The sequence below is a fragment of the Streptomyces sp. ISL-98 genome (assembly GCF_018614055.1).
In the GTDB taxonomy this organism is placed as follows: Bacteria; Actinomycetota; Actinomycetes; order Streptomycetales; family Streptomycetaceae; genus Streptomyces; species Streptomyces spiramyceticus.
The window spans coordinates 1-57,671 of the sequence record NZ_JAGGPB010000033.1 but is presented as its reverse complement, the minus strand read 5'-3'; the positions used below and the strand labels follow the sequence as shown (position 1 = coordinate 57,671).

Genomic DNA, 57,671 nt, shown 5'->3' with positions numbered 1-57,671 from the left:
CTGGTGGCGGAGCACGATGCTCAGCTCCCGGGCCGCCGCCGCGGCGACGAGGGGCGAGCCGGACAGCTCGGCGTAAATGGTCGCCCGGTCGGCGCTGAGCCGCGACTGGTCGTAACTGCCGATCTTCGTCAGCACCTGGGAGGTCAGGCTGTAGCACGCCGACAGACGGGCGAGATCAACCTCCTGACGGCTCTGGGCGGCGTTGCGCGCGTCGGCCAGCAGGCCAGGCAACGTCTTGAGGAGCTTGCTGTGCTGACCGGCGTCGAAGTAGCCGCGGGCAGCGGTGATGCGCGTCTCCAGGGGGAAGGGCGAGCCCGTGGGGTCAGGCGTGCTGGCGAGCGCGTCCTTTACGCCGGCCAGGAGAGCGGCGGGGGCCGTGAGGCTGGCGGCAGCGAGCAAAGTGCGGCGACGCATGGGGTCCTCCTCGGCACAGCGTGGCCCGTCCGCCACGACTCTAGCGGCTGGCGTCCCGGCTAACCCGAGCGACGCTGCGAGGACATGCGTCGGCACGCCAACCTCCCAGGCGGCGTGCCGGATGAGCGCCAGGTCCGCGTATCTGCGGCGCTGTTCCAGCCGGGAGATGGTCGACGCGGAGCAGCCGATGCGCGCTCCGAGGTCTGCCTGCCGCCAACCCCGGTGCTCGCGCCCTATCCGTATGAGCCCGCCGGGGTCCTGGCGGGCGATGAGCATGCTGACCTTGCCGGAGCTCCAGAGCGGATCGGTGCGCACGAGGGGGCCTCCCACTCGCCAGGGGCCGACAGGGCTGCCTGTCCACGGTAGGGGCCCGTTCAGCAGGGTGTATACGGCGTGTGCAGCATCTGCAAACGGCGTGCACCCTGCGCAAGTTGACCACCAGGCGGCCGCGGCCGACGCTGTGCTTGGGGCGTGGCCCCGCTTCGGGTGGGGCCCCCACATCCCGGAGGACAGCATGGCGACAGCAGTCGAGACCAAAGTCCGTGACCCGCGGGACTACGTGAAGCCCGAGGTCTGGGACCGTGAGATCCAGCTCCTCATGCGCGACTACCCCTTCGACGAGGTGATGGCGACACGGCTCTTCCACGCCGCCGTCTCCTACCTGATCACGGCCATCGACAAGTGGGGCCAGGGCCTGGAGCTGTGCTGCGGCCGGACGGTCGACATCGCAGTCCACGTCTTCATCCTGGACACCAAGAACTACCGCGACTTCTGCCACGAGCACTTCGACGGCAAGTTCCTGGAACACATCCCGGAGATCGAATTCAAGTACGACGGCAGCGTCGAGCGCACCGCGCAGATCATCGCCGACAACGGCTTCGAGGTCGACTGGAAGCTGTGGGAGGCGGACTACGGCAAGTGCGGCCCGTGCCGGCCGGGCGAAAACTGCCACTGAACCGCTACAACCGGTCGGGCCCGGGGGCGCTGTGAGCACCCCCGGGCCCTCGCGCACGCCGGTACGGGCATCGTCGAGTCATTCACCCGTGGGCGGGAGGCAGCACCGGTACGGTGGCCAGCTCGAAAGACTGGCCCCGCTGCCCCCACGAGGAGCGTCATGCCCCGCGAACCCCACACCCCGGCCGAATACTGGGACACGTACATGCCTTACCGGGGGGAAGGTGAGCAGCCCGCCCCGGTGGCCGACCGGTTCGAGTGGACCCAGTACCCCGGCCACGGGCCCGGGGTTGAGTTGCTCGGGCAGCCACGCCGGGCCCTGGACCTCGGGCCGGCGGAGGGCAAGGAAGCTGTGGTCCTGGCCCGTCAAGGGGTTGAGGTGACCGGCGTGGACCTCTCCCCCGCCCAGGTCGAGCGCGCCCGCAGATGGTGGAAGGACGTCCCCGGCGTGTCTTTCGTCCACGAGGACGTGTGCGACCACCTCGCGTCCACCGCAGAACCGTACGATGCGATCTACTCCGTGTGGGGCGCTGTGTGGTTCACCGACCCAGAAGTCCTCTTCCCGATCGTCGCCAAGTGCCTGACACCCCGCGGAGTCTTCGCCTTCAGCCAGGCTGAGCCGGTCCCCGGCGCGTACGGGGCGCAGCCGATGCGCGGCAAATGGCTCGAAGGCCGAGAGCGCGAGCTGACCGTGCTGCGCTGGCAGTACACGCCCCAAGCGTGGGCGGACCTGCTGAAGCGCCACGGCTTCACCGACATCGACGCCCGCATCCTGCCCCCGCCGAACGCAGAAGGCATGGGCACGCTCCTCGTGCGCGCCCAGGGTCCGGAGTAGTCAGCCAGGGCGATGCCACGGGCCAGCAGCAACGGGGCGAGCTGAGTGGGCGCTACGGCACGTCGCCGGCCGCCGCGCACGGCCGGCGCCTCAACCTCGTTTCGGTCGAAACGGCCCTGTACTCCCGAAGCTGACACCAGACGACAAGTAGCTGAGAGTTACGACTGAGGGCCCGGGATGTCTTCCCGGGCCCTCAGCGGTGTCGGGCGGTGCGCTCAGGTCACGCGGCCTGGCGGGCGGGAGTTCGCTGTCGAGCCAGGTGATGAAAGCCAGCGTGGAGCCGCTGAAGTGCTCGCGGATTCGTGCCTGGATGGCGCGGAGTTCGTGGCCGGGGACGAAGTCGTGGGTGGTGGTCTCGCCACAGCCGCACGCGCAGTCGCGGGTGCGGAAGGGGGCTTCTTCGGGCAGACGCCGTAGGCGATGCTGTTGCGGGAGGTGTCGGCGAGTGCACGGTGAACACGATGCCGGAGGGGTCGTGCGAGCCCTTCAGTTCCCCGGTGAGGAACTCCAGGCCGACATCGCTCGCCTTCAGTTCCTCGGCGAGCATGGCGAGTTCGATGCCGCGTCCGAGCCGCTTGTGTTCGTGGACGACGAGTGTGACTTTGATGGCTTGGTGGCGTCGATTCTCCGGCGATAGATGGCGTCATCGTTGCTTGCGCCTCGCTCTCCTCGGGTGTGAGTAGTTGCGGTACAGGAAATCCCGGTGGAATTGATCTTGCTTGGGTTCCCTACTCCAGAAAGCGCTCGGGTGCGCTGTGCCCCGGGGCGGCGTTGTCCTCTTCGGGCTCTGCGGGGCCGGGTTACTGCTTCGCTGCGGCGCAGGCCTTCTGTGCAACGGCCTCAGTGAAGCCCCCTTGCAGCAAACTTTCCGCGCAATGCTCTTCCGTGAAGCTCCCCTGCCCTGTGCCAAGGCAGACGAAGAGGCCGCTATCCACGTCCCCCGGCTGTCCCTCAAGCACCTCCAGGCAAGCGTGGCTGTCGGCATGGGCGGCAGGGGTAGCCAGGGCGACGCCGCCCATAGCCAGAACGACTGAGGCGGCAGCAGACAGGACGCGCGCCTCTCCGAGATCCTGGACCGTCAGAGTGAAGTTGCCAGGTGTGGCGAGTTCTTGTTGGCCCGCGCGGGAATGAATAAATCAGGCAGCAATGCGTACGTGCCCGTTCAGAAGTAGGCTATATGCCCGTTAGGGGAAATCGGTGGCCGCTATCAAGGATATCGTCAAAAAATTCACTGGCAGTGAGGAGCAGAAGAAGGATCTGAAATTCACTCTAGGCATCCTCGATAAGCTGGCAGCTGCTAAGACCGATGCATTCAAGGAGAGAATGAAGGAACTTCCTGAAGCTTCGCTTGGGCCTGTGAGGGTCAAGGCCGATCCCTACTGGTTCGAGGCTAGAAGTTACGTCAAGGTCAGCGACGTGCCGAACACAATGGTCAGCGGTGTCATCGATAAGGGGCTCCGTAATAGCGATCCAGACTTCAAGAGCATCATTGCTGATGTACTGCAGGGCTCCCTTGACATCCTCCTCGGCCATGTCAGCGCCGGGGAGTACAAAGAGGAACGGCAAATGGTCACACTCGACGAAAACTCCATCATTCGCGTGGACTCGTTCGTGTGGCAGTATCAATTCGATTACAACGGTCTCACGTCAGGGGTGAACAACGTATTTGCCTACGGGCTTTCGCTGTCTACCGTGAAGCTGGATTGCATCACCGAGGAGCTACTCAGGCTCCAGATTCAACACATGGTTGGCGCAATCCCCAACCTAGACCCCCAGAAGAGGGAACAAAAGGAGCAAGAACTCTTCGAGAAGCTGCACAAGAAGGCGGATTACTTTTATTCGGCTGCCGAAAAAAAAGACTGACAGCCCTCGTCTCGGCGGTCAACGAAAACGTACGCAGCCCCGGTGGGCTGGCGTGCGGGCGCGAAGAGACCCTCTACGTAGCCGAGCCCGACGCGCAGCGGATCTGGAAGGCAACACCTGCCGGCATGAGCACGGTGGCCGGCGGCGGACAAAGCGACCAAGACGGCGTGCCCGCGACGCAGGCCCGGTTGCCCGACCTGGCCGACATCGCTTATGACCGCGCCTCACACACCTTGTTCATCGCCGTTGCCGGCGAGGGACGGGTACGCAAGGTCACCCCCGACGGAATCATCCACACCATCGCCGACGCCCGCCAACGCGTCATCACTCTGGATTCCATGCCCCGGCCTGTAGCGGTCACCGTGGACGGTCAGGGAACCGTTCACGTCTTTGCCCGCCTACGGCTCGGAGACTACGAGCAATTCGAGTTCTGGCGCATCGAACCCAACGGCCATGTCACTGTCAGACAGCAGGACGCACTGCCCAGCGACCAGCTTCCCTGGATTTCCGCGATGGCCGCGTACAACGCCGACTACACCGTGATCAGCTACTCCGACCGCGGGGTCGTCTGCCGCCTGCCGGCTGAAAGCTCGACCGGCAGCACACCAGTGGCTGGCGGAGGCACGCAGGAGGCCGACGGCGTGCCGGCGACATGCGCTCTTCTCTGCTACCCCACGGGCTTGGACTTCGACGACGCCGGGAACCTCTACATCGCCGACGGCTTGATGGAGACGTCGCCCGAGAAGCAACGCATTCGCAGAGTCGCCCCAGACGGCACCATCAGCACCGTGCATCTCGGCGAGGGCCTGGCCGACCTGGCCGTCAACGGCACCGGAACAACCGTCTACGCCCTGGCCCCCGCCAACGAAGCCCCCGAGGGCGAGCCTGTCCCCTGGCGCCTGCGGGGCTACCTCTTCAGCACGGACGGCTGAGACCTTGGCAGAACTTCGCATTGCTGCGGGCGGTGGCCCGCAACGGCTTCCAGCCGGACGCGCACCGGCGCACCCGCTCGACCCTGCTTTCGCCGTGGGGCCCAAGCCCCATGCGCATCCACCCTCTGTCGCGGCAGCCCGAGACTAGCCTCGGGCTTTCGCGAGTGGGCCCGTCCGGGCCTTGATCAATGGAGAGTGCCACTGACCTGCAACGATGGGACTTGTCGAGGGTCCTGTCAGTTGCAAGGAAAGAAGCACTCTCCAGGTGAAGAAGCGTAGCGGGTCGTACCCGCGTGTCCGTGTCGATCGAAGAGCGCACGGTTCGGCTTCATGAGATCCACACCGCCGACGGCAGCAGAGTCGAACACCGCCGCTTCTGCCGGGCCGAGGGCCGCGAGAAATCCCGTACGAAGAAGTCGGGCGCGGCTTCACGATGCCCGGGGGCCAGGTGGTGCCGCTCACGGAAGAGGATCTGGCGCACCTTCCGCTGCCGACGAAGCGCACCTTCGAGGTCATGGGCTTCGTCGCGAGCCAGGACATCGACCCGATCAGCTACGGCAAGCCGTACTACGCCGGTCCCGGCGGCGAGGGGGCTGAGCGACCGTATGCCCTGCTCGTCGAGGCGCTCGCCCGTACTAGCTACGTGGGCGTGGGCAAGATCGCCATCAGGAGCCGAGAGCGCCTGGCGGTGCTGCGGCCACGGCGCGGTGTCCTCGTTCTCCAGACCTTGCTCTGGGGGGACGAGCTGCGCGAGCCAGGTGACCTCGCACCGTCGGCGCCGGTCACGGACCGGGAACTGGAGCTGGCCGAGGTCTTGATCAGAGAGCTGACCGGCATCGACGTGCGCGAGGTGCACGACGAGTACGGGCAGGCCCTAGAGCAACTGGTGGCTGCCAAGGCCGGAGGCGGGCAGTTGGCCGAACTGGTGGAGGCCGTGCCGGTGGTGGATCTGATGGCCGCGCTGGAGGAAAGCGTCCGGGCTGCGCGGCACAGCCCACCGCGCAGCTGATTCCAGTTCGGGTACGGGGAGCAGGGGCGGCCGCGGAGACTCCACACCAGGCGTACGCCGAGCGGCTGATCTGGCACCGCGCCACTACGCGGCTCGCAAAGCCCAGCCAGTTGCGGTCCTACCGTCGCGGCATGACCCTGACGCTGGAAGAACCGCAGCCGTCCCCCGACGGAACACCCCAACTCACACCCTCCACCGTGGACTTCCTTCGCGAGCAGACTGCCGTGGTCGGGGACACCCAGAACCCGTCCTCAAACCTCGTGATCGCGCCACTCACTTGACCAGTACGGAGGTCGGTCGCGGAGGTCGTTCCACAGGGATTCCAGCTTGGTCACCGCACGCTCGTACGCCCCAGCCTGGAGAGAGCCTCCAGTGGCCTGGCCACGTAGACGACGAGCCTCTTCCCACGCCTGGACAAACGGCTTGTGTCCTACCTCGAACGACGTGGAGTCTGGTGTCCAGTCGGCAGGGAATCCGACCGCCTGGGCAATGGCGTCGTGCCGGTACCGGGCGTTGTCAACGAGGCTCATGTCAGCAGTCTTCCTTAGCTTCCGAGGTTTAGAGACGGGTTGTCAGACGGAACTGGATGCGCTGCCGGTACTGCGCTTCTTCGGCCGGTACGAATCCGAGGCGCTGCTGCAGGCCGCCCAGTGGTGCAAGGACCACGTGGACGGACAAGACGTCGTGGTGACTTCCACCTGGTTCCGCCACATCGACGAAGAAGTCGAGGACGGACTCAACTACGAGTTCGGGTTGGCCGTCGAGGTCATCTGACGGGCGGGACCCAAGCTCCTCTGCTCGCCAGGTGTGAAAGCGCCGCTCTTGGCGTCGTCGGTCGCCGCATGGCTCGATGGCACCGGCGCGATTTCCCCCGCCCAACTGGTGTGCTGTGCGCCGGTCCTGCAGATGCCCGAGGACGTCCTGCTCGCCTGTCTTGGCGGGGACCGTCATCGTTCCTACTGGCCTCTGCCGCTCCCCCAGCCGGATCAGGTCGCAGCCGCCGATGAGCATGGCCCGGGCGCTCCCCCAGCGCACGGTCCGCTTCCAGACGGTGGAGGGGGGCACCACGATGCGGTAGTCCCGCCACGCGTCCGTCTTCGACGGCCTGGGCGAGCGGGTACTCGAAGACCTTCTTCCCGACAACCGCCGTTGTCCATGTGGCCCGTGTCAGCCCGTCAGAATGGTTTCGTCGTCGTCGGCCAAGCCGATCTCGTGCAGGAGTTCCACCTGGTCGATGGTCAGGTCGTCGCCGGGGTGGCGCAGCCAGGTGCGGTAGGCGCGGCCGTCGCCGGGTTGGGTGAGGCTCTGGTTGTGGCGGTAGCGGTGGGCGGCGGTCTGGTAGTTGGTCTGCCAGCGGTAGTCCCAGGCCGGGTACCAGTTGGGGTCGATGCGGTTGAGCTCTGCCCGCAGACGTGCGTCGATGGTGTGGTTCTTGGCGCTGGCCCGGTAGCTGCGCAGGCGCTCGCCGACTTTGGTGCCGTCGGAGGCGGTGTAGCTGACGGGGACGGCCAGTCCTGCGCAGGCGGCCGCGCATTCCTCGGCGTAGGTGATGAAGGTGTCACGGTTGGCTTCGGCGGGGTTCCAGAGCATGCCGTGGGCGTTGAGGAAGAGGGTCTGCCATTCCTTGAGTTCGCCCTTGCGGTAGGCGATGCGCTGGGTCTCCAGCCAGGTGTAGAGGTCCACCCGGTGGGGGTCGGTCTGCAGGGTTGCGGCCTGGGCGCGGGTGACGGCCAGGTGGTTGTGCTCTTCCCAGTAGGCGGTGACCAGGTGGGTCATGTCCATCCAGTCGTTGGGCATGTCGTGGGGTTTGAAGGTCCGCAGCGTCATGACGTTGTGGATCTCGCGGGGGGTGAGGATCGTGCCGTCGGTGCCGACGATCTCGGGGAAGTCTCCTCCGCCGCCGAACGGGGGCATGGTGCGGCTGTCGGGGGTGAGTTCCACCGAGGGTTCGGCGCTCTGCTCGGGGAGCGGCGGCTCGCTGCCGGCGGCGGCCGGCGGTGTCTGGTCGGCCGGCGTGGTGAGTTCGGTGGTGGGGATGCGGTCGGCGATGCGCAGGTCGTGGGAGCGCAGGGCGATGAGCATGTCGTAGAGGGGCTGGAAGGAGTCGGCGTTGAGGAGGTCCTTGGGGTCTTCTCCGGCGGCCAGGTAGACGGGCACGAGGATGGTGGCCGTGTCGGAGCCGTCGGGGTGCAGGCGCAGTGCGCGGCCGAGGGCCTGGACGACGTCGGTGACGCTCGCTTTGGGGGAGGCGAAGCACAGGGCGTCGACGGTGGGGACGTCGACGCCTTCGCCGAGGAGGCGGGAGTTGGCGAGGATCGTGAGGTGTGCAGGGGCGGGCTCGGCGCGGAAGGTGGCGAGTTTGTCGAAGCGGTCGGGGGCTTCGCCGTAAACGGCGTGCGCCCACAGGCTTTCGGGGCGCAGCGCGACGGGGCCGTGGGAGGTTTCGGTGACCTCGCCGTCCAGGGAGTCGGCGGTGGAGATGAGGGTCTTGATGAACTCGGTGGCATCCGCGATGGCCTTGTGGAAGGTGATCATTTTGCGGACGTTGTAGGTGGCGCAGGTTTTGAGGACGGCGGTGGCCAGGCTCATCAGGGCGACCTGGTCGGTGGCCCGTGCGGTGCGGGTGCGGCGCAGTCTGGGCTGGAGGTCGGGGTGGTCGACCGCGACGAGGACGATGCGGTAGTCGCGGGCGAGGTTGTGGGAGATGGCTTCGCTGAGCTGCATTTCGAACACACGAGGACCGTAAATATCCGGATTGTCCATGCTGGCGACGAGGTAGAGGCCGTTCTCGCGGGGGGCGAGGGTTTCGGCGTACTTGGGGTCGGCGGACCAGATGCGGGGGGTGGCGGTGCAGTAGAAGCGGCGGGCGGCGGGGATTTCCTCGTCGTCGTGGACGATCGACCACGCTTTGTCGAGGCTGCCGGAGGTGCGGTGGGCCTCGTCGCAGACGATCAGGTCCCAGGGCGGGATGATGCCGCGGCGGTGGGCGGTGATGAGGGTGCCGTGGAAGTTGCCGCTGTCGACGAGGTGGGCGTAGGTGGCAAAGACGGTGTAGTGGTCGAGTCCCGTCAGCATGTCGGCCAGTTCTTCGGGGCTGCCCGCGCGGGGCACGCCCAGCTCGCTCAGGCCCTCCAGGGGGCCGCACACGGCGATGAGGGCGCCGGGGTGGGCGCTGTCGGCCTGGAAGACGCGGATGCTCTGCAGGAGCAGGTCGAGGGTGGGGAAGAGGATCAGGCGCCGGTGGGCGTGGCCGGAGGCGGCGAGGTCCTCGCACAGGCGGGCGCAGATGAGGGTCTTGCCGGTGCCGCAGGGGGCGACGATGTGGCAGCGTGAGTCTTCTTCGCGCAGGGTGTGCAGCGCGGCCAGGACAGCCGTCCTCTGGTGCTTCTTCAGCTTCTTGCGTTCCGGCTGCTGTGCGGGGATGAACATGCGCGGCTGTCCTTAAGAAGGGGGGCGGGCGCGGGCCTGGGCAGGTGGTCAGAGTTCGAAGTCGACGTAGGCGAGGGTGGAGATGTCGCTCTCCATGCCGGGTTCGAGGTCGAAGTAGGCGCTGGTGACGCCGTGGCTGACGAGCTCGAGTGCACGGGTTGTGGCTCCCGCGTGCCAGGCGGCCACCAGGTCGCGGGTCGCCTCGCGGGTGAGGTCTTCGTTCAGCCACCGCTCGCGGGGGTCGTCGCTGGTGCCGCCGGGGCCGGAGAAACCGAAGGAGGCGCGGATGTTGACCCGCAGGCCGCGGGCGCACATCGCCGCGTCCACCTGTGCCTGGCTGATCCGGGTGCGCGGCCGGTACAGGCCGCGCACCGCGCTCTCCAGTCGGCTGGCGAAGTCGGCCGGGGGGTGCTTGCGCAGGCCCTTGAGGTAGCGGCGGACGGTCTCGGGGTGGACGCCGAGCATGTCGGCCACCTTCCGGGTGCTGCCGCCGGTGCGGCGGTGGAGGTAGGCGATCTGCGCGTGTGGTGTGTGCAGGCGGGCGGGCAGGGTTGCGCGGGCCCGGGCGAGCAGGCCGGCCCGGGCCTGGCCGGCCGTCTTCTCCAGGGCCTCGAAGAGCCGGAGGGCGGCTGCGTCCTGGCGCTCGGGGGTGCGAAAGCGCAGGGCCATCACTCGTCTCCGTCGCTGTCGAGGTGCTTGATCTTGGAGGCGGGGTTGATGTTCTTGTCGGCGTAGTGCAGGTACCAGTCCATGGTGTGGACGGGTTCTGGCTTCACGTAGCCGGGGTTGGGGCCGAGGGTGAAGCCGCCCTTGTGCCCGACCAGTCCCAGGATGTCGTCGGTGGCCGAGGCGTAGGTGATGGCGTCGGTGCGGATCGCGAGCGGCACCGCGCCGGTGGCTTCCATGGTCGCGAGGATCTTGCGGTGCATGTTGACCCGGGAGCGGGCGATGATCGCGGCCCGGATGTCCGGCCGCCACTGCGGGCTCTTCAGCGCCGGCCAGGGAGAGTGGGGGTCGCGGGAGCGGCCTCCGGTGCGCCGGTCGCGCTCCCGGAACTTGCCGATGCCGGACTTGAACGTGGCCTTGACCGCCCTGAGGACCTGCAGGTCGGTCGCGTGCCGTGCGCGGAACTCTTCGTCTTCCAGGCGGGCCATGGCGGCCAGGAACCGCTGGTCGTAGGCGGCGGGGTCCTCGCCCTTTTGCCTGGCGTCGATGCCCAGGCGTGCGTAGGTGGCCATCAGGCCGTCGCGCAGGTGCTCGTACCAGGGCGTGAGGTAGTTGCCGTTGCCGAACGGCGGGACGGGCGGGTACTTGCTGTGGCCGTCCTCGTCGGGGTCGATGAGCATCGGCGGGTGCGGTGCGATGCCCAGAACCGCCGCCTGCTCTGCGGAGGGACGCACCCACGCCTGAAGCAGGCCCGGCCGGTGACCCAGTTCGATGGCGTAGCCGATGCTGCGGGTCTCGTACCAGCCGGGACCGGTGGGTGTCTTGCCGTCCGGGGTGAAGGGGTTCGGCAGGCCCTTCGGGATCCGGACCTGGGACAGGTCGTCGTACCAGCTGCCGGGCAGCTTCTTGTCGAAGCGTGCCTCCGGCAGGTGGTAGGGGGCGCACAGTCCCACCGTGGTGCGGTTGGCGCCTGCGCCGAAGGCGCACGACACGTCAACCGTCACCACATTGCCCAGCGCCCGCTCAGCGTTGGTGGGCATCCGCCACCAGGACCAGGCCTCCTCGTTGAGGGCCTGCGAAGGATCGGTGCGGTCGCGGGCGAGCGGGTGCTCGGGGGGCACCTCGCACGGGGCCGGGTCGACCGCGGCGTGCAGGGCGCCCTTCACCCACGCCGGGCGCACGTCCGGCTGCTCGCCGGGTTGCGCGTAGTTCCAGGGCCGGGTCCTGGGGCGCAGCTGTTTCATCAGCTCCTGCGAGGTGGCGGCGGCGGAGCTGACCGGGGTGGTGCCGGCGTGGCTGTAGGCGTCGAGGAACGCGACGACGTCGGTGACGGGCACGGTGAAGTCGCCGCTCTCGTCGTCGTACGGCAGCGGCCAGCCGTCCTTGCTCAGCGCACCCCAGGAGAGGATGGCGAACTGCACCGAACGGCGCTCGCGCTGTGCGCCCTTCATCGGCTGGTAGACCCTGGGCCATGAGCTGAACCACGGGTCGTCACCGCGCCGGGTTGTCTGCCAGCCCGCGTCGGTGATCTCGTCGAGGAGCGGATGGCCGACGGGCAGGGCTCGGGTGCGCGCATCCGGGAGAGCGGGGAGCCCGAGGAGCTCGGCGGCCTTGGGCATCAGGACGATCAGGGGGTCCCTGTCTGCGGCGTAGGGCGTGGCGCGAGGGGTGCCGAAGGGCCGGGCGAGGGCCCACTGCGCCATCTCCACAAGCGTTGTCGCCTTGCACGCCTGGGAGCGTCCGCCCGCGAGGTAGGCGGAGCCCTCACCGTCCAGAACGGCGAAAGGCCCGTAGTCGAAGCGGCGGCTCTTGCGCGAGGAGTCCGGGGCCTCGTGCTGTTCTTGCTCGTTCACACCCTCCGCGCTGACCGCCGAAGTGGCCACGGCCCCGACAGCACAGTCAGGGGCGGGGGCCGGAGCGGCGGGCGCAGCAGCGGGGGCGGGGGCGGTGGCCGGGCGGGCGGTACCGGCGGGCCAGTCGCCGGGACGGCGCGAGGTGGGCGCTTCCTGCTCAGCAGCGAGGCCCCCGGGCGCCACAACAGCGGACGTGTGCACGGAGTTCTCGCGGGCCGGTGGGACCGTGGTGGCGGCCCGCTGTGGCCCCGCAGCCTGGGCCGGAGCTCCGGCGGGCTCCGACACAGGGCTCTGCTTGGCCTGGACGCCCGCGAGGACGGGGACGGGCGTGAGCTGCGAGCCGTCTTCTGCTCGTTCGCCCGTATCGGTTGCCGTCGCGTCCAGTTCGGTGAACCGGGCACGGGCGAGTTCGGCATGCAGGCGCACGGTGGCCACCGTGCCGAAGTCGCGTTCCCATACGGCGACTTCGGCACGGGCACCCTTGCGGGTCAGGGTGAGGGTGACGTCGGGGTGCAACGAGGCGAGGGCCTGCGGGTCATCGGTGTCCAGCACGGCCAGGACCGGCACGTGCAGGCGGCTGGCCAGCGCCACCAGAGCGCGGGCGGCCGACGGCAGGGCGCCGCCTGACAGAGCGACGCCCTGCCGCTCGTGGAACTGAAGCCGGTCAACGACTACCAGCGCGACCTCGCCCATGCACGAAGCGCTCTCCGTGACCAACTCCGCTGTCAGCAGTGAGTCGTCGTCAATGTAGAGGGGGGCGTGGAGGCGGGCAGCGTACGCGTCCGCTGCCTGCTGCTGCTCCGGCGCCAGGGTGCGGGTGCGCAGCTGTTGATAGTCCAGCGTGAGGTGCCCGGCCACCATCCTGGCTGCCACGTCGTCGCGCCGTAGCCCCGAGGCCGCATAGAGAACCGGCCGTTGCTGACCGATAGCGGTGGTGCGCCCAGCGGCCGCCGCCAGAAGACTGCCCCCCGCGCCGGGGGCGGCTGCGAGCACGACCAGCCGCCCAGCGGTCAGCCCCCGCACCGCGGCGTCCAGCGACGGCATACCGAACGACAACCCCGCATCCGGCTCGTCAGCAGCAGTCGAACGCAGGACATCAGCAAGCAGGGCGGGCTTGGGCCGCCGCTTGTCCGCCACCGGCGCGGACTCTGGCACCTTGAGGTCGGCAAGCAGCACGGCCACCGCCGCCCCCCGCCGCTCCAGCACGCACGGCGCCCCGTCCGCTGCCTCTTCGACCAGGGCCCCCAGCCGGGGACGGGCCTCCGTCAAAGACACCCTCCGCAACGTCGCCACAACATCGGACCCGAGCCGCGACACCGGCGCCAGCAGCGCACTGTGCCCGGTCCGTTCATGACTCAGGCGCGTGGCGTGGCCGTCCTCGGCCTGAGCCACGAGCTTCGTGAACGAACCACGCGCCTTGTCCACCCCCACGGATGAATCCGAGTCCAGCTCTGCAGCGGCAGCCATCGCTTCCCCTCACACTCCAAAATGTAATGCCACCCTATCGCACCACTTCAATGTCAGACCCCGACTTGCCCTCAACTCACCTGTAAGAACAGCATGTTGCATCTAGCTTGAAATGTAATGTGGATGGGCGTAGAAGGCAGTACATCTTGGCCAGGTGAGGTGTCCCGGTCTGCTGACATGGCGGAATCGACGTCCAGGCCCGGCTGCCGGCTGCCAGACTTACTGACATCGCCAAGGACCAAGCACGTCAGCCCGTTGTCGCCCCAGATGCCACCGGCCACCGTCGGCACGCCCAAAACCCCCGCCTGAGCAGGAAGGCAGCATGACAACCGAGACTCCCCCGGCCGAGCCGGTGACCTACGAAGGATGGCGGCACGTGCCGCCGCGCATCCTGGCCACCCGCACCCAACTCGCCCGCTGTGACCTGCCCCGCAGCCCCGAGGGGCCGCCGAGCGCCTACGTCAACGCGCTCAACTACCGGGGAAAATCCGAGCGCACCGAGCTGTACGCCCTCGCCTACTCCCGGCCCACCAGTTCCAGCGCCCGGCAGCTCGCGGCGGCCGCCGCCCGGCGCACGGAGCCCCGGCAGTGCCCGGAATGCGGCGCCCACTGCCAACAGCCGCTGACCGAGTACGACAGCCGTCCCCTGTGTCCGATGTGCCGCCATATCGCCCAGGCCCGCGCCTTTCAGTTACGTCTGCGCGAACAGCGTTCCGCGCTCGCAGCATGGGCCCGAGAACTGTTGTCCCAACGGGACCTCGCGGTGGTGTGGGCAGACGTGCAGCAGGCACCGCGCACCGCGTCCGGGCGGGCCCGGCCCCCGTTGTCCGTCCACCTCACCGCAGTCAGCCACCAGAGAAACCCGCTGCTGGATGTCCGCATCCGGCTCACCGGGCCCCGCGCCGCCCAAGTCCCCGCCGGGGCCCTCTCCCCCGCCGACGGCACAGAATGCATCCTCGCAGGTCAGAGGGCTGTCATTACGACCCGTCATGCATTCCCGTTGAGACGGCACAACCGGCAGGCGCCGAAGATTCGGAACGTGTGAGAAGACTTCACCCTCCCTCTTCTCACGGGACAGGGGCATCGATTCTTCGGTGAACCACACCACCCGGGCGGGTGAGCAGCCTGGCATCCTGGTCACCTGGCGGCTCGTACAGCGCTATTCCTACTTGCGTGATCAAGAACCTGTTGCGCGCCGCTACGGCCGCCGCGCTCGCCATCCTGCCCGTCACCATGTCCCCCTCGGCGCACGCCGCCGAGATGCTTCCGCTCAGCGTCGCGGTCCACCAGCTCGACCTCGCCGATGAATCCCGCGAGGGTTACACGCGCGACAAGTTCCGCCACTGGAACGCCGGACAGAACCCTTCGGACGGCTGCAACACCCGCAACGAGGTACTGATTGCCGAGGCAGTCGAGCCGCCAACCGTCGGCCCCGGGTGCAAGCTCTCCGGCGGCACCTGGTTCTCGTACTACGACGCGACGACGGTATCGGGCCCCTCCGGCATCGACATCGACCACATGGTGCCGCTCGCCGAATCGTGGGATTCCGGCGCATCAGCGTGGACCGCGCAGCGCCGCGAGGCATACGCCAACGATCTGACAGCCCCCACCTCACTGGTCGGCGTCACCGCCAGGTCCAACCGCAGCAAGTCCGACCAGGACCCCGGCACCTGGATGCCGCCCAGCGTCGAAGTCCACTGCCAGTACGCCGCCGAATGGACCGGAACCAAGCTCCGCTGGAACCTGACCATCGACCCGCAGGAACAGGCCGAGCTGCTCAACCTTGCCGAGCAGTGCCCGACCACCGACGTCCACTTCGAACCCGCCCCGTAGGCGAAACGCCGACGCACCCTGTCCGGCCTTGCTTCACGGCGACAGGGGGCGTTCTCCTTCCTTGGGCCGCTGCGGAGCCCTGGCCGGGCGCCCCCGGCGAACGCCACCGCCTTCAGCGGGCACAACGAGCACGCCACTTCCGGCGGCGCTCGCGGTCAGGGACTGGAGGCTTCAGTCCCTGACACCCCTGCCCTGGCGCCTCTGAATCGGCGTTCGGGCCCAGAGACGCGCCCGTGCAGTCGGGCTCAGCGCGCTGTGGCCCGCCAGTTGTCGTACGGTCTTGAGGTTCCCCCGAGATGCGGCGGAGGCTGACAGAGGGTCAGATGGGACTCATGAGAGGACCTTTGACCATGGCTGCCCCCAGAAAGTATCCGCTGGAGTTGCGCGAGCGTGCGGTGCGGATGTATCGCACCACCGAACCGAAGCCGCAGATCAAGCGGCTGGCCGTCGACCTCGGAGTCCATCCCGAGGCCCTGCGGACCTGGATCCGTCAGGCCGAGGCCGATGCCGGCGAACGCGACGACCGGCTGACCACCGGCGAGCGCGAGGAACTCGCGGCCCTGCGCAAGGAGAACGCCCAGCTCAAGCGGGCGAACGAAGTCCTGCGGACCGCCTCGGCTTTTTTCGCCGCGCAGCTCGACCCGACCCGGCCCAGGTGACCACGCTCCTCGACGAGCACCCTCATCTGGGAGTCGAGCCCGTACTTCGGGAACTGCACATCGCCTCCTCCACCTACTACCGCTGGCGCCGCGCCGAGAGGGAGCCGTGCGAGCGGCGCCGCCAGGACGCTGAGCTGACGGAGAAGATTCAGCGGATCCATGCCGACTCCGGCGGGATTTACGGCTCACCGCGCGTGCACGCCGTTCTGAAGCGTGAGGGCCTGCACGTCGGCCGCAAGCGGGTCGAGCGCCTGATGCGCGAGGACGGCCTCGCGGGCATCAGCCCGCGCCGCACGGGCTTCACGCGCCGGGATCCCAAGGCCACCCTGGCCCCGGACCTGGTGCAGCGCGACTTCACCGCACTCGCACCGAACCGGCTCTGGGTCACCGACCTCACCATGGTCTCCACCAGCGAAGGCCCTCTGTGGCTGTCCGCGATCCGCGACGCGTTCTCCCGCCGCGTCGTCGCCTGGGAGACCTCGGCCCGCGCGGACGCGGACCTGGTCCTGTCCTCGCTGGAGTACGCCCTGGCCAGCCGGGAGGTCGAGCCCGGACAGCTCATTCACCACGCGGACCATGGCTGTCAATACACATCCATCAAGCTCACAACACGCCTGCTGCGAGCGGGAATTGAGGCGTCCATGGGGTCAGTCGGGGACTCCTACGACAACGCTCTGGCCGAGAACCTGTGGATACTGATCAAGACCGAGTGCGTCCGCGACCGCGTCTTCGCCACCCGCGCCGAGGCGAACCTTGCACTCTTCGAGTACATCGACGGCTTCTATAACGGCCGGCGCATCCAAGCCCGGCTCGGCTGGCTCAGCCCCATCGAGTTCGAGGAGAAGTACTACACCGACCAGGCGTCGGCCGAACAAGCGAACCTGAAACCCCGTCACCCCTCCCTGACCAGCTGATCAGCACCTCCCGCACAACGGGGGAACCTCATCTGGCGGAAGGCCGCTTTACAGGACTGGCGGCTTCCCGGGCGGGTGTTCGCCCGGGAAAGCATGCGTCAGGGCCGGTCGAGAGATTCGATAGACGCGCTGTCCCGCAAGTACTCGTGGACCGCTTGTTCCGGGACGCGGAAGGACCGGCCCACGCGTATAGCGGGCAGGTGTCCAGTGTGAACCAGCCGGTACACCGTCATCCTGGAAACACGCATCACTGAGGAGACTTCCGCGACGGTCAAGAAGACCACCTGGCCAAGAGGGCGTTCACGGTGTGCCGCGCCACTTTCCCCCGTTGCCGGGTGTGTGGGGCGGTCGTCTGTACGCCGACTTGGGCCTTCCGCCGCCCCCGGGGTTTCGCCGTCCTCAGCAAGTCGTGAAGCCGTTGAGGTGGGGCGTGCCTCGGTCTTTGCCATCCAGTCGAGCAGTCGCTGCTTGCCCCGGTCCAGGCGCTCGGTGTCGATTGATACCGCGGTTTCGGCCTGGTGCAACAGGTTGCCGATCATGATGTCGGTGTCGATGGAGCTGCTCTGTCCGTTGTCCGTCATGCTTGCTCCTCCTCTCGCCCTCGCGACGCGCCGGTTTCCACCGACTCCTCGTCGAAGGTCCACCCAGCAGCAGCGCATAGAGCCTGCCGGGCCTGGGCCACGTGCTTGCGCACGCCCGATGGCTGAATGTCCAGCAGCTCTGCGATGCGCAGCACGGACTGTTGCTCGATGAAGTACAGCAGGGCGACCTCTCTGCGCCTGGAGGGAAACTCTCGAATCACTTGCAAGCAGTGGTCCAGATCGTCACGGGCGATGACCGCGTCAGCAGGGTCGGGCCCTATGCGGGCATAGAGCCGTTCCACATCCCGTTGGAGACTTTCCAGTTTGCTCTCCCGCCGGATGCCGTCGATCCACTTGTTGCGGCACACGCTGCGCAGCCAGTTGTGCCGTTCCTCGTCTTCACGGCCTGCGAGTGACTCCCATGCCTGAACAGCCGCCATGAACGTCTGCTGCACCAGGTCCTCGGCAGCGGCCTGGTCACAGCCGGCCCGCACCATCGCGAAGCGAAGCAACCCGTCCGCTTCTCGCTCCCATAGCGCGGACACCTGCTCCGCTTTCGAATCTCCTTGCGTCACACCGGTTTCCCCCTGATCAGCTTCTGACGAAACGCCGACGTGTACCTGCATGGCAGGGCCCCCTCGCCCGCGGCCTTGAACCACCACCGTGCCGGCCGGAGCAGTTCTCACCAGCGCAATGAGCGTGGCTCTGCGCTGCCATTCGGCCAAGAAGGCGGAGGCGCCCGCAAGAGCGGTAACCAGACACAGCACCAGCCAAGGCTGCGGCTGCTGGACGGCCGGCCATAGCCAGCCCGTCCACTGCCCCAAAGTTGTGTTCACACCATGGAGTCGAATGCGCGGCCAAAAGTGCTGCCATCTCGCGCAAGATTCTCTAGCTGGCTTTCGGACGCTTGCCATCCGCACGTCATTGCCGACCGGCTTGCTCCGGTCGTCTGACCGGTGAGCAAGCCTTGCTCATCCAGCTGCGGGTGCCGTGCCTTCTCCGAACTGGGGCACGTCGGCCACCGTGACGTCCAGACGTGGAGCTCGTACCGCGTACGTATTCCTCCTAGCGGTATTTCCCCTCGCAGCGCGTGCCATCGAATCACAGTGTTCATCCACGACTCGCTGGGCGCCCGGGGAGTTCATGTGTCGGTGCGTAAGGCTGATGGGGACGCAGCGCGGAGCTTCCGCGATGCAGGGAGAGGCGGCGCCATCACTCTCAACTGCCGCGGAGGCCGCGCAGCCTGCCTGCCGTCATGCGATCTATAGCAGTAGGAGTCACCACCAACTGAAGAGTCAGTCCGCGCGTGCTGCTTGGCCTAGGGTCCAGCCCGTCACTGCGTGCACCGGACCACGCCAGAGGGGGGCCGTCAGTTTGTTGCCGTCGGGAAGGACAATGGTCACGTCCGCAAGGTGGAGGTAGCTGGGTAGCCCGTCGGACGGGCAATCACCATGCTCGGCGTTCAGCTCGGCGTACGCGTTGTCGATCCACTGGTCGAGTTCGGCGACCAACGGCGCGGCGTTCCCGCTAGCAGCCCGCAACTGATCGCCCCATGCCTTTGTCCATGCGCTGAACGAGATCAACGTTCCTCGCACCATTCCACCTGCTGTCTGAAGCACGATGCTACTCATCCGCGCTTCGTCACCGACCTCGTTCAAGATCATGATCAGTGACTGCAGGTAGACGTCCGAGATCGGTTCGACGACGGTCGGTGCGGAAGGATTCTCAGTCATGGCGCAGCCCCTTCCTTGAGGGAAGCCGCCACACTGCGGGAAGCCGCAAGTTCCCGGTGACGGCCTTTCATCTCAAAGTAGAACGGCGTCCGGGTGAGGGCATCCTGAGAAGTACCGCTTCCGTGTCAACAACCACCCAGGCGAGATACCGCCTCATGACAGTGCCGACGAGCCCGAATGCCACCCCGTATCAGTGCGCCGCACCACGTTGCAAGGCCCCCACCAGCCGCAACAGCAAGCATCTGACGTGATGTCACTGACATCCCTCACTGACACCAAAGCGGCACATCGTACTCCGGGACGGTACAGCCGTTACATGGACCTCCTCGACCGCCTTCTCATCGAGGGCGGCCAGCAGGCAGCAGGATGGACAGCACGAGACGTCGACACAGCCCTGTACTGGATCGGGGGAAGCGGCTCATCCGCATGAGTGGCGCGCCTTGGTCGGGGCCAACATCTTGAAGCGAGTCACCACGGTCGTCTACGTCGCATCCCGCTCCTGTATGGCTTGATACTCGTCCCCAAGCGCACCAGGCAGGCAACCCCATCGGGGTGGGCGCGGCCCTTGATCTCGCACGACCCGTCGATCCGGACCAGGCGCTGCACGCGGTACCCCCGTCGCCGGTCATCCGACTGGTCCGGGAGCCCTCCCCCACCAGCTTGATTTGCTGCTGCTTCAGCGGTGGGCGGGGCGCGTCGGCGGCTATCTCACGCTGCTGTCCCAGCTCATCTGCCAGGCAGCCACCGCGGCCATCGAGGAAGACATCGAAGACATCACTCCCGAACTCCTCGCCAGCATCGACATCGGAGGCTGACCGGCAAGCCCCCTCGACGTCCTGCGGGCCTGGCCAGGTCTCAACCCCGTCGGCTGGCCGGTCAACCAGCCAACCGCTCGCTTCTCGACGCCCCCCTGGCGCTATGCCGCCCCATTCAGCAGCGGCAGCCTCGCTGCCGGGCATCGCGCCAGGTACGACCCGGGTAGTCGATCCACATGACCATGCTGAACATCAGCGCGGCGGCACGGCGGCGCAGCGCCCGTCGATGACAGGCCGCAATGTTAGGGGAGGAGGCCGCGCCGCCGAAGGATACGAAGAAGCAGGGAGGCGGGGAGCAGGCGCCGGATGCCGAAGCGGTAGACGAGGGCGTGTTCCATCTTAGTGATGATGTGGTGCTGGTTTCCGGGGCCGAAGCCGTTGAGGTTCATCTGGGCGGCGGTTGTGATGGGTGGGGCGTTCCAGGCGTCGGCGCAGGCTTGCTTGAAGGGCGTGTCGAGGCTGGTGAGGCAGTGGTCGAAGACTTTGCTGAGCGGGGGGCTTTCGGCGGAGATCCAGGCACGTACTTCGGCAAGGCGTTCTTGGAGGTCGTGTCCGGTGGTGGTGAGAGTGGTGAGGGTTTCGGGGTCGTCGCTGGTGCGGCGTCGGACGCGGTACGGGTATTCGGTGCGGGCGACGAGTAGTTGGACAGCGGTGGCGTATCGGTCGCGTCGTGCGGTGGCGCCGGCGCGCAGTCCGGTCAGGATGTGCGCGAGGGCGCCAGCGATGACGGAGGACCCGAGGGCGAGGATCAGTACGGTGGTGAGGGTGCTCGGCGTGCCTGCGGGAGTGGGTGTGGGCGCTGGTGAGGCGGCGAGAAGGGTGGTTATTGCTGCCGGGTCCATCGCCGTGCCTCCAGTTGCATCTCAGTAGTAGTCAGCGGGTGGACGCCCTGTGTGGGGTGTCCGTGCGGAGTGTCTTCGGCGGGCCAGGTACCGGTGCGGCGCCACGTCTCTTCGTATATCAGGTGGCGGTGGATAAGGGTGACGAGTGGTTCGAGGCCGTCCTCGGGAAGCCAGAGCAGGGCCGGGTCGTCGCCGGGGTACTGCAGGCACAGGTCGCGCAGGGGTGGAGGGTTGCGGTGTTTAAAGATGCGGTCGGGGGCGCCGAGGGGGAAGGCGTGGACGGTCGTGTCGGGCCGGATGATCAGGCGGATGCGTTCGGTGGGGTACTTGGCGTTCTGCAGGGCGGGCAGGGGGCGGAGGGTGAGTTCGATGAGGGCGGCGCCGCCGGGTCCGGTGCGGCCGCTGGCCTGCTCCACGCCGAAGACGGTGTCGTGGTGGAGCAGGTGGCGAGCGGCTGCGGCGGGGTCGGCGAGCGCCCGGGTCAGCAGGTACGCCATGACCGGGAGGGGCGGGCGGGCTGCTGGGCGCGCAGGGAGGTGACGGCGCGGCCGGTGGAGGTGATGCTGCCGGCGGCCAGCGCGCGCAAGGCCGCGTCGGCAGTCTGTGCGGGGGCGGTGGGGAATGGGTCGCCGATCAGGTCGTGCCAGATATCGATGGCGGCCGGGTGGTCGCCGTCCTGTTCCAGGCGGCGGGCCTCGGCAGCCTGGCGGGCGGCAGGCGCCAGGGCGGTGACGTAGGCGGAGCGCTGGGCGGGGGTCCAGTTGGCCGTGAGGTCGTCGACACCGGTGGGGTCGACGATCGGGCCGGTGACGGCCTGAGCGGCGTGGGCGATGACGGTGGCCAGGGCTTCGGAGTGGTCCATCGCTACAGTGATCGTCTGGTAGGCGAGCGCCTCCCAGAGCAGGCCGCAGATTTCGTCGAGAACCGGGTGGTTCTTCTTGAGCGACTTGAGCATGCGGACCTGGTGGACGAATCGTCCGCCTGTTGCCTGGTTGCGGGTGCTGATGGTCCGGTTCAGGGTGCGGGTGTTGGACCATTCCCAGGTGTCCTCCTCGCGGTCGGCGATGAAGACGTCCTCTCGGCCGGCCTCGTCCAGGGCGGGGACGAGGTCGAAGGTGAAGTCCAGGTCGGGGAAGGTGACCTGAAGAGCGTGGGCGGGGCTGTCCTCCACGTCGAACTGGGCGCCGGGGAAGAGTTGGGCGACCTCTTGGCGCAGCAGGTTCATGGCGTGGGCGGGGCCGCCGGGCTTGCGGAGCTTCGCCGTCAGATCGGGGTGCATGAGGATGATCATGTCGACGTCCTTGAGCGGCTTGAGCATGGTCTTGCGGGCGAAACTGCCCTGCAGGAAGGTGCTCGACGCCAGACGGCTGGTGATCAGGTGCTCGCTGATCGTCCGGTGGCGGTCCTGGGCGCTCTCGCGCTCGCGGCGGTCGAGGTTGAGTGCCTCGTCGAAGGTTTCGAAGGCGGATTTGGTGCTGTCGCGCATGGTGGCGTGGTGCTCGTCTCTGCCGGCCTGGGGCGGTGGTGCCCGGTGCCGGCGTCCGGATCCCGCTGTGGTGCGCCGGTGCGGGCGCTTCACAGGGGACAGACGACACAACTCTCCGGTAGGGGTGCAGGAGGTGGCGGTGGGGCTATTCGCAGTCGCGGCAGCGGTCGCTGCCGTCGGTGTACATAGCTGCCGGGTGCAGGACGAAGCATCCAGGGCATTGGCGCTCGGCGACCCGGGAGGCACAGTCGCAACGGCCGCATTCAGGGCAGGGGGCGGCCTCGCATGTGGTGCAGGGGGCTGCGAACGAGACGAAGTCTTCACCGCAGTGGGCACACGTGTAGTCGACAGCCCGCGGTCCGGTGTCCCGGCTGGAGGGTGCGAACCGTTTCCACGGGGCGAGGTCGGTGACAGCGATGGCCAGCAGGTAACCGCCCATCGGCACGGTCTGGATGTGCAGTTCCTCGCCGAGGATCCCGTCCCGGTAACGCAGCCGTGTCTGTCCTTGGGCGCGGCCGTGGGTAGCGAGCGCGGTGCTGATGACCGGGATGGCGGCCTGGTTGCTGCCGCGGCGCAGCGGCGGCAGGCCATGAGATGCGGTGAAGGCTAGGCGGCCTTGGGAATCAAGGAGGAAGACATGGCCGGGGGCAGGCAGTCGTTCACTGGCCTTGACGCAGGTGGCCATGCGGGAGGCGTTACTGGCATGCCACAGGGCGACGGCGTCGTCGGCCGTGGGGCCGGCAGTTCCCATGTGCAGGTCGACCTGGGTGTCTGGCAGGAGGATCTCGGCGGCGAAGGCGTCGCACGCGGCGTCTTCCAGTGAGGTTCCGCCATCGGGCTCGGCCAGGAGGGCATCTATGAGAGTCAAGTGGTTCTGCTGGAGATGGTGGCCGAGTTCGTGCAGGGCGGTGAAGTCCCGGCGGGCCAGGCTGACGGAGCGGGCAACGGCGAGGACGGGCGGGGGGCCGGGGAAGTAGGCGCCGGCCACGCTACAGCCTTGCCCGGCCTGGGTGTCAGGCACTTCGCGGACCTGAAGATTGGTCCACTGCTGCAGTTCTGCCAGTGCACCAGCCGCAAGGCGGTCAACGGCATCACCGTGGTGCTTGTGCAGCATGCCGAGCATGGCCGTCGCCTGGGTGCGGGCCGCCGCGCGGCGCAGATAGTTCACCGGCCCGGAGCTTGGTCGAGGTGGACGTGGAAGAAACGGTCGAGACGGCCCGACCAGTCGGTTGTTCCGCCGTCCTGCCGTGCGGCCAGCCCGAAGGCTCCGTAGGCGGCCGACAGACGGGCTTGTTGTTCACTCGTGCCGCTCCGGTGGGCGAGCAGACGGATCTGGGCGCGGCGGGCGGGGCGGCTGAGCTGGTGGACCAGCTGATCAGGGAGCTCGGGATTGGCCTCCAGGACCCTGTCCTGAGTCTGGCCCATGACAGGGCCCAGGATTGCGGCCTCGTCCGGGGTCAGCGGAGTCTGCCCCCGCAGGAGCGCAAGGGCACGTGGAGGCTCGATGTCCAGATGACGTACCAGGTCGTGGGCGCCGAGCTTATGTTTGCGCAGGAGGGTTGTCAGGTCGCCGCTGCCAGCTGGTGTCCAAGACGCTGCGGCAAAGTGCTCCAGTGCGTCGGCGAGGGCCGCACGGAACTCGGCTGCCGGTGCGGCTGGGCTGGCGATGGCGCTCCCCCGGCGGCTGCCGGGGGGCCCATCTTGCGGGGACTTAAGGGAGTCGGGTAGCTGGCTGACCTGCCGGTCCAGGACCCACCAGGGCAGCCGGGCACCCAGGCCGTACCAGAGCGCGAGCGGTTGCTCGACGGTGGTGGCTGCGGCGGGCAGCAGCAGTGTTTTCTCGTCGTGGAAGTGGGTCTCCAGCGATACGGGGACGGCGTGCACAGCGGTATCGCTGACCGAGGTGATGGCCACGAGTTCGACCACGTCTACCCATGCCACGCGCCAGATCTGGCCCGGCTGGGGATCTTCGGGTGTGGCGAGGGCGGCCTCGCGGACCGCGTCGGGGACTTTCAGCTGGGCGGCTGCCGCCAGCAATCGCTCGTATGCGCTGCTCGGTGCCTGGCTCATCGGGCCCCTTCTTCCCTTGCGGCTGTCTGCTTCCACTATGGACAAACGACGTCACTCACCCGACGTCAGGGGGATCTCCTCCGCGGTTCAGTAGCGCACCCAGCACGGCTACCTGGTCGCTGTCGTCGCTCAGGGCGAGCCTGAGTTTTTCCCTGATCGCTTCCATGATCGCGCCCGCCTGTCTGGGCCCGCTCTGCAAGATCCCGGCTGCTGCGGCCGGACTGTCCTCCAGGTAGGACAGGAGAATCCGCTCTTGCGGGGAAAGCGCCTGCCAGATCCACTCGGCCCGGACATCGGCGAACACCGGGTCTCTGTCCGCAACCGAGCCGAGATCCGCGGCCGCGACGGTGGGATCGATCAATGCACCGTCGTCCGCGTACAGGGTGGTGTACTCGGGCGGAGCGAGGAGGTCAAACCGGGCCTCAAGGACGCGGGCCAGGTCCTCTTCGCGGACCGCTCCTCCGGCAGCCTCAAGGACGGCGGTGAGCACTGTCATCAGTGCCTGGACCGTCTCCACTGGGGTAGGGCCGGAGTGGTTCCACGCAGTGATCCATACGCCGCGGACCTCCCAGGCTGCCCTGACCAGCGTGTCAAGATCGCCCTGCCATACCTGACCTCGCGTACCGGCGGCCAGTGCCCACCGGGGCGAGGGACCTGTGACCTTGAGGAAGCGGTCGTCCTCCTGAAGGCGCCGGGCGAACCGGCGCCGGAGCTTGCCCCGGTCCGTCATCTTGGCCTCATCGATAAGGAAGTTCCTGACCGTGGTGAAGAACAACTTTTCGAGGGATCTGTCGTCGACCGCCTTGAGGAAGCACGACGTGATGAACCGGCCGCCGGCTCCCTTCCGGTCCAGCATCCGGGTGAGGAGTTCATCGACAGCATCATCGTCCCATCGGGAATACCCCTCAGGGGGTGGAAACCCCTGGCTCCGGGTGACTTGACGGCCCACCTGACGCAGCAACTCAAGGCTCAGTCTGCCAAGTTGGCCGGTCTGCGCCAGCTCTTCGTATGCCCCGCTCAACTTCACTCACCCGGCCTCACCTACACGCGGACGGGTCGCCCGAGCGATGATCCTGCTATACACCTGGCACGGACTGGGCAGGCGCACGCCACGCCGGAATCACTCCCCCGGCAACCGCGCGACAGCTGCACAACTGACGCATCACCGGTGGGCGGTCAATTCGCGCTGTTGAGGCCTCCTGGACGGCCTCGCGGGCCCCGGCCACGAAACAACTACCCGTTCCAACTGGGGCCGATCGCCCCCACCACGCGAAGGACGCGGTCGGTCCTGGCCGATGAATCCCAAGCCTCACGGATACAAGAACACCAGGGTTAGCCCTCCTCAAGGGCCGCTGCAACGGTCGAGACACCAGGGGCTGACTGCCCTGTCGAGGCGGCCGATATGGCGGGCCCCACCGCCCTGACCAGTAAGACAGCAAGAAGATCCATAACGATTCTCGCAACACGACCAGGATTCCCGCTTCTTGCCGGGATACCAGGTCAGAGCGATACCGACCTCAAGCCAACGAAGAGCAGAGAGTGATAATCGCACCTCATGAGCCATTCTCGAATGGTCAAGATCATTCTCGCTTCAGGCGCAAAGCGCCAGCTGAAGAGCAAAAGTGAGGGACCGTCACATCGAGAACTCACAGCAGCTCGTCTGAGTCCAGGTCCTCGAGATGTTCAATCTCCCGCATGGCCGTGACACCGGGCTCCGCCGGTTGCTCGCGGTCTTCCTCACCACGGATCTCACGGACCCTTGGGGACCGTGAGCGGCAGAGATGAGGCGAGGCCTCGTCCCGGGCTCGCGTCACCGGCACCGGCCCTCCGGCCAGTGCGTTCAGGCCAGTTGACCGCGGCCGCCCGCCGCTGTCAGTGCCCGCGGCTAGGCTTCAAAGCCGGTCAACGGGGAGGTTTGCATGATCTACGGTCCGCTGACACCGGATGTGCCGCTCGGCCCGTTCGAGGGCTCGCCCATCACCGTGTGGTCCACCCAGAGCAAGCAGGCCAAACTGCACGCCACTTCCTCGTGTTCCTACCTGCGCTCCGCCCGCACCACCGGCCGGGAGGTGCAGCTGGATGCCTCGGTGGTCGCCCGGATGTGCCCGCAGTGCGGGGCATACGGGTCCTGGGCGCGGCCCGGGACGGGTCTGGCCGTCTTCCTGGACACGCTGACCGGGCTGGGCTTGCTGTACGAGCTGGACAGCTTCCGTGACGCGGACGAGGACGCCTTCAGTGACGAAGAGGTCCGGCAGGCGGCCACCCTGCTCCACCGGCCTGCTCCCGGTGCCCCGGCGGACACCGCTGCGCAGGAGGCGGAGGAGGACGAAGACAACGAGGACGCCGCGTGGGAGGAGTTGCAAGAGGCTCGGCGTGTGCGCGAGGCGGTGTTTCGTGAATGGCGCGGCGCGCTGGCGAGCATGCACCGTGCGCACCAGCAGCTGGGGCTGTTCCCGTGGTTGAGGTCCTGGGCCGAAGCTGCGCTGCAACTGAAGGCCGAACGGCTGCGCGCCGTGCAGGTCCAGGCCCGGCTGCTGGTCACGGAGGATGCGCTGCTGGGGGCGGCCGCGGCAGCCGCCATGCCGGAGCCGGATGTCCCCGCCGACGACGCGGCGTTCGCCCCGCTGGGCGCTCCTGCCGAGGTGAAGAAGCAGCTGTTGTCGCTGTGGCGGCGGTGGCAAAGGACGGTCGAGGACAGCTGGGATCCTCCGCGGGAACAGGGCTATCTCGTCCACCATCTGGCAGACGGGATGGGCAGCCGCCGCAAGGGGCGCGATCAGATGCTCGAGCGCGTGCGGGCCGTACTGGCCGAATGGGAAACTCGTGCCCAGTCGGCGGCCGGCGGACAGTACGGCGAACGGGTCCTGTTCGCGCGTCTTCCGCACGACGCGGCGACGGAACGCGACTCCCGCAGGTCGCTCCTTGACCGGCTGGATGAGTGGGAGCTGGGTGTCCTCGCCGTGTACATGGTCGACGCCGCCTGGCAGCCGCAGTCCGTCATCACCGTGCGGGTATCAGAACCGGTGGCCGCACGCCTGCTGACGCAGCATCACGGGCTCTCCTACAGCGAGATGGAGGCTGCCGGGACCGAACCGACGCCCGAGACAGCGGCAAAGCCCTCTCCTGTGGCTGAACTGCCTTTTGAGCCGGGGGTGTTCGACGACACTCCGGTCCGCGGCAGGCGCCCGGTCACCCGCACCCACCTGCGTGCGCTGCGCGCCGCGATGCGGGACGCGGAGCAGCTGTACGTCGTCTTCTCCGTCGACGCCGGCCTCGAGGTCGTGGCACTGAGCGTCCTGGATCAGCGCTGCGCCGCGGGATGGCAGGGCGTCATCATCGCGGGCGCCAGTGACCTGCCCGACGCCCTCTTCGACACCCGGCCCGCCATTCCCGGCCAGGACGCGCCGGAAGACGGGGAGATCTGGCCCGAGCGCATCTACGATCCGCATCACGAGGCGTTCGGTGCCAGTCTGGGTGTGGCGCAAGGTGAAAGGCTGCTGGTGCGGCTGTGCGCGGGACGCCAAGACGTGGGCCACGCACTGCGGTCGCTGGCCCTGGCGCGCGGCATGGCCGACCTGCGCGAGTTGGAAACTGCCGGGTACGACGACCGGGGGCTTGCGCGCCGCCCCTTCGCCTCTGCGGTCTGGCACGGTCTGCTGGCCATGGAACAGCTGGACCTGCACCCCTTCGAACCCGACACCGACACCGGATGGCCGCGCGGGACAGGTCTGCCGCTGGGTGTGCTCGCCCAGGTGCAGGTGTACACCTCCGACGCGGCTGGCCAGTATCAGGGCCGGGCTCACTCCCCGGGCTGCGCCCACCGGCGCCCGGAGCACGGCGTGGGCCGCGACGACGACCTGGTGACCCTCGAGGAACTGATGGGCAGCAAGGACTTCGACCCGTGCAGCAAGTGCGGCGGGTATGCGATACGTCGCTTGAACCAGGAGCAGGTCGCCTACTACCGCGCCGCGCACCGACTGCACCATCTTGCGCAGCAGGTGCATGCCGTGGCCCGCAAGGGTGTCGCCGACGGCTCGGATCTGGCGGCCGGGCTGGAGGAATTCACCAGCCTGGACCGTGCCAGGGCAGAGGCGTGGTTCCCGTCCTGGGAACAGGCCCGCCAGTGGCGAGAGATCGTGGACCGTCTGCGTCGTGCGCTGCCTATGCCCGGTTCGGCATAGCGCAGACCCCGTCGCGGGCAGCGGCTGCCGACTCGCCGCCCGGTGACGCCACCAACCCGCACACACAGGGCAGCAACCGCCGCACGCCTCCCCCACCAAAGGCTCCTCCTTCGGCAGGTGACCCCCCAGCCCAGCCGTCACCGGACAGGACTGGGTGCCGGCGTGCCTCACGCAGAGCTCAGCAGTACCTCTTCCAGGTCCTGCCAGCGCGGTGGCGGCGCAGCGGCAGATCGCACGACGGTGAGCAGCCGCCCGTCGAGGCAGGCATCGAAGCGGCCTTCGGCCCGCGCCAGGCGTTCCCGCACACCGACCTGGCGTGGGGGCTGCTCGCCCAGGACGGCCAGCAACACCTCGTGCCGGGCGGACCCCAGCGCGTCGGCGGGCACCCAGGTGCCGCGGACGGGAATACCCGCCAGTTCCGCATCGGCTTCGGGGGCAGTGTCGTACAGCCGCTGCGCCATGTGTGCGGCCTGCTCCTGCGGGTCGGGCGCAGGCTGCGCGCGGGACACCGCCTGAAGCGGGCCCGTGGTGGGCAGTGTGTGCATGCCGGGCAGGCTGTCGAGCAGCGGCCCCGTGTCACCGTCTGGTTCCTGCCTGGGGGGACGCGCTGGTGGTCTGCGCTGCTGCTCCCGCACGGGGAAGTGCCACTGACGCCCTTCGCCATGTCTCTGCCAGCGGGGGTCCAGCGCGCTGTCCCAGCGTCCGTCCTGGGGAAGGAAGATGTCCACGGCGACGCCGGAGCGGCCGATCCAGACCCAGCTCATGAAATAGGCGTGGTCGTGGTGGGAGGCGGACCACAGGGCAAGTTCCTGCAGCCGGCTCTTCTGCTCGGAGAGCGGCTCCTTCGGCAGGAGTGCCTTAGGGCGGCGGTGCCGGCCCCGGGCCTCCCCCGCAATGCGGCCGCCGGGCAGATGAAACAGCAAGTCCGGGCGGATGCCGACGGCCCGGTAGTCCGTCAGCATGCGGCCGGGCAGGGCATCGAAACTGTGCAGCGCATGCGCGGTGCTGTCCCAGGCGAACAGCGCCTCACTCGCCGCTGTCAGCATGCCCAGGCCTGAGCTCTCGGTGACGAAGCCTCGGATGTGCCGCGAACTCGCCACGAACGCCCGGTGGTCGACCTGGAGCGGACCGCCCGTCCCGGGAGCATCGAGATAACTGGCAAGGAGGCGGACCTCGAGCTGCTTGGTCCGGTAGTCGAGGACGCGGTTCAGGTCGCAGGCGAGCGCGTTGATGTGGATGAGCCGAGCCAGTCCCACCGGCAGAACGCCCTGCCCGACCTCCGTGACGGCCACCATCGGCCCCTGCACCCGGAACTGCCACACCCGGACCCGTACGGTATTCACCTTCGTGGTTCCTCTCCGCGTTTCCGTCACGCCGCGCAGTGCAGCCCTCGCATGGCGCTCGGCTCTCCTTGGTGTGCAACTCCGCGTGCTGCCGGGGCATTCACATCATTCCGGTGACATCGTGGGCAGCGGTCGCCTCCGCCGCCCGTCATTGGGGACACGCGCGCGGGGGCAGTGGCCGACGTGTCGCTCCAGCAGAGAGTAAACCGTTGAGGGGCTGCGCCTCGGTGCCGGACGACGGTGGTGCCGGGCCGGACCGCGCCGGGGGCTTTCAGCAGCAGGTCAGTGCGGCGGTACAGGCCGGCAAAGACTGCGGCCGGGCGGCTGCCCGTCGTGCTGCGGACACGCAAGCCGGTCGCCCCAGTGAAGGCCCCGCTGAGCCCGTGGCCATCCCGCTCAGGCTGCCAACGCACAGGGGCGGTTCGGCCCCCGATCGGCCCGTTGGCGCCGCCCCCTCCTCGCAGCGGGGCCGATCTCCGTAGATTCACGCACGTCATTGACCAGGGGGGCCGGGGCTCGGGGGCGGGCTGGCGGACGGCGGATCGGTCAGGTCCATCGCATGTCGAGGGCTTGCAGAGCGTCCAGTTGTTCGCGGGTGAGCTGGGCGGGGGCGTGGCGCCGTTCTCTGATCCAGCGGCCCAGGTCGAGGGGGTAGCAGTCGACGGTGCACGAGTAGTTGCGGGGGACGTTGAGGTGCTGGTGGTAGCGCCAGAAGGTGCGGGCGGCGCGGAGGCCGCGGGCGAAGGCCCAGGCGGATGCGCCTCGGGGCCGGCGCAGTAGGAGGGCCAGGGGGTGGTCGAAGGGGAGGGCGCCGAGCAGGTTGTGCTGGGTTTCGGTGAGGGTGCCCAGACGGTCGATCTGGTCGTCGAGCCAGCGGGTGAGGGGGCGGTCGTCGCTGTCGGGGCTGAGGTCGGGAAGGGTGAGGTCGCCGCGTCGGGCGGCCTTGAGGGCCTTCGCGTAGGTGCGTTTCCACTCTTCTTTCCATCTGGCGGCCCACCAGGGGTAAATGTCGTTGAGGGCCTGGTGGTAGCAGTACGGGAGAGTGCGTTGGTGGGCTTCTCGGCGCCGGTCGGCGACCCACCGGCCCAGGGGAATGCCTGCGTGGTGTTCGTTGGTGCGGGGCGCGAGGTGGCCGTGCTGGGCGGTGTAGTCGCGGGCGATGTCGAGTTTGTATTCGATGCTGCGGGGCGGGTGCTGCCAGGTCATGCCGAGTGCGGTCAGGCGTTTGATGCGGTCGGGCAGGAGCATGCGGTTGGCGCGTAGGGAGCGCTGCTGGCCGATCCACCAGCCCAGGTAGAAGCGGTCGGAGGTCATGTGTCGGCTGGCGACGTCGAGGTTGCCGTGTTCGGTGTGGTGGCGCTGGGCCTGTTCGAAGCCCATCTCCCAGACCTGGTTGGGGGCATCGACGTGGTTGAGGCCCAGGACGGCGAGGATCTCGTCGACGCGGATGGGGTGGGCTGCGAGTTCGGGCTCGGTGGGTTCGCCGTCCCCGTTGAGGTATTCGACGCGCTGGAAGACGTGCTCGTCATAGACGCTGAGTTCGATGAGGACTTGATAGATCAGGTGGAATCGGGTGCGCCGGGTGGCGTGCCCGATGTCCTCTCCCGGTGCGGTGTAGACGGGGATGATGATGGTGGAGATCTTGCCGTCGCCGGGGGTCTGGCGCAGGGTGCGGCCGACGGCCTGGACGATGTCGATGGTGCTGGTCTTGGGGTGGGCGAACAGCAGGGAGTCGATGGCGGGGATGTCGATGCCTTCGGCGCAGCAGCGGCAGTTGGTCAGGACTGCCCGGCGCGGCTGGGTGTCGGCTGGGTGGGTGGAGAGCCGGGCGTTGCGAAAGGCGGAGTAGTTCTGGTAGCGGACGAAGGAGTTCTGTTTGGAGTTGACGGTGTTGACCTGGAGCCGCGACGGGTCATAGCCGGGCATGCGGGCGGCGGTCTGCGGCAGTGTTTCGGCGCAGGCTTCGGCGGCCGCGATGCAGGGGTGGAAGGTCAGGGTGCGCCTGAGGTCATAGCGCTGCTGGGCCACCAGGAGAGCGATCTGGGCGGCGGCGGCCCGCAGTGCTTCGGCGGTGTAGCTGTTGACGCCGCCGCACAGGCTGCGGCGTAGCTCTTTGTCGGTGATCGTGATGACGGCGATGCGGTAGTCGGCAAGCAGGCCTTGCTGGATGGCTTCGGCCATGGAGAGGCGGTAGACGACGGGCCCGTACAGGCTCTGGTCGTCCATGGAGGCGATTTCGACATCGCACCCGCCGTTCGGAGCCCTTTGGCGGTCGAACTTGCGGAATGTGGCGGTCATGTAGAGGCGATGGCGGGCGGGCAGCGCGTCGTTGTCGTGGACGGCGCCCCAGGCTTTGTCGAGGCGGCCTGCGGTGTGGTGAGCCTCGTCGGCGACGACGACGTCCCAGTCCGGCAGGTGGTAATCGGCGTGTGCCTGGACAACTTTGTACAGCGACTGGTAGGTGCAGAACACGTTGAGAGGGCCGTCGACGTCTGCGGCGACCTGAGCGAGGCTCTCGGGCGTGTTGAGCACCGTCATCGTCTTGGCCAGGGAACGGCTGAGGGCCTCGTCGGGCGAGCAGACGCCCAGGTAACGGCCGGGGCGTCCCTCCCTGTGCCAGAGCGCCGCGGTCTGTTCCAGCAGGGCCTGCGAGGGGACCAGGACGAGAGCCCGGCCATGGGGCGCGGTCTCTTGTACGGCGTGGAGACCTACGTGGGTCTTGCCGGTTCCGGTGGCCATGGTGCTGGTGACGCGGGTGGCGCCTTCGGCGAAGCCGGTGACGATGGCGTCCACGGCCATGTCCTGGTGACCGCGCAGCGGTGTCTTGAGTCCGTTGAGGGTCAGGGTTGCCACGCGTTGTCCTCCCCCGGGTGTCATGGCAGTCCTCGCCCCGAGGGTGAGGAGGTTTTCGAGGTGCCGGGGCCGGGGCGGGGCAGGTTCACTCGAAGGTGTTGTCGGGTCTTGACGGCCTGCGTGAAGCGGGCCGAGTGTCCTGGTGGGGCGTGCTGTGGCGGGGAGGAAGTCCCATGGACTTGACGGGGTTGCTGGGGCCGAGCCGTCCGCTGCCGGTGCAGGTGCGGCCGGTGGGCGGGGAGTCGACCGGATCGTTCGTGCGGCGGCTGGGGCGGGCCAACGGTCTGAACCTGGCCTCGTTCCTCGACCGTGTCGGGCAGGGTGAGGCGTCCCAGGATCCGGACCAGGTGGAGAAGTATCCGCAGTACACCGAGATGAAGGTGAACGCGGCGGGCCGGAACTATCTGTCGGTGCTGTCGGGCCTGGATGTGGGGCTGCTTCAGTGGGCGTTGCCGTCACTGGCGGATGACCTGCTGCTGCCCGGTACAGGGCCAGCGGTGTGGCAGTGGCCGTGGGAAGCGGAGGGCGGGCATCTGGTGCCGTGGTGCGCGTCGTGCGGACACCAGCGGCAGGTCAGTGAGCGGGTGTGGTTGATGTCGGCGGACAGCTGGCAGGTGTGCGGCCGGCATCTGCGGTGGATGGATGACTCGCGCAGCACCGATCCGGAGGCCGTGTCTGTGGCCTCGCTTGCGGAGTGCGTTGCAGCGCACCGGGACAGGCTGCGTCTGCAGGGCAAGTTCAAGTCGGCCGGCGAGGAGTTGTTCGCCGATGCCTGTCAGGTCATGTACCAGTGGTGGACGTATGCGCCCGACACGCTGGTGTGGGTGCAGCGTGCCTGGACGGCAGGGCTGGAGGCCCGTTCGGCGCGTGCTGTACCACTGGTCGTCTTTCCCGAGGCGGTCAAGCTGGCCTGGTTGATGCTGCGATTCGAGCAGGCGGGGCTGCGCATGCCGCAGGACCGGGGCAGGTGGCTGGTTCGGGTGCAGTGTCAAGCGGACGTGTGGGGTGTCGACTTCGCCGCGGGCAAGGACGCCCTGTTGCAGTGGCTGGAGCGCCACAGCCGTCCTGCTGCGACGGGTGCGGGAGCCGCCACGGCAGGGCGGCGGCAGCTCGTGCTGGCGGAGCGGCACAACCGGATCGCGGCTCGTGTGGGCTCCCTGCAACAGCGCTCGTGCATGCCTGGCGCATGAGTCCTCAAGGGGATGCCCGCGAAGGGCAGTGCGGCCGGGGGCGTCGCGGCATCAGACAGAACTCTCCCCCGCCGCCGTGCGCACAGACCGTCGCGCAGGCAGCATTCGATCGGAGCAAGCCTGGTGGCCGAGTTCAGCAGTCCCCTACTCGACGCACGCTGCCAGATGGAACCGTCCCGCGCAGTTGACTGGCCGGCTGCTGGACGGCATGCGCTCTGCGGGGTGGACGGCTTTTCTCCCCGCCCGCCGGGGATCGCCCGGCGGCAGAAACCCGCTCCTGGGATACGGCACCATCGTCGCGGATCTGTCAAGAGCATGCCCTCGAACGGAGGAACTCTCGCTGCTGGCTCGCTGTGCGCTGTCGGGCAGCGGTCACCCTGGGATGAGCGGGGAGGGTTGCTATGCGTGAAGTGCGGGTGTGCTATCTGGATGAGTGTGAGCAGTTGGTGTCGGCGGCACCCGCTGCTCTGGTGGGGGTAGCGCTGGAGGAGCGGCGTCCGCCGAGCGAGCCGGTGGCCTTTCACGGTCGTCCCGGGAAGCTGTCCGACTGGTGGTGCGCCACGACCGGTGGGCATGTGGTGTGCGGTTCGCTGCGGCGCCGTCGGGTGGCGCTGGAGCTGGACTTCGATCCGGAGATCGCCTGGATTGGCGGGGAGCCGGTGGAGCTGCACTGGCAGGGCGCGCGGGGCAAGCGGCGCTGGCGCCCGGATTTCGTGGTGCGCACAGTCACCGGGGCGCGTGAGGTCGTGCTTGTGGAGCCTGAGAAGGACGGCCCCCAGTGGCGGGAGGATCTGGAGGTTGCGCATCAGGTCGCGGCGGCGGCCGGCTGGCAGGTGTCGGTGCGGCGGGTGCCGGAGGGGGTACGCCTGGCCAATCTGGAGTGGGCGGCCGACTACCGCCAGCCGGTGCCGGTGCCGGTGGCGGCCGCGGAGCGGGAGGCGGTCGAGGAGGCCTTTCGCCGGGAATGCCCCATCGGTGAGGGGGCGCGGGCCAGTGGCGTGCCGTATGCGGCGGCGCTTGATCTGGTGTACCGGTTGGTGTGGCAGCGCCGTCTGGACATCCACTGGGAGCGTCCCCTGATGCCCCGTGCGACGGCGTGGCTTGCTGGTGGAGCGGCATGAGCGGGCCGGGCGTGTTCACACCGGGGCAGGTGCGCCTGGGCGACCGAGTGATGTGGCAGGGCGTGGCCCACCAGGTGGTGGCGTTCCACGGTCCGGCTGCTGTGCTCCTGGCCGAGGAGACGTCCACGCCGGTGGAGGTGCTGTACGCGGCGATGGTCTCCGCGCCGGGCTTCGCTGTGCTGGATGGTGACAACTCCCCCGTTGCGCCGGCTCCGATGCCCGCAGTGGATGATCCGCCGTCCAAAGCCCAGCGCAAGCAGGCCGCGCGGTGGCATCGGCATATGAAGGAGCTCGACACCGGCGTGTTGCCGGGCAGCAGCGAGGCCCGGCCGGGGTACGAGCCGGGAGTGACGACGCTGGCTGAGCGTTATGCGTGCAAGTCACGGGAGTTGGCGGCTGCGGGGATTGAGATCAGTGCGAAGACGCTGGAGTCGATGCGGCTGAAGTGGAAACGGGCGGGCGAGAATCCGTTGGTTCTGATCGAGCGGCGCTCCCGCGAGAGCGGGCATCGCACGGACCCGCGGGTCATCGAGATCATGCGGGACGTGGTGATGGCCCACAGCCGCGGGTCAGGGGTAGACATCCAGACCATCTGGGAGGAGGTGCTGGATGTCGTCCAGGAACGCTTCAAGGCGGAGTTGGAGGATCCGCAGGAGGCGCAGCGGTTGCTGCTGAAGCGGGCCACGTTCTACCGGCGGATGGAGGACACCGGGCTGGCTGAGTATCTGGCCGCCCCCACGCGGCGGCGTGCGCAGCGGGCGAGCAAACCGCTTCCTCCCTACCGGCCTTCCCATGCGCTGCGGCCGGGTGAGGTGGTGCAGATCGACACCTCTCCGCTGAAGGTGAAGGCGCTCGGGGACGACGCCCAGGTCGTCTCGGCCGAGTTGACCTCGGCGATCGATGTCGCGTCGCGCTCCAACTGCGCTGTCATGGTCGTGCCGGTGGTCACCGGGGAGGGCTCGCCGGGCAAGCGGATCGGCGGCCGGGCGACCCGGGCATTCGACCTGGTGCTGCTACTGGCGCAGTGCTTTGCCCCGCTTGCCTGGCGTCCGCACTGGGATCCGCTGGCGCTGGCCGCCAACTCCGCGCTGCCGTTTGAGGACCTTCGGGAGGCGGATGAGCGGTTCGCGCGCGCGGTTGCGGCGCGTCCGGTCATTCATCCGCGCACGGTGATCATCGACCAGGGCAGCCCCTACTTGAGTGATCATTTCAAGTATGTGTGCGACATGCTCGGCATCACCATCCAGTACGCGCGCAAGAACACCCCGACCGACAAGCCGCTCAAAGAGCGGTTCTTCCGCACCCTGGGCAGCCGGTTCAGCCAGCACGTGGCGGGCTGGACCGGCACCGGCTTCGCCCACCGGGGGCTGGGGATCGACAAGGGGCCCCTGTATCCCATCAACACGCTGCAGGACCTGGCCGAGCAGTGGATCGCCCTCGACTACCAGCAGACGCCGCACAAGGGACTGCGCAGCCCGTTCACCCCGGGCCTGATTCTGTCGCCGAACGAGATGTACGCGCAGCTGATGCCCATGACGGGCTACCGGCCGCGGCCGATCACCGCCGAGGAAGCACGCAAGCTGCTGGTCCCCGCCTGGGTGGAGATCAGCGACAAGGGCATCACCATCGAGAACCGCACCTACCAGGGTGCGGACTGGCGGATGCGGCTGCTGATCGAACAGCGTTCCGGGATCACCGAGCACAACGACCGGTTCGAAGCCCGCTACAACCCCTACCACCCCGAAGTGGCCTACCTCTTCGACCACGTGTACTCGCAGGAATGGGTTGAGGTGGAGTTCATCCACCGGGGTCTGCTCGACGACCGGTGGACGCAGGATCTGTGGGAGCGGGCCACCGCGATGGTCGTGGACGACGGGGGCCGCAAGGACGACCAGCTGGCGATCGTCAAGGCGTTGCGGGCTCTACGCCGCTCACTGCGCCAAGGCCCCGGAAAGGCGCAGAAGTCCGCTCCCAAAATCCCGTTCCAGGGGCTGGAAGTGGCCGCAGAGCCCGAGCCGGTGGTGAACCCGTATGCGGGAGTGTCCATCGACATCGAGGCGGTCGCCGCCTATCCGTCTCTGCCCGTCGCCGGGCGGGAGAGCGACCGGCCACCGGCAGCAGACAGCACAAATTCCCCCTGAGCGGACACCGCCCACCGGCCCACCGGCCGTGCCCGGTGGGCACCACTGCCCCGCCCCGTCCCCGAGGAGGACACTGTGGCAACCTCCACCGCCGCACGCGCCACCGCACGCGCCCAGCAGGAACGACAGATCCTGGACCAGGCGCGGGCCGCACCGATGGCGCCGCGCTGGATCTTCACCCTTCAGGGCTGGGACGCCTACGTCCACGAGATGATCCGGCGCCCCGACCTCGCGGACTCCGCCCCGCCCGGCACGCCTGTCACCTCCGACGATCCCCGCCTGCGCTACCACGGACATCTGCGGCTGGTTCCCAATCCCCCATTCGATGCGGCGCTGTTGAAGGCGCACCGGCTGCTGCTGGTCAACCGCAACCGGCGCGAGGGGTTGATGGACCGGGTGATCGACGGGCCGCCCGGCACCGGCAAGACCTTCCTGCTGCGGGCCATCGGCCGGGCACTCCAGAAGTCCGTCGAGGAAGTGCACCACGACCGGATCCCCGTCGTGCACATCACGGCCCCGCAGGATGCGGACAACCTCGTGAACTGGGTGTGGGAGATCGCCGAGTTCCTGGGCCTGACCCCGGCGCCGGTGACCGAGGACGAGGTGCGCCAGCCCAGGCGCACGCCCGATCTCTCCCAGCCTGTGCGCCATGTCCTGGGGCGGCGCTGGACCCAGCTGCTGCTCGTGGACGGCATGCAGCGGGTCCACCCGGACCAACTTGCCCCGGTGCTGCACTACTTCGACCTCCTGCGCGAACAGCTCGGCATCACGACCATCTTCTGCGGTACCGGTGCCCGCGAGATCCTGCGGGCGGCCCGTGTAAAGACGGACCGTCTCAGCGAGGCACAGCAGGGCCTGAGCCTGCGGGTCCCGATCATCGACGGCCCAGGCGGCACGGAACACAAGGTGCTCCCCCAGGCGGATCCCAGCCGGCTGCCGGTGACCTGGCTCGACCCCATCCCGCTGTACAGCGGCGACCAGGAGACCTGGCCGAGCGTTCTGCGCGGCTTCGAAGAGGACCTCTGCTTGCACCGGCTCTCTCCCCATGCGCTGGTCGGGGAGTACGAGTACCTGCACAGCCGCACCGGCGGCTATCTCAAGCTGCTGTCCCAGCTCATCTGCCAGGCGGCCATCACGGCCATCGAAGACGGCATCGAAGACATCACACGGGACCTGCTAGAGGACATCGACATCGGCGGCTGACCCCTGGGCAGGCAGGGGGCTCGCTCACTCCCCCGGCACCGTGCTGCTCGGCACAGTGGAGGGCCGTGTCGGCGCCGCCCGCGATGTCGCCGGCCCACAGCGCCCATGCGCTCGTATCGAGTCCGCTCTCCTTGGCGAAGTGCCCTGTTCGGGCACCGGGCCGCGCGGCGGGCCGGCACCTGATGGCTGAAGCCGTGCCGGTGCATCAAGTTGGACGGCGCTCTCATTGCGCACGGGCGGTTCCTGCTCTGCCCTGTTTGCCCAACGGCTTTGCGACAGGCCGCATCGACGATGGAAGCAGCACCCCTGTCAGGCGCCCTTACTGCAGGACTCACTCTTGCGTGACCTACAACGCCCGGGTGGTGCCCGTTGGTGGGCACCACCCGGTAGGAGAGCAGAGCACAGTCGAGTCATCGGCGCGGCGGTTGGATTCGCCTGGAGACGCAAGGGGGCGCTCGTGGACAGAAGGGCCGGCGGCGTGGTGGGGACAGACGGGCAGCAGGTACTGCGACTGCGGGCCATGGCTGCCGACATGGTGGTTGAGTTGCAGCGAGCGGATGCCAAGGCCACTGCTCTATGCGGGGCCGCCGGGGGACTTCTGACGGCTGGCGTGGCGATGTTGTCCGGTGTGGATGCCCCTCGGGGCCTTGTTGTGGCATTGCTGTTGGCGTCGTTGTTGCTAGCAGCGGCGGTGGGCGTGGCCCTGTGGGCTCTTCGTCCGGTGCTCCCCCGGGCCGGCGCGTCTGGCGAGCTGCTCGGGTTGCGGCGGGGAGTGGACGCCGGGCCGCTGGTGGCGTCGTTTGCCGAGATGAGCTGTGCGAGCCAACAGCACCTGGAAGAGAAGCGGTTGTCGGTGATGGCTGTTCTGGCGCGGCGGAAGTTCCGAGCGATCCGTCTTGCGGTCGATCTGGTGGTGGTTGCCCTGGCGATGGCCGGAATTGGGCTGTTGATCACCTACATGCCATGTTGAGACAATCCGGATGTGAGGGGCGCCACACCTGGGGGGGACTGTGTATCAGCCGCATATCACGGTGATCGGTGAGCAGTTGTGGTCTCAGTTGCGTGATCTTGCGCCGCGGAGGGTGCGGCCGGCGCGCAGCATGCTGTTACGGCAGGGCGATCCCGGGACGCATGTGATCCTTCTGGATTCCGGTTCCACTCTCGTGACACTGACGGGTCAGAGCGGGGAACGGACGCTGCTGGCCGTGCGGGGGGCCGGTGAACTGCTGGGTGAGCTGGCGGTGCTGGACTCCCAGCCTCGCTCGGCGTCGGTCATTGCGGCGGAGACCTGCTTTGTGCATATCGTTCCGGCCGCGGACTTCCTTGCTTTCGTGGACAAGTACGACTTGCTGGCGCCGTTGCTGCGGCATGCCATCGCCCGCGTGCGTGAGGCGGAGTCGGTGCGGCTCGAGCTGGCCACTGCGTCGGTTCCTGCGCGGCTGGCCTCGGCCCTGACCCGCCTGGCGGACGTCTCCTCCGCAACGGCACGCGAGCTGTCGGTCCGTCTTACGCAAACAGAGCTTTCCCAGATGATCGGTGCCTCCCGCAACGCTGTCGGTGCCGCTCTCAGGCCGTGGCGCGAGCACGGCTGGCTGGACACGGCTCCCGGCGGGGGGCTTGTCGTCCGCGACATCGCGGCCATCCGAAGGCACGTCCGCGCCGAAACGTGACGCACGGCATCACGGTGGTGCCCATTCCTGGGCACCACTGCCAGAAGGTCTAAATCAGCATGGCACCTGTTGTGACCGCCATGACTGAAAGGCCCGGCTTCCATGGACTCTTCTGTCCTTCCGGACATCGATGTGCCGCAGGAGCATGCGCTCCTGGTCGTCGACATGAAGGACTACAGCCAGCTTCCCGAAGCGAAGATGGCTCCGATCCGTGCCGACCTGGATGACATCATCCTCAACACGGTCTTCCCACAGAGCGGGCTCGACGACCCTCGATCGCGGGAGGGCGCTTACCGGGACACCGGCGACGGCGCCATCTGCGTGGTGCCGGCGCGTGACACGGCACGGCTGGTGGATCCGCTGCTCGGCCACCTGAACGCGGCGCTCTCTCGCTACGATCAGACGCGGCTGCGCGGCGGATCTGCGATCTGGGTCCGCGTCAGTGTCCACGTCGGTCCCCTCTCGTTGCCCGACCACCGGGGCGACGCCATCAACGAGGCGTGCCGGCTGGTCGACAGCCAGGCAGTGCGGCAGGCCATGACCGCAGCGACGAAGCACGGGGCCTACATCGCGGCCGTCCTGTCAGGACCGGTATTCGACCGCACCGTGCATGCCGGGCGCACGCCGAACCTGCAGCACACGCACTTCCTGGCGGCTGTCGCGCGTGTTGAGGGCAAGGAGGGCTTCGAGCAGCCCTGCCAGCTCCATATTCCAGGGATGACGGCCGAGACGCTGCAGCACTACGTCACCGAGCTGCCCCAGACCCCCGACGCAGTCGCGGCTGATCCGCCGCCGGCCCCTGCAGGCTCCGGGACCACGATGCATTTCCTCGGGTCCATGAAAGACACCAACGTCATCGGCAGCGTCGGCACCTACTACCACAACAGTCCTGGGCGCTGACCCCCGCACTCAGCACCCGCCACACCCATCTCACAGACGAGGCAGTGCATGTCAGAACAGGGTTTCGGGCCGTTAGGGCCCAGTCACTCAGACACCCCCCGGTCCGGTGAGCCGGAGCCGAATGGATCCGGCGGCTGGCGGCCGCCGTGGTGGCGACAAGGACCGGACCGGACGGACGAATTTCCCCCGAGCGGCGTGCTGCCGCAGGGCTCCGCGTCGGAAGGCCCGCACGCGGGCGGAGGCCCGGCTGATGCCGTGGCGGATGTACTCCTCACCAACGGCGCCGGCACCCATCTGTACGGCAAGGTCGATGTGGTCGCAGGCAACATCAACAAATTCGTCAACCAAACACGCAAGCTCGACCTGCTGGAGGGCGTGCGGGTCGATCGCGGGGAGGTCCTGAGCCAGCCCTTCGTCTGCGAGGGGCAGTGGGCCGAAGCCTGGCGGCAGGCACTCGCCCCGGAGGCGCCGCGGCCGCGGCAGCGTGTGGTGATCGTGGTAGCACCCCGTGCCTTCGGCGCCACGACCTTCGCGTTGCGGCTTCTGGCCGAGCACACCGACAGTGCGACCACGCTGGTCAAGCTGGATTGCGACTGGAGTACCCCGAGCCAGGGCCGGCTGCCGTTGGAGGAGGAGCACGCCTACCAGCTTGACCTGAAGGATCCCGAGACCGACCGGCCGTCGGCCGATTTCCTCAATGCCCTCAGCACTTTCGCCGACCACCTCGGGGCTTCCCGTTCCTATCTCGTGCTGACGGTCGCCCAGGAGCTCTGGGATGACCGGCTGACCACCCGCAAGGGCGTGCAGGTCGTGTATCTCACCGAGCCCCCGGATGCCCAGCGGGTGGTGGAAACCCATCTGAACGCGGCCGGGCACGCGCCGCTCGTCGCCGAACTCCGCTCCTTCCCGATCGCCAGGGCCTCACTGCGGGGGCTGCACGCTATGGCAGCCGTGCGCGCCGCGGGCACCATCGCCATGACGTGGCAGGAGCACAGGCGCCTGCAGGACGCGCGCACCTCAGCGGCCCTCCACCGGTCCGCGCCGGCCGACGCCGATCTCAGCCTGGAAGACCGCATCACCGCAGCGCTGTCGGACTGGAGGGATCACCTCGACCGGCTCTTCGGTGAGGTGGCCACCACTCACGACGCCGCCAAGGGCTCCCTCACGCTGGAGGACCGCTGCCTGCTACTGGCCCTGGCCGTGCGCCAGTCGGCTCCCCTGCCGGCTGTGGCCAGCACCGCGCGCGCCCTGCAACAAGCCCTCATTCCGAAGGACGCGGGCAACAAGTCGGACCTCTCCCCCGCTCAGACTGTCTTCGCCGGCCGCGGACTGCGCCGCCGTATCCAGGACGTCGGCGCCGACGTCGGCTCCCACGACACTGTGCTCTTCGACCGGCCCGCCTACGGCCGGGCCATCCTCGAGTACGTCTGGGACAACTACGAGGTCATGCGCGAGGCGATGCTTGCCTGGCTCGTGCAGAGCGCCGGCGGCGACAGCGCAGCCGATCTCTCGGTTGCTGCACTGTCCACCCTCGTCCTGCGCCACGGCACGACCGCCCACCTCAACGCCCTGGGCGCCATCGCCCGCGATTCCCACCCCGACCTGCTCAGCAGCATCTTGGACGTGGCCGTCCACGACGAACACGTCGGACGCCTGGCCTGGGACGTTCTGTACCGCTGGGCCGAGCAGAAGCACTATGCGCCCACCGTCATCTCCACCTGCCGCCGCGTCCTGCACGACGACGCTGCCAATGCATCAACGGCAAAGAGGGCCATCGTGCGGCTGCGGCGCATCGCGCACACCACAAGCGAGCCGGACCTCCGCCGCGACGTTCTCAAGGCCTTCGAAGAACTGGCTGGTCGGCCCTCAGGCACCGCCCGGCTGGTGGCTGAAGTCCGAGACTGGCAGGAGTCTCAAGCATCCCCGAAGAGCGGGAGTCTGGCGTTTTTGGCCCTGATGCCCGTCCAGGACGACAGCATGCCCTGGCTCATGTCCGACAGCGCACCGGGCATCGACGTCCAGCGGGCCTTGCAGGACCTTCTCAGCAGCCCGGACACGACGGCCGAGATCGTCCCGTACCTCACCGGATGGATCCGCATGTGCGCGCCCGACCCCGCCTCCTACGGCCGCCTGCGCGACCAGCTTCTGCCGGCCCTGCGCGGTCACAACATGTTCCACGCTGGCATGGAGCTGATGAAGGCTCTGGCCGACGTCACCACGCCCCAGGGCCTCAACGCCGGCGAGGACTTCTACCAGCACCTGGTCGATCACCGTCTGCAGCCGGTGTTCACTCTCACAAAGGCTCCGGCATGAGGTGGCCCTGGCAACGGGCGGTGCGCACCACCACCTGCCCGCTTCCACGGCTGCTGGCCAGCGCGACCCCCGGCATCGCATTCGAAGCCGTATACACACTGCGCTGGCGTCCCATGCTGCGCCTACGCCCCAACCTCGACGACCTCGTGCGCACCGACATCCATCAGAAGGCCGCCGAGACTGCGGCACGCTGGGACGCCGCTGATCTGCCCGCTGCCCAGGACGCCCTGAACGCCTCTTTGGGCGCTCCGCACGAGGGCAACCGCCACTACCGGATCCTGGCAGCCCAGGCGGTGTTGCGTCTGGCGCCGGAGTCCCGGGAACATCTCGCGCAGCGCACAGCGGACACCGAACGCGTCCGGCGCCTGCAGTTCCTCAAGACACAGCTCTACGACCACCCCGGCCTCGTCGTGCTCGACCGCCTCGAACGCCATCCCGGACGCCTCCCGGACGAGGAGACTGCCGCGCTGCAGCGCCTGGCCCGCACGATCAAAGCCTGTGACCAGTGGTGGTATCCGATGCTGGAGCAGTGGGAACGGCTCGGCGACGGCTTCAGCGACACCGACAAGCAGCAGCGGGCGATGCTCGCCCTGCTCAACTCCGTCACCGCACTCAACGGCGGCACTCCGCCCGCGGCGCAGGCGCACGCCAACTGACGTCCATCACGCGGCCCTTGGCACGTGTCGAACAAGGACTCTCACCGTGAAGCTTGTCCTTTGGAGAGCCGTGCTCTCCCCCCTGACCAGTCTGCAAGCCCTGCTCCTGCAACGGCGAAGCAAGATACCGCTGTCCTACGACACGGCCTGGCGGCAGGCACGTATGCTGCGCGCGCCTGACGAAATGGTCTACCGGCTCCACGGACACCAGGCCGACCCCGATTTACCCGATGCGCCTGGCCCGGACCGCTCCTCCGCCCCAGACGAGGCGGGACGCAACGATGCCAGCGGCTCACGCTGACCTGCTCCGTTGCCGAGCAGAGGGGGCACCCGCTGCCATGATCCGGCAACCATCACCCCTGCGTCTCAGCGAAGCACGTGTTTGTTTCCTGCTGCCCCTGCCCCCACCGAATCCACGACACCGCACGCCCGCATCAGGGGTCAAAACAGCCGCCGTTAGTCATGCTTCGGCGTGGACAGCGGTGTCGGACGGTTCGGCGGCGACGATGAGGACTGCTCGCCGTGCCCCAAGGACACCCTGTTTGTCGAGGGGGCATTGGAACTGCCGTGATCCACGAGACGTCCTTCACCTCGTGTGTGCGGTTGTCTGGTGCTGTTGCTGGGAAGTGGCGGCACCAGTGAGGGGAAGGACAGGGCATGTCAGGTGGGCGGAACGTTGCGGTGACGGTTGCTGCCGTGCTGGTGATCGTCTCAACCCCGGCTTTCTGGCTGCTCAACGGGCCGGACACCGGGCAGCTGGTGGGTGCCTCGGTGCAGGCTGCCACGGGCGTGTGTGCCTTGCTGTGGGCCTGGCTCCAACCAGCCGCCGAAGCACGGGACATCGCCGCGCGGACGGGGCGAGCTGAGGCGAGTGGCGGCGGAAGCGCCCACACTGGCATTCGCCGTCGTCATGGCGGCAGCGGAGCGGCTCGTGTTCAGCAGAGTGGGGACGCAATCGCCCGCGGGCAGGGGAGCAGTGCCGGCACTGGCATCGACTACACCGGCTAGGGCTGCCGTGGCCGTAGATGGAAGGCGCGAGGGCCGATGAGGTGGCCTTGGGTGGAGCGTTCGTCCCGTGCCCGGGACAGCGTGGGCGGAACTGTGCCGGCCGTCAGCATCAGCGAGAGCGGTGATGCCTTCGCTGCGTGTGGTGGCGACGCACTGAGCGGTTACCGGGGCCCGGGGCCGCAGGCTTCGCCGGGCGCCGGGGCGGCCGTGCGGGTGGAGCGGTCGGGCGACGCGGTCGCCTCGGGCGCCCATGCGGTGGCTATCAGCGGCCATGTCAGCCAGGTGACGGTCTCCGCTCCCCCACCACGAAAGCCGGTGCACTGGCCGATCAGGTTGGGATCAGTACCGGTGCTTGCTTCCGCGTTCCAGGACCGGTCTGCGGTGCGTGACCGGGTCGACCGCGCCGGGGCCGACCATGCCACGGTGGTGCTGACTCAGGTGCTGTCCGGCGGCGGGGGTGTGGGCAAGACCCAACTCGCCGCCGCCTATGCCCACCAGGCCCTGGCGGACGGTGTCGACCTGGTGGTGTGGGTCGATGCCAGTGACACCGAACAGGTCATCGCCCGCTACGCCCACGCCGCGCATTACGTGGAAGCCGCTGCGGATCATCTTCTGGGCAGGAGTGCCGAGTCCGACGCCGGGCTGTTCCTTCAGTGGCTGGCGACCACCCGGCGCTCATGGCTGGTGGTTCTCGACGACCTCACCGACCCCGAAGCAATGCAGGCGTGGTGGCCGCCGTCCTCCGTTTTCGGATGCGGCCGTGTTCTGGCGACGACCCGCCGTCACGAAGCGGTCCTGTCCGGCGGTGGCCGGGCCGTGGTGGACATCGACGCCTACAGCGCAGATGAGGCCGAGACCTATCTGCGGGAGCGGCTCAGCTCGGCGCATGCGGCCCATCTCCTGGACGCGCAGGCCGCGGTGCTGGCCGATACACTCGGCTACCTGCCGCTGGCGCTGTCGCACGCGGCCGCCTACATGGTCAACGAGGATGTTCCGTGCGCGGAATATCTGCGCCGCTTCAACGACAGTGCCGCACGACTGGACGACCTGATGCCGCGCGAAGCGGACACCGAGGGGTACGGCCGACAGGTGGCCGCAGCTCTCCTGCTCTCGTTGGATGTCGCGCAGGCAAGCAAGCCCGTCGGCCTGGCCGTTCCGGTTATGCGTCTGGCCGCAGTCCTGGACCCGGCCGGGCACCCCCGTTCCCTGTGGGCCAGTGACGCCGTCACCCGCTACCTCAGCACCCACCGCACCGCACCCCCGGACGGGGCTCCCACGGCAATCGGTCCCGCCCAGGCCCATGCAGCACTCCGACTCCTGCACCGCTACGGCCTGCTCACCGATCACGCGCAGGCCGGCTCCCGGGCGGTGCGGCTGCACGCCCTCACCGCACGCGCCGTGCGCGAGTGCACCCCCGATGCCGCAGTGCCGGAGGTGGTGAAGACCGCTGCTGGCGCCCTGACGGAACTGTGCGACCAGGTCCCGTGGTTCGACCATGAGACGACGGCCGCGCTACTCACCAACATCGACAGCCTGGACGGCTGCGCAGGGGATCTGCTGTGGCAGGTCGATGGCCACTACCTCCTGCGCTGGGCCGGGCGCAGTATGGCTCGGGGTGCGGCAGTCCCCTACTGGCAGCGGCTCATCGGCACCAGTGAACGGCTGTTGGGCCGGGCTCATCCCTTGACGCTCCTTGCTCGCCGTGATCTCGCCCTGGTCTGCATCTGCGACCACCGTCACAAGGAAGCCTTCGCCGTACTGCAGGAGGACTTCCCCTACCAAGACAACAGGCTGGATCTGGACGGTCCGAGGCCCTACGCAGCTGCGGAGCCCATCGATGTTGTTGCACTACTCAAGGACACCGTCGCCGTTCGGCAACGGCTGTTGGGCTGTGCACACCCGGCGACACTCGCAGGCCAGGTCAACCTCGCGCGCAGGTACTGGTCCCAGGGCGACACAGCGGCGGCCATCAGTACGCTGGAGCGTTCTCTCGCGGGCTACCAGGCGACTTTCGGCCCCCGCCATCCAGACACCCTCTCCGTGGCCAACCGGCTGCACACCTGGAGAGACCAGCGCCAGAGGCGCTGGTGGAGGCTCACGCGCAGCCCGTCCGCGCTGGCCGAGTCGGCGGAGACGGGCGACGACGTGACGCGCTGACGCGGCATGGCCGGCATCGCGGTGGACGAGGCGAGGCGCGGGCCGAGATCACAGCCGGGTGGGGCTCTTGCGCGGCGGGTGGCACACCGGGCAGCGTTTGCCGGTCCCGCCGCGGCGGAACCGCTGGTCGAGCACGGCTTCCCATCGTCCCGGACAGCCGCTTGAACTTGGTGCGCTCGTAGCCGGCGCGGTCCTCGGCGCGGACCCGAGAGGTGAGCAGGAGGTCGCGTACGGGTGCGGTGACGGTTTCACGGGGTGTGCTGGCAAAGGCGGTGATCTGGTCGGTGAGGGCGGTGGTGACGAACGCGGCGGCGTCCATGGCCTGGGCGGTCTCGCGGTCGGCGCGCAGTTCGTTGATGTGCTGCTCGATCGCGGGGAGGTAGGAGGGGTCGGGGCGGTAGAAGCCGCAGCCGGCGCATTGGAAGCGGATCGGGCAGGAGGCTCCCCCGGCTTTGACGTTGCTGGGCTCGGTGCATCCTCCGTAGGGGACGGCGACCGAGCGCAGTTCGTAGCCGCTGGTGGAGCTGGCGGCGGGCTGGCCGAGGCGGTCGACGACGTGGGTGCTGAGGGTGGTGACGGCCGCGCGTTTACGTTTGAGGGAGACCTGGTAGTAGCGCTGCGTCATGGCGATGGAGCGGTGATCCATCAGCTCCCGCAGGACGTCCACGGGGGTTCCGGCGTCGGCATGGCGCTGGGCGTAGGAGTGGCGGAAGGCGTAGGGGTAGATCAGGGCCCGGTCGAAGGGCAGGAAGTTGCCGTGGGCGTCGACTCCTTCGGCGTACAGGGCAGGCAGGGAGTCGACCCAGACGCGCAGGGTCTCGCTGATGTAGTTGGCGTTGAGGTGGCCGGCGCTGCTGTAGGCGCTGAGGGCAGGGAAGAGGTAGGCGTCGTCGGCGGCGGGCAGCTGGAGATGGGGGCGGCGGGCTTGCCAGGTGCGGACAGCCTGGGCGGTGGATTCGGTGATGGGCAGGCGCCGGCGGTGGCGGTGCCGTTTGTGGTTGTTCCAGATCAATGAGATCTGGCCCTGGGCGGTCTCCAGGCAGTGGTGGGGCAGGGCGGCGATCTCCAGGGGGCGGCGGCCGGTGTCGCGGAGCAGGATGTAGACGGTCTGGTAGAGCAGTTGCCGGTCGGCGGGTGGGAGGTCGCGGCGGCCTTGGACCTCTCCCAGGCCGAGGGTGTCCAGGTGGGTGTCGAGCTGGCGGATGACTGTTTCGGGGACGGCCTTGCCGATGCCGTCTTCGTCGGTTTCCTCGATGGGGATACGGTGCTCGACCGGGTGGCGAGTGAAGGCTCCCGCGAGGGTGTTCAGCTGTCCGGAGCGGCGGCCGTAGTCGATCAGCTGGAAGAAACAGCCGACGAGCGTGCGGCGCTGTGAGGAGCGATAGAGGGTCCCGTCGCGCCGCAGGGCGACGCGGAAGGCGTCGACGATCGCGGAGGCATCGGTAAAAGTGCAGCGCCGCTGGGTCAAGGCCCTGTCCTGGTCGCTGGGCCAGAGTCCGGGAGGCGATGGTGACGGCCCGCAGAGTGTTGGAGAAGACCTCGGTGCGTGGCGTGCTGGTGGTGACCCAATGGCGTATCAGGTCGCGTAGCCAGGGCTGGTGAATGGGGCGCAGGTCTGCAGTGCCGGGCATGCGGCGGGGCGCGCCCCCCGCGGTGGTACGCAGGCCGATGGTCCGCAGGTCCAGGACGTCCGGTTCGGCGAGGGGCCTGCCGGTGAATTCCTCGAATGCGCTGCGGAGGCCGGTGCGCAGCCGCTGCAGTGTTCTAACGGCGCCGGCGTGTGGGCTGGCCAGGCGGTCCGGCCCGGTGTCTTCCGCCAGGAGGGTGCTGGCGTCGGCCAGGTCGCGTACGAGATTGCGGATGCGGTGCGGTTCCAGGGCGCGGATCCAGAGGTCGGTCTGCTGCAGGCCGTAGAGCATCTCGTGGCGCAGCAGGCCGGGCAGGGGCTGGAGGCTGAACTGGTGCGTGGCCAGATAAGGGGACTGCTGCGCGGCCCATTGCTGTGCGTCGAGGGGGTGTTGGCGGTTGTCCTTGCTCCATTGCCGGGCGTGGTAGTTGCACAGGCCCCGGGAGTTGTAGGACGGGCTGGGGCAGGCGGGGACCTGGCAGGGAAGGTCGTCGGTGCAGGGTTGGGCGCGGTCGCGCAGCCAGGCTTCCTCGGTGCCCTTCACAGCGTGGTATTTCCAGGCGTTGTAGTGGGTGACGCACATGCCCTTGCAGTGGCGGGGGCGGACGCATTGCACGCCGTCGCGGGTGATGGAGCACCGGATGGTGACCATGCCGGGAAAGCTGCGTTGGCGGACCGGATGGTAGGCCGCGGCGAAGGTGTCCGGCTCCTGGCCTGATGCTCTCAGCTGCTCGCCGCAGGGGGAGCAGAAGATTTTCTTGGTGACGACGACGCTGTCGCAGGCCCGCGTCCGGCAGGTGGAGGAGGAAGTGCGGGGGTTGGCCAGGTCACCGGTGAACAGCCAGCGCCGGCGGTCCCACTCCCCCGGCCGCCAGCTGCCGTCGAGGCGGTCCTCGAGCCAGGCGAGCCAGGCCCGGCTGTCCCAGTCGGCCCGGCCCGGTGCGGCGGCGGAAGGTGCGGGCAGGCGCAGGATCCGGCTCATCGGTGGTCCCGCAGGGCTTGGACGCGCTCGACGGCCTGGCGGGTCTCGGCATCGGTGACGTGCCGGTAGCGCTCCATCGACAGCGGGGACAGGTGGCCCAGCAGACGCTGCACGACGTCACGGTCCACACCGCCGCGCAGCCAGGCCGTAGCTGCGGAGTGGCGCAGCATGTGAGGGCGGAAGGGGTGGTCGGCGGCGCGCGCCAGGCGGTCGAAGAGATCCTTGGCATTGGGGTAGGACATCGGCCGGCCCACCGGCAGGCGGAACAGGTTGACGAAGACCATCTCGCCGTCGGCCGCGGGGCCTGCGGTGTCGCGTTCGTACTGGTAGTCGGTGTAGAGCGCGACCAGACCGGCGGTGACCGGCACGGTGCGCGGGCGGCGGGACTTGGCCAGCGCGCCGTTGGGATTGTCCGTGCGGCGGCGGACGTGGAGATGGGGCCCCGCAGTGCCGCAGCCCAGCACCCGGGAGGAGGACAGCAGGTGCAGATCCTCGCGGCGCAGCCCCAAAGCCTCCCCGATCCGCAGACCCGTACACGCCAGCAGTGTGATGAGGAACCGGTCCCTCGCCCGGCCCGCCGAATCGATCACGGCGGCGATCTGTTCATGGCTCAGCTCCTCAAAGCCCGGATCGGTCAGCGCGAACCGGAAGGAGGCCGCCTCGACGGTACGGAACTGCCCCCTCTCGCCCGGGTCGTAGCCCGGCGGCAGATGGAACAACTGCTTCGGTTCCGACAGCACCGCCACCGTCTCAGGGGTGACCCAGCCGTGTACGGAGCCGAACCTGAGGAAACCGCTCACCACGGTCATCACCGCGTTCGCCGTCCCCGGCGAGCGAAACCGCGGCTCAAGCGACGGCCGCTGGCCCCGCGCCGGGAGAGGCTCGGCCACCAACCACCGCTGCAGACCCCCGAGCTCCACAAACCGCGGAGCAGTCCAGTCGATGCGCTGGTCCTGGCAGTAGGACAGATAAAGGGCCACCCGACCCGCGTAGGCACGCTCGGTGTTCACCGAACAGCCCCGGGACCGCAGCGAGGCCAGGTAGGCGGTCGCCTGCGGGTGCAGGGCGTAGGTGCCGGCATCGACCACCACCCACCGCACCCCACCACCAGCAGATACCGACCGGAAAGCGAGGAAGTGATGAGACACGTGCCGAACGTAACTCGCGCCCAGAGCACCGATACCGGGCTTCCCCGAACACCTCTCCGCCGCAGGTCGGAGCGCATACCCTACGTCCCCCACACCCTGAGCAACCCCAGATAAACACAGACCCCGTGGTCGACGCCCTCGCGCCAGTCAGGTACGCGTCGGCGCGGCCAATGCATGTCGGCGTGCGCCAGGGGCCACCGGCGGCCACGCTCCCCGCTGCTGCTCAGCGCCCGGCAGTATGTGGTGTCGCGTCATAATGTTGGCGGCACAGGGGGGCATATGGATCCGTCGTTTTCCAAGCAGTTCGACGTACAGGCAGTCCTGGAGGGCGGGAAGCATCCCATCCAGTTCGGGACGAACGTGCTGGCTGGTCTCATCGAGGGGATTGACGAGTTCCGGCGGGATCTCGAACAGCAGCGGCGGCCGCGAAGCCTGGGGCCGGCGATGCTCGGGGCATTTTTGTGGGTGGACGATGCCGAGCTGCTCCAGCGCATCGCCGAGTTCCCGTCCGCGTGCGTGGTGGTGAGTAAGCAGCCGCGGGGCAAGTACCACGCAGAGCGGTTGCGGAAGGTCGCCGAGGCTGTGAAAGATGCGGCTGGCTTCCCAGCCTGGGCCTTCTCCGAGCTGGAGGAGCTGCGTTTCCACCAGGACGGCAAAGCTCCAGTGCTGGGCCCTGGCTCACCGCAGGAACGCATCCGGCTGCCGGCACTGCGCGCCCTGGGCTACCGCAAGGCCGGAAACCATCTCGTCCCGATTCTCCACACCAAGATGCTGCTGCTGGGTGAGCTGTGGTGGCACGATGAGGACGCTCTGGGAGGCGTGGCAGATGTCACCGGCTTCACGCCGCACCGGCTGTGGCTGGGCAGCGCCAACGGCACGGAGAGCTCCCGCCGCAGCCTGGAGTTCGGACTGTGGCTGGATGATCCCGGCCTCCTGAAGGCCGCGCGACGGTTCCTGATCGAGGTGCTGGCCCAATCCCAGGAGCTCGACCCGGACAGTGACGGCCTCGAGCCCGACCTGGTGGTGCCGGACTACGACGACGAAGCCATGTGGGAGGCGATGGCCGCACTCGCCGACTATGACGCCGACGAGGACAACGGCAGCCAAAACGACGCATGAGCAGCGCAGGCCAGGGCGGCGGGGAGCAGGCTAGGGAACTGCCGGGGCAGCCGCCCTTGACGGTCACGGCGCCTTTGCTGCTTCGTACGCATGAGCTGTCTTGGGAGGCTCTGGAGCATCTCGTGGTGGCGTTGGCGGTCCAGGCCGACCATGCTCTGGAGTCCCGACCTTTCGGGCGGGGCGGCCAGGCCCAGGATGGGGTCGACGTGGTCGCCTTCTTCGCCTCCCAGCCACCTGCGGTGTATCAGGCCAAGAGGTACGAGAAGTTCACCGCTGCCGATCTTCGCAAGGCAGTGGTTGCATATGCCGATGGAAGCCGACCCTTCGATGCTCACCGTCTGGTGATCGTCACCACGGCGGATGTTCGCGACACAAAGATCGACCTGGAGCTGACGCGGCTACGCGAACAGCACCAGGATCTGGTTGTTGATCTGTGGGGCCGACAGCAGTTGTCCGACATGCTGTTTGTGTTGCCGGACCTGGTACGACGGTTCTTCGGCGAGGACACGATGCGAGTGTTCTGCCGTCCCATGCTCGACCGGGAGATGCAGGCCGACATCAGCGACGCGTCCAAGGGGCAGGCGCTGGAGGACTACCTAGCCCACCTCGGTTCGTACCTGAGCGAGGGGTTACATGGTCTGGTTGCGCTGACGCTGCAAGAGCAAGACGGGGCAGAAGGTGTGCTGTCAACGGAGTTGGCAGCCTGGCTGCGGCCCGGACGTCACGTCCAGGTGGTCGGCAGCTCGGGAACGGGCAAGAGCCATACCCTGGCTCACGCCGCCCTGGGGTTGGCGCAGGTCGGCTGGCTGCCCATCCTGCTGCGAGCGGGCGTATACGAAGGACGGGTGGAGGACAGCCTCGACGAGAGCGTGGCCCCGTTCACCTCGCAATCCGCGGACTGCCTGGTGCGGACCGCTCGGTTGGAGGGGCTTCCGGTCGTCTTGCTCGTGGATGCGATCAACGAATGTCCCAGCCGGTTCCAGGATCGGCTGATGCTGCAGCTCAGTTCGTGGTGTCGTCGCGCCGAGGCCACTTTGGTGTCCACCAGCCACGAGTTCGTCACCGTGCCCGCAGTGATCGGCGGTGCACAGCTGAGGACGGTCGATCCAACCTCACAGCAGCGCGCGGCGCTATTGCGGTGCTACGGGGTGGGTCCTCAACAGGAAGAGGTCGTCGAGGAAGAGTGCAAAGCGTTCGGGACCGCCTTCGAGTTGTCGATGGCAGCGCAACTGACACGGCGTCTGCCGACAGGCGCGGGACGCGCTGCCCTCTTGGACGCCTACCTGGGTGAACAGCTGCAGCGGGCGTCGCAGCCGACGGCTCTGCGGCAGGTGCTGCACCGCTGGGCGATGCTGATGGACGAGCGGCTGGCGGGATGGTTGCCGCTGGCAGAAGCCCAGCGCAGCGCTGCCCAGGTGCTGGTTGCGCTCGGTGGCGCGGTGGGCGTGGTGGACGAGGCGTTGAGATCGCCTGTGGTGCAGGTTCGCCATCGGCGGGTCGAGTTCCGGCATGAGTGGTACGCCCATCTGCTCGCCGCCGAAGCCCTGATGTGGTCCCGTGAGAGCGCTATGGAGCTGGCCGGTGAGCTGCGGCGACCGCATCGCCGCGAGCTGGCAGTCTGGGCCGTTGCGCTGCTCAGCGACCCGGACGAAGTACGCAGCCTGCTGCAGGAACTGCCCGACACAGAGGTGCTCATCGAAGCGCTGTGCGGGCGATTGGGACCTGTGGCCGACGGCGTCGCATTGACAGAGGCCCAGCGCTGCCTGGAAGAGGCGGTCGAGGCAATGGCCACCAGCAGGGTCGAATGCACTTCCGACTTCAGATACGCCATTGAGCCGAGCCGCTGCTGGAGCGAGTACGAGCAGGCGATGTTCACGGCCCTCGGCACCACCGCCCGCGACGGGCGGCTGTTGGGGCCACTGGCCCGGCTCATGCGCGAGAATGACCAGTCCTTCCGACGCGGCACGGGATGGAGCCCAACGCACTCTCGCGTAGCTGGGCTGATTGCTGAGGCTTTGAACGGGCCCATCGCGTCGAAGGGTGGTACACGGCTGCCTGCGGCGGTGATCACGCATGCGCTCCGGCTGGCGTGGCCGAGGCGAGGGCACAACCGGCATCAGCTGGCAGAAGCAGCCGATCTCCAGAGATGGGCCGCTTCGCTGGAGGCCGACGACATCGGGCTGGCCATGCTGCTGTGTCTCCTCCTGCGCTGGACGGACGACAGCGAAGTAGCTGCACTGGCGCCGACGCTGTTCAGCCACGCGTGGGCCACCGAGGCCAGCCAACTGCGATTCGCAGGCCTCGACCTGCTCACCTCCATCCGCACCACCGTGGATGAGGTCACCGAGACCCGAGTCATCGAGCTGCTGAACGACGTGCACACGGACAGCGTGTGGGTTTCCACAATGCTCGTCGACGCCTTACACGTCTACGGTCAGCTCACTTCGCCCTACGCCGTTGACGACATCACCGCGGAGATCTCTTCTGTCCTTACCAGTCCCAAGCAGCCCGACGCCCATTCCCTCGCTCAAAGAATCGTGGAGAGCCAGTTCGAGGAAGCGATCTCTGCGCCGTTTATCGTGGCAATCGATGCTCTTGAGCCGGCCGCACGCCGCGCGCTGCTTATCCTCGCAGTGCGGGAAGGGGACGCCAGCCTGTTCACAGACGTTGTCCTCAAGGAGCTCATACGCGCGAAGGACCCGGCCGCGCTGCCGGCTTTCCGCTACTGGGCGTCACATATGAACGTGCTCGATCCATTCCGCCAGAATGCGATCAGTTGCCACTTGCTCGGCATCGAAGGCTGCGCCGCACACCTGGAGATCCCTCCCCCGATTCTGGGCAGCCACGAAGGCGCCGACGCAGAAGCATGGCGCTGCTACGGGCAGATCTTGTTCTGGCTTCACCGCCAGAACCTCAACTCAGATGACCGATACGCACGCTGCATGCCGCTGTGGGAGCAGCTCACCACCTCTCTCCTGGACGCCGCCGTTGACCCGCTCCAGCAGTTTCAGTCTGTTGCCATGTTCGCCCAAGACATCCGTACGAGCGCGCTCGGCCTCATCGTCGATTCCTTCCCCGGCCACATCCGCACCGTTCTGCACCATGGCCTGAGCGCCCCGGAGCACCTCACCTCGCTCTTCCCGCACCCCCAGCCCGACGACCGCGCCGCCACCGTGCTGCGCCTACTCGCTCGCGCAGGAGATCATTCCTCCCTCCAACTGCTCGCCCTCTACCGCGACCACCCTGGCCTCGGCGGTACAGCCGCAGACACCATTCGACGTCTCAACAACCGCACCGCTGAAAGCTAAATTGCGCAGCATCGACAATGCAGAGCCACTACCGCCTGCTGAGGCAAGCAGAGCAAAGGTCCCTCGCACTCCCCCCACCTATAGATAATGGACATCCGGGCCGTGGACAGTGTTGCCCTTCTGGACCCGAAGGGGGCACCGCACGACATCGTCCAGGCCATCGGGCGCGCCCTGCGGCAAAAGCCCGGACAAGGGAAATTGGCCTCACTGATCGTTCCCGTATTCCTCCAGCCCGGAGAACAGCCGGAAGACATGTTCACTTCCGGATCGTATCGGCCTCTGGTGAAGGTACTCGAAGGACTTCGGGCTCATGATGAAGAGGCCGTGGAATTGCTCGCCATTCCACAGGAACCGCAGACGAGCGTCGTGGACCCGTCTATGAATATCGGTACTGCACCGGAAGAAGACGAAGAGGAATCCCGTCTTCTGCTGCGTTTCGCCGCTCCACGTGATCCAGTGATGGTCGCGAACTGGGTCTCCTTCAACGTGATCGACACAGAGCGGCAGGACTGGGCGCGCGGCTGGGCGAAGCTCAAGCAGTTCACCGAACGTGAGGGCCACGCTCGCGTGCCCTACGGACACCGAGAGGGAGCAACACCCCTGGGACAGTGGGTGGCAGAACAGCGACGGGCCTACGGGGCCGGGGAGATGAGCGGCCAGCGTGCGCAGCGGCTGGAGAAACTCGGCATGGTCTGGTCGATGGCCGACGAGCGGTTCCAGGAGAACCTGGAGGCCGCGAAGGCGTACTACGAGGAACACTGGAGCCTTTGCGCTCCGAGGTCGGCAGTGGCCTTGTCCAGGCCCGTAGGGCAGTGGCTCAGCAATTTGCGCCGTCCGGGTGCGCTGGACGGCCACCCCGAGTGGAAGGCCGCGCTGGAGGCCGTAGACGCACACTGGAACCCGGCATGGCCGGCTGACTGGCAACGCCACTACGCTGCCGTACGGGAGATGCTTGCGGAGGAGAGCGTGCTCGCCTACGTCGAACCCGGGGTGACGGTGCACGGGATGGACGTCGGCCGGTGGCTGGAGCGGCAGCGTCAGCACGCTGTCTGGCAGGGGCTGATGGACGGGCAGCGCGAGCGCCTGGAGCAGCTCGGTGTCGTGCCGCTGCCGCCGGAACAGGAAGCGCCCGCGAAGCCGCCCAAGGCTGCCTCTGGGGCCTTCGAACGGGGCGTGGCAGCCCTGACGCAGTACAAGGCGCGTACGGGCTCTGTGACCGTCCCCAGGGCCCACGTAGAACGGCTCGATGACGGGAGCGAGGTGAAGCTCGGGGTGTTCCTGTCGAACAGCAAGAGCCGACGCGCCAAGCTCACCGCCGACAAGCTCGCCGCGCTCGCCGAACTCGGACTCGACTGGGCATGAGCGGTGGCCGGTGACCGGGACAGCAGCCGGCCGTTGAACCCGGCGTCAAGTGAAGTGCACAGAAGTCCCGGACCCTGTCATGGCTCCGGGACTTCGCGCTCCCGGTGTCAGGCCCGTTCGGCCCCGGAATCCCAGCTCGTACACCAAGGGCCAACTAACCGGTCGGCTAGCTGGGCCCGAATCGGACGGAAACCGGCGACAACCGTGCTCCGACCTGTGGAAATGGTCCCAAGACCGTCCGGGGATTCCCGGGCCGTCCTGGCACAGGCAGCGCCGATGGCGGGGCTCCCCCTTGGGGCAGGTGCAGTGAAGCCGCGCTCCCGAGTGGAGGACCTGGCCTAGGAGGGTTTCCCAACCCTCTGCCGCTTTTTGGCGTCACTATGCCGAACCAGATGGCGGTGCGAAAGGGCCCCAGTTCTGTGGGGTGCCTCTTACGAGCTCGAAGGAGACCTCACCGCTACTGGACTCCGCGCCCTTGAAGGAGACCTCACCGCTACTGAACTCCGCGCCCTCGAAGGAGACCTCACCGCTACTGAACTTCGCGCCGAGGAAGGGGACCTGGCCGCCGCTGAACTCCGCGCCGATGAAGGAGACCATGCCGCTGCTGAACTCCGCGCCGATGAAGGAGACCTGGCCGCCGTTGAACTCCGCGCCGATGAAGGGGACCTGGCCGCCGCTGAACTCCGCGCCGTCGAAGGAAACCTCGCCGCCGCTGAACTCCGCGCCGATGAAGGAAACCTCGCCGCCGCTGAACTTCGCGCCGATGAAGGAGACCCGGCCGCCGCTGAACGTTGCGCCGTCAAAGGAGACCCGGCCGCCGCTGAACTTTGCGCCGTCAAAGGAGACCGTGCCTTGGAAACGGCTTTGTGAGAGGTCCCCGCCGTCGAAAATGGCGCGGGTGAAGTCGAAGTGGCACGCGGACCAGGAGGTGGGTGCTTGGGGCCGGAGGTGGTCGCGGATGACTCGGATGATCGTGTGGCGGACCTCGCGTTCGCCTTCCTTGTATGCACCGCTAGTGTCTCGTGATTTTGTTG

The 57,671-nt window shown here is 68.1% G+C and carries 43 protein-coding genes and 1 pseudogene (1 of these 44 running past the window's edge); 26 read left to right on the top strand and 18 right to left on the bottom strand.

Going from position 1 to position 57,671, the window contains the following annotated elements; all coding sequences use genetic code 11:
• Positions 1-729, bottom strand: the 5' portion of a protein-coding gene (locus J7I98_RS22175; RefSeq protein ID WP_308377890.1) for a helix-turn-helix transcriptional regulator. 564 nt of this gene lie to the left of the window's left edge; only the first 729 of its 1,293 coding nucleotides appear in the window; it begins with the start codon at positions 727-729; the stop codon falls past the left edge of the window.
• Positions 730-928: 199 nt separating this feature from the next.
• Between J7I98_RS22175 and J7I98_RS22170 the strand changes: the two genes are divergently transcribed.
• The 7 genes from J7I98_RS22170 to J7I98_RS22140 all read left to right on the top strand — a co-directional run bounded on the left by J7I98_RS22170 (position 929) and on the right by J7I98_RS22140 (position 6,781).
• On the top strand, positions 929-1,369 hold the full coding sequence (locus J7I98_RS22170) for a hypothetical protein (protein WP_214923293.1): 441 nt from the start codon (positions 929-931) through the stop codon (positions 1,367-1,369).
• Between the two features lie 159 nt (positions 1,370-1,528).
• A complete protein-coding gene (locus J7I98_RS22165; protein WP_214923290.1) occupies positions 1,529-2,203 on the top strand; it encodes a trans-aconitate 2-methyltransferase in 675 nt (224 codons plus the stop codon).
• Between the two features lie 1,197 nt (positions 2,204-3,400).
• Positions 3,401-4,066, top strand: coding sequence for a hypothetical protein (locus J7I98_RS22160; protein WP_214923287.1), 666 nt, complete (start codon positions 3,401-3,403; stop codon positions 4,064-4,066).
• Positions 4,067-4,191: 125 nt separating this feature from the next.
• Positions 4,192-4,998, top strand: a complete 807-nt coding sequence (locus J7I98_RS22155; RefSeq protein ID WP_214923285.1) for a hypothetical protein — start codon at positions 4,192-4,194, stop codon at positions 4,996-4,998.
• 376 nt (positions 4,999-5,374) lie between these two features.
• Positions 5,375-6,007: a Ku protein gene (locus tag J7I98_RS22150; protein ID WP_285438066.1), complete on the top strand. Its 633-nt coding sequence runs from the start codon at positions 5,375-5,377 to the stop codon at positions 6,005-6,007.
• Between the two features lie 131 nt (positions 6,008-6,138).
• The gene (locus tag J7I98_RS22145) at positions 6,139-6,288 is read left to right on the top strand and encodes a hypothetical protein (RefSeq protein WP_214923268.1); all 150 of its coding nucleotides are present in this window, start codon (positions 6,139-6,141) and stop codon (positions 6,286-6,288) included.
• Positions 6,289-6,535: 247 nt separating this feature from the next.
• Positions 6,536-6,781 (top strand): hypothetical protein, encoded by a 246-nt coding sequence (locus J7I98_RS22140; RefSeq protein ID WP_214923265.1) that lies wholly within the window; start codon positions 6,536-6,538, stop codon positions 6,779-6,781.
• A 393-nt stretch (positions 6,782-7,174) separates the two neighbouring features.
• On the opposite strand, the gene J7I98_RS22135 is transcribed toward J7I98_RS22140, so the two are convergent.
• Genes J7I98_RS22135 through J7I98_RS22125 form a run of 3 tightly spaced genes read right to left on the bottom strand, consistent with a single transcriptional unit; the run spans position 7,175 to position 13,422 of the window.
• Positions 7,175-9,436: a DEAD/DEAH box helicase gene (locus J7I98_RS22135; RefSeq protein ID WP_214923262.1), complete on the bottom strand. Its 2,262-nt coding sequence runs from the start codon at positions 9,434-9,436 to the stop codon at positions 7,175-7,177.
• A gap of 48 nt (positions 9,437-9,484) precedes the next feature.
• Entirely contained in the window at positions 9,485-10,105 is a 621-nt protein-coding gene (locus J7I98_RS22130) for a helix-turn-helix domain-containing protein (protein WP_214923259.1), read from the bottom strand.
• Positions 10,105-13,422: a DnaB-like helicase C-terminal domain-containing protein gene (locus tag J7I98_RS22125; RefSeq protein ID WP_214923256.1), complete on the bottom strand. Its 3,318-nt coding sequence runs from the start codon at positions 13,420-13,422 to the stop codon at positions 10,105-10,107. Before J7I98_RS22125 ends, J7I98_RS22130 begins: the two co-directional genes overlap by 1 nt.
• Positions 13,423-13,744: 322 nt before the next feature.
• Between J7I98_RS22125 and J7I98_RS22120 the strand changes: the two genes are divergently transcribed.
• The 4 genes from J7I98_RS22120 to J7I98_RS22105 all read left to right on the top strand — a co-directional run bounded on the left by J7I98_RS22120 (position 13,745) and on the right by J7I98_RS22105 (position 16,828).
• A complete protein-coding gene (locus J7I98_RS22120) occupies positions 13,745-14,467 on the top strand; it encodes a hypothetical protein (protein ID WP_214923241.1) in 723 nt (240 codons plus the stop codon).
• 128 nt (positions 14,468-14,595) lie between these two features.
• A complete protein-coding gene (locus tag J7I98_RS22115) occupies positions 14,596-15,255 on the top strand; it encodes an HNH endonuclease family protein (RefSeq protein WP_214923238.1) in 660 nt (219 codons plus the stop codon).
• A 350-nt stretch (positions 15,256-15,605) separates the two neighbouring features.
• Positions 15,606-15,914, top strand: a complete 309-nt coding sequence (locus J7I98_RS22110; protein WP_214923235.1) for a transposase — start codon at positions 15,606-15,608, stop codon at positions 15,912-15,914.
• Positions 15,911-16,828, top strand: coding sequence for an IS3 family transposase (locus tag J7I98_RS22105; RefSeq protein WP_214923219.1), 918 nt, complete (start codon positions 15,911-15,913; stop codon positions 16,826-16,828). Before J7I98_RS22110 ends, J7I98_RS22105 begins: the two co-directional genes overlap by 4 nt.
• A 98-nt stretch (positions 16,829-16,926) precedes the next feature.
• Here J7I98_RS22105 and J7I98_RS41210 read toward each other — a convergent pair whose 3' ends face one another.
• From J7I98_RS41210 to J7I98_RS22090, 3 genes are all read right to left on the bottom strand, one after another.
• Entirely contained in the window at positions 16,927-17,112 is a 186-nt protein-coding gene (locus J7I98_RS41210) for a helix-turn-helix domain-containing protein (protein ID WP_308377891.1), read from the bottom strand.
• A 293-nt stretch (positions 17,113-17,405) separates the two neighbouring features.
• Complete coding sequence (locus tag J7I98_RS22095; RefSeq protein ID WP_214923206.1) at positions 17,406-18,035, bottom strand: RNA polymerase sigma factor; 630 nt, start codon at positions 18,033-18,035, stop codon at positions 17,406-17,408.
• Between the two features lie 669 nt (positions 18,036-18,704).
• The gene (locus J7I98_RS22090) at positions 18,705-19,142 is read right to left on the bottom strand and encodes a hypothetical protein (RefSeq protein WP_214923203.1); all 438 of its coding nucleotides are present in this window, start codon (positions 19,140-19,142) and stop codon (positions 18,705-18,707) included.
• A gap of 665 nt (positions 19,143-19,807) precedes the next feature.
• Between J7I98_RS22090 and J7I98_RS22085 the strand changes: the two genes are divergently transcribed.
• Entirely contained in the window at positions 19,808-19,957 is a 150-nt protein-coding gene (locus tag J7I98_RS22085; RefSeq protein WP_214923188.1) for a hypothetical protein, read from the top strand.
• Between the two features lie 242 nt (positions 19,958-20,199).
• Here J7I98_RS22085 and J7I98_RS22080 read toward each other — a convergent pair whose 3' ends face one another.
• The 6 genes from J7I98_RS22080 to J7I98_RS22055 form a co-directional block, all read right to left on the bottom strand.
• The gene (locus tag J7I98_RS22080; protein ID WP_214923185.1) at positions 20,200-20,799 is read right to left on the bottom strand and encodes a hypothetical protein; all 600 of its coding nucleotides are present in this window, start codon (positions 20,797-20,799) and stop codon (positions 20,200-20,202) included.
• Positions 20,781-21,296 carry a hypothetical protein gene (locus tag J7I98_RS22075; protein ID WP_214923181.1) on the bottom strand — a complete coding sequence of 172 codons (516 nt, stop codon included), beginning with the start codon at positions 21,294-21,296 and terminating at the stop codon, positions 20,781-20,783. The genes J7I98_RS22080 and J7I98_RS22075 overlap by 19 nt, the downstream gene beginning before the upstream one ends.
• Complete coding sequence (locus J7I98_RS22070; protein ID WP_214923169.1) at positions 21,281-22,285, bottom strand: nucleotidyltransferase; 1,005 nt, start codon at positions 22,283-22,285, stop codon at positions 21,281-21,283. Before J7I98_RS22070 ends, J7I98_RS22075 begins: the two co-directional genes overlap by 16 nt.
• Positions 22,286-22,430: 145 nt before the next feature.
• Positions 22,431-23,453 carry an ImmA/IrrE family metallo-endopeptidase gene (locus tag J7I98_RS22065; RefSeq protein ID WP_308377889.1) on the bottom strand — a complete coding sequence of 341 codons (1,023 nt, stop codon included), beginning with the start codon at positions 23,451-23,453 and terminating at the stop codon, positions 22,431-22,433.
• Positions 23,450-24,355: a hypothetical protein gene (locus tag J7I98_RS22060; RefSeq protein ID WP_214923166.1), complete on the bottom strand. Its 906-nt coding sequence runs from the start codon at positions 24,353-24,355 to the stop codon at positions 23,450-23,452. Before J7I98_RS22060 ends, J7I98_RS22065 begins: the two co-directional genes overlap by 4 nt.
• A gap of 55 nt (positions 24,356-24,410) precedes the next feature.
• On the bottom strand, positions 24,411-25,211 hold the full coding sequence (locus J7I98_RS22055) for a hypothetical protein (protein ID WP_251021002.1): 801 nt from the start codon (positions 25,209-25,211) through the stop codon (positions 24,411-24,413).
• A 1,063-nt stretch (positions 25,212-26,274) separates the two neighbouring features.
• Here J7I98_RS22055 and J7I98_RS22050 point away from each other — a divergent pair.
• Positions 26,275-28,536 (top strand): hypothetical protein, encoded by a 2,262-nt coding sequence (locus J7I98_RS22050; RefSeq protein WP_214923161.1) that lies wholly within the window; start codon positions 26,275-26,277, stop codon positions 28,534-28,536.
• A 167-nt stretch (positions 28,537-28,703) separates the two neighbouring features.
• Here J7I98_RS22050 and J7I98_RS22045 read toward each other — a convergent pair whose 3' ends face one another.
• On the bottom strand, positions 28,704-29,879 hold the full coding sequence (locus J7I98_RS22045; protein WP_214923158.1) for a hypothetical protein: 1,176 nt from the start codon (positions 29,877-29,879) through the stop codon (positions 28,704-28,706).
• Positions 29,880-30,425: 546 nt separating this feature from the next.
• Positions 30,426-32,732, bottom strand: a complete 2,307-nt coding sequence (locus J7I98_RS22040) for a Helicase associated domain protein (RefSeq protein ID WP_308377888.1) — start codon at positions 32,730-32,732, stop codon at positions 30,426-30,428.
• A 173-nt stretch (positions 32,733-32,905) separates the two neighbouring features.
• Here J7I98_RS22040 and J7I98_RS22035 point away from each other — a divergent pair, with 173 nt between their 5' ends.
• The 10 genes from J7I98_RS22035 to J7I98_RS21990 all read left to right on the top strand — a co-directional run bounded on the left by J7I98_RS22035 (position 32,906) and on the right by J7I98_RS21990 (position 47,091).
• Positions 32,906-33,922 (top strand): TniQ family protein, encoded by a 1,017-nt coding sequence (locus J7I98_RS22035; RefSeq protein WP_214923152.1) that lies wholly within the window; start codon positions 32,906-32,908, stop codon positions 33,920-33,922.
• Between the two features lie 401 nt (positions 33,923-34,323).
• Complete coding sequence (locus J7I98_RS22030) at positions 34,324-35,043, top strand: TnsA-like heteromeric transposase endonuclease subunit (RefSeq protein WP_214923137.1); 720 nt, start codon at positions 34,324-34,326, stop codon at positions 35,041-35,043.
• Positions 35,040-37,184, top strand: a complete 2,145-nt coding sequence (locus J7I98_RS22025; RefSeq protein WP_214923135.1) for a DDE-type integrase/transposase/recombinase — start codon at positions 35,040-35,042, stop codon at positions 37,182-37,184. The genes J7I98_RS22030 and J7I98_RS22025 overlap by 4 nt, the downstream gene beginning before the upstream one ends.
• 75 nt (positions 37,185-37,259) lie before the next feature.
• Positions 37,260-38,387, top strand: coding sequence for an ATP-binding protein (locus J7I98_RS22020; protein ID WP_214923110.1), 1,128 nt, complete (start codon positions 37,260-37,262; stop codon positions 38,385-38,387).
• A gap of 520 nt (positions 38,388-38,907) precedes the next feature.
• The gene (locus J7I98_RS22015; RefSeq protein ID WP_214923099.1) at positions 38,908-39,357 is read left to right on the top strand and encodes a Pycsar system effector family protein; all 450 of its coding nucleotides are present in this window, start codon (positions 38,908-38,910) and stop codon (positions 39,355-39,357) included.
• Between the two features lie 40 nt (positions 39,358-39,397).
• The gene (locus tag J7I98_RS22010) at positions 39,398-40,057 is read left to right on the top strand and encodes a Crp/Fnr family transcriptional regulator (protein ID WP_308377887.1); all 660 of its coding nucleotides are present in this window, start codon (positions 39,398-39,400) and stop codon (positions 40,055-40,057) included.
• A gap of 165 nt (positions 40,058-40,222) precedes the next feature.
• Positions 40,223-40,957, top strand: coding sequence for a hypothetical protein (locus J7I98_RS22005; RefSeq protein ID WP_251021001.1), 735 nt, complete (start codon positions 40,223-40,225; stop codon positions 40,955-40,957).
• 255 nt (positions 40,958-41,212) lie between these two features.
• The gene (locus J7I98_RS22000; protein ID WP_308377886.1) at positions 41,213-43,270 is read left to right on the top strand and encodes a hypothetical protein; all 2,058 of its coding nucleotides are present in this window, start codon (positions 41,213-41,215) and stop codon (positions 43,268-43,270) included.
• Positions 43,267-43,926 carry a hypothetical protein gene (locus tag J7I98_RS21995; protein WP_251021000.1) on the top strand — a complete coding sequence of 220 codons (660 nt, stop codon included), beginning with the start codon at positions 43,267-43,269 and terminating at the stop codon, positions 43,924-43,926. Before J7I98_RS22000 ends, J7I98_RS21995 begins: the two co-directional genes overlap by 4 nt.
• Before the next feature lie 1,059 nt (positions 43,927-44,985).
• The gene (locus J7I98_RS21990; protein WP_214923095.1) at positions 44,986-47,091 is read left to right on the top strand and encodes a tetratricopeptide repeat protein; all 2,106 of its coding nucleotides are present in this window, start codon (positions 44,986-44,988) and stop codon (positions 47,089-47,091) included.
• On the opposite strand, the gene J7I98_RS41200 is transcribed toward J7I98_RS21990, so the two are convergent.
• On the bottom strand, positions 47,030-48,559 hold the full coding sequence (locus tag J7I98_RS41200; RefSeq protein ID WP_251020997.1) for a tyrosine-type recombinase/integrase: 1,530 nt from the start codon (positions 48,557-48,559) through the stop codon (positions 47,030-47,032). The genes J7I98_RS21990 and J7I98_RS41200 overlap by 62 nt on opposite strands.
• A 1,137-nt stretch (positions 48,560-49,696) precedes the next feature.
• Positions 49,697-50,848: a tyrosine-type recombinase/integrase gene (locus J7I98_RS21980; protein WP_308377885.1), complete on the bottom strand. Its 1,152-nt coding sequence runs from the start codon at positions 50,846-50,848 to the stop codon at positions 49,697-49,699.
• A 279-nt stretch (positions 50,849-51,127) separates the two neighbouring features.
• Here J7I98_RS21980 and J7I98_RS21975 point away from each other — a divergent pair, with 279 nt between their 5' ends.
• The 3 genes and pseudogenes from J7I98_RS21975 to J7I98_RS21965 all read left to right on the top strand — a co-directional run.
• Positions 51,128-51,967: a hypothetical protein gene (locus tag J7I98_RS21975; protein WP_214923093.1), complete on the top strand. Its 840-nt coding sequence runs from the start codon at positions 51,128-51,130 to the stop codon at positions 51,965-51,967.
• Positions 51,964-55,275 (top strand): hypothetical protein, encoded by a 3,312-nt coding sequence (locus J7I98_RS42295; protein ID WP_214923091.1) that lies wholly within the window; start codon positions 51,964-51,966, stop codon positions 55,273-55,275. The genes J7I98_RS21975 and J7I98_RS42295 overlap by 4 nt, the downstream gene beginning before the upstream one ends.
• Positions 55,276-55,362: 87 nt before the next feature.
• A pseudogene (locus tag J7I98_RS21965) lies at positions 55,363-56,637 on the top strand (Helicase associated domain protein); the annotation flags it as partial.
• 378 nt (positions 56,638-57,015) lie between these two features.
• Here the strand turns inward: J7I98_RS21965 and J7I98_RS21960 are convergent.
• Positions 57,016-57,671, bottom strand: a 656-nt coding sequence (locus J7I98_RS21960) for a pentapeptide repeat-containing protein (RefSeq protein ID WP_214923085.1), incomplete at its 5' end; no start/stop codon positions are given.

Excerpts from the sequence above, each read along its gene's own strand:
- J7I98_RS22005 (WP_251021001.1), top strand. The coding sequence starts at position 40,223 with ATGAAGGACTACAGCCAGCTTCCCGAAGCGAAGATGGCTCCGATCCGT.
- J7I98_RS22030 (WP_214923137.1), top strand. The coding sequence starts at position 34,324 with ATGCGTGAAGTGCGGGTGTGCTATCTGGATGAGTGTGAGCAGTTGGTG.
- J7I98_RS22120 (WP_214923241.1), top strand. The coding sequence starts at position 13,745 with ATGACAACCGAGACTCCCCCGGCCGAGCCGGTGACCTACGAAGGATGG.
- J7I98_RS22130 (WP_214923259.1), bottom strand. The coding sequence starts at position 10,105 with ATGGCCCTGCGCTTTCGCACCCCCGAGCGCCAGGACGCAGCCGCCCTC.
- J7I98_RS22095 (WP_214923206.1), bottom strand. The coding sequence starts at position 18,035 with ATGCAGGTACACGTCGGCGTTTCGTCAGAAGCTGATCAGGGGGAAACC.
- J7I98_RS21975 (WP_214923093.1), top strand. The coding sequence starts at position 51,128 with ATGGATCCGTCGTTTTCCAAGCAGTTCGACGTACAGGCAGTCCTGGAG.
- J7I98_RS22060 (WP_214923166.1), bottom strand. The coding sequence starts at position 24,355 with ATGAGCCAGGCACCGAGCAGCGCATACGAGCGATTGCTGGCGGCAGCC.
- J7I98_RS22070 (WP_214923169.1), bottom strand. The coding sequence starts at position 22,285 with ATGCGCGACAGCACCAAATCCGCCTTCGAAACCTTCGACGAGGCACTC.
- J7I98_RS22035 (WP_214923152.1), top strand. The coding sequence starts at position 32,906 with ATGGACTTGACGGGGTTGCTGGGGCCGAGCCGTCCGCTGCCGGTGCAG.
- J7I98_RS22050 (WP_214923161.1), top strand. The coding sequence starts at position 26,275 with ATGATCTACGGTCCGCTGACACCGGATGTGCCGCTCGGCCCGTTCGAG.
- J7I98_RS22025 (WP_214923135.1), top strand. The coding sequence starts at position 35,040 with ATGAGCGGGCCGGGCGTGTTCACACCGGGGCAGGTGCGCCTGGGCGAC.
- J7I98_RS22110 (WP_214923235.1), top strand. The coding sequence starts at position 15,606 with ATGGCTGCCCCCAGAAAGTATCCGCTGGAGTTGCGCGAGCGTGCGGTG.
- J7I98_RS22135 (WP_214923262.1), bottom strand. The coding sequence starts at position 9,436 with ATGTTCATCCCCGCACAGCAGCCGGAACGCAAGAAGCTGAAGAAGCAC.
- J7I98_RS22090 (WP_214923203.1), bottom strand. The coding sequence starts at position 19,142 with ATGACTGAGAATCCTTCCGCACCGACCGTCGTCGAACCGATCTCGGAC.
- J7I98_RS22145 (WP_214923268.1), top strand. The coding sequence starts at position 6,139 with ATGACCCTGACGCTGGAAGAACCGCAGCCGTCCCCCGACGGAACACCC.
- J7I98_RS22080 (WP_214923185.1), bottom strand. The coding sequence starts at position 20,799 with ATGGACCCGGCAGCAATAACCACCCTTCTCGCCGCCTCACCAGCGCCC.
- J7I98_RS22170 (WP_214923293.1), top strand. The coding sequence starts at position 929 with ATGGCGACAGCAGTCGAGACCAAAGTCCGTGACCCGCGGGACTACGTG.
- J7I98_RS22155 (WP_214923285.1), top strand. The coding sequence starts at position 4,192 with ATGAGCACGGTGGCCGGCGGCGGACAAAGCGACCAAGACGGCGTGCCC.
- J7I98_RS42295 (WP_214923091.1), top strand. The coding sequence starts at position 51,964 with ATGAGCAGCGCAGGCCAGGGCGGCGGGGAGCAGGCTAGGGAACTGCCG.
- J7I98_RS21995 (WP_251021000.1), top strand. The coding sequence starts at position 43,267 with ATGAGGTGGCCCTGGCAACGGGCGGTGCGCACCACCACCTGCCCGCTT.
- J7I98_RS22165 (WP_214923290.1), top strand. The coding sequence starts at position 1,529 with ATGCCCCGCGAACCCCACACCCCGGCCGAATACTGGGACACGTACATG.
- J7I98_RS22015 (WP_214923099.1), top strand. The coding sequence starts at position 38,908 with ATGGCTGCCGACATGGTGGTTGAGTTGCAGCGAGCGGATGCCAAGGCC.
- J7I98_RS22055 (WP_251021002.1), bottom strand. The coding sequence starts at position 25,211 with ATGCTGGACCGGAAGGGAGCCGGCGGCCGGTTCATCACGTCGTGCTTC.
- J7I98_RS22140 (WP_214923265.1), top strand. The coding sequence starts at position 6,536 with ATGTCAGCAGTCTTCCTTAGCTTCCGAGGTTTAGAGACGGGTTGTCAG.
- J7I98_RS22075 (WP_214923181.1), bottom strand. The coding sequence starts at position 21,296 with ATGGCGTACCTGCTGACCCGGGCGCTCGCCGACCCCGCCGCAGCCGCT.
- J7I98_RS22125 (WP_214923256.1), bottom strand. The coding sequence starts at position 13,422 with ATGGCTGCCGCTGCAGAGCTGGACTCGGATTCATCCGTGGGGGTGGAC.